At 73.3% G+C, this 56,563-nt stretch carries 51 protein-coding genes (1 of these 51 only partly in view); 22 read left to right on the top strand and 29 right to left on the bottom strand.

Features of this window, described 5'->3' with window-relative positions; translation table 11 throughout:
• Positions 1 to 68: 68 nt before the first annotated feature.
• Positions 69 to 674 carry a TetR/AcrR family transcriptional regulator gene (locus KIS93_RS02395; RefSeq protein ID WP_080037856.1) on the top strand — a complete coding sequence of 202 codons (606 nt, stop codon included), beginning with the start codon at positions 69 to 71 and terminating at the stop codon, positions 672 to 674.
• Between the two features lie 187 nt (positions 675 to 861).
• Here the strand turns inward: KIS93_RS02395 and KIS93_RS02400 are convergent, their stop codons facing one another.
• From KIS93_RS02400 to KIS93_RS02425, 6 genes are all read right to left on the bottom strand, one after another.
• Positions 862 to 2,127: an SGNH/GDSL hydrolase family protein gene (locus KIS93_RS02400; RefSeq protein ID WP_155126820.1), complete on the bottom strand. Its 1,266-nt coding sequence runs from the start codon at positions 2,125 to 2,127 to the stop codon at positions 862 to 864.
• Positions 2,128 to 2,720: 593 nt separating this feature from the next.
• Positions 2,721 to 3,476, bottom strand: a complete 756-nt coding sequence (locus KIS93_RS02405) for a polyprenol monophosphomannose synthase (RefSeq protein ID WP_080037857.1) — start codon at positions 3,474 to 3,476, stop codon at positions 2,721 to 2,723.
• 9 nt (positions 3,477 to 3,485) lie between these two features.
• The gene (locus KIS93_RS02410; protein ID WP_080037858.1) at positions 3,486 to 4,982 is read right to left on the bottom strand and encodes an ArnT family glycosyltransferase; all 1,497 of its coding nucleotides are present in this window, start codon (positions 4,980 to 4,982) and stop codon (positions 3,486 to 3,488) included.
• 58 nt (positions 4,983 to 5,040) lie between these two features.
• The gene (locus KIS93_RS02415; RefSeq protein WP_080037859.1) at positions 5,041 to 5,718 is read right to left on the bottom strand and encodes a response regulator transcription factor; all 678 of its coding nucleotides are present in this window, start codon (positions 5,716 to 5,718) and stop codon (positions 5,041 to 5,043) included.
• Entirely contained in the window at positions 5,715 to 6,827 is a 1,113-nt protein-coding gene (locus KIS93_RS02420) for a sensor histidine kinase (protein ID WP_080037860.1), read from the bottom strand. Before KIS93_RS02420 ends, KIS93_RS02415 begins: the two co-directional genes overlap by 4 nt.
• Positions 6,828 to 7,395: 568 nt before the next feature.
• Complete coding sequence (locus KIS93_RS02425) at positions 7,396 to 8,025, bottom strand: TetR/AcrR family transcriptional regulator (protein WP_080037861.1); 630 nt, start codon at positions 8,023 to 8,025, stop codon at positions 7,396 to 7,398.
• Positions 8,026 to 8,179: 154 nt separating this feature from the next.
• Between KIS93_RS02425 and KIS93_RS02430 the strand changes: the two genes are divergently transcribed.
• Positions 8,180 to 9,052, top strand: a complete 873-nt coding sequence (locus KIS93_RS02430; RefSeq protein ID WP_222107183.1) for an aldo/keto reductase — start codon at positions 8,180 to 8,182, stop codon at positions 9,050 to 9,052.
• 158 nt (positions 9,053 to 9,210) lie between these two features.
• On the opposite strand, the gene KIS93_RS02435 is transcribed toward KIS93_RS02430, so the two are convergent.
• Entirely contained in the window at positions 9,211 to 12,111 is a 2,901-nt protein-coding gene (locus tag KIS93_RS02435; RefSeq protein ID WP_080037863.1) for an ATP-binding protein, read from the bottom strand.
• 53 nt (positions 12,112 to 12,164) lie between these two features.
• A complete protein-coding gene (locus KIS93_RS02440) occupies positions 12,165 to 12,566 on the bottom strand; it encodes a hypothetical protein (protein WP_080037864.1) in 402 nt (133 codons plus the stop codon).
• 254 nt (positions 12,567 to 12,820) lie between these two features.
• On the opposite strand from KIS93_RS02440, the gene KIS93_RS02445 reads away from it, so the two are divergent.
• Positions 12,821 to 16,804: an nSTAND1 domain-containing NTPase gene (locus KIS93_RS02445; protein ID WP_080037865.1), complete on the top strand. Its 3,984-nt coding sequence runs from the start codon at positions 12,821 to 12,823 to the stop codon at positions 16,802 to 16,804.
• Here KIS93_RS02445 and KIS93_RS02450 read toward each other — a convergent pair.
• From KIS93_RS02450 to KIS93_RS02465, 4 genes are read right to left on the bottom strand one after another with little or no spacing between them, the layout of a single operon-like run.
• Entirely contained in the window at positions 16,746 to 17,777 is a 1,032-nt protein-coding gene (locus KIS93_RS02450) for a lysylphosphatidylglycerol synthase domain-containing protein (RefSeq protein WP_186403539.1), read from the bottom strand. The two genes, KIS93_RS02445 and KIS93_RS02450, sit on opposite strands and share 59 nt — an antisense overlap.
• Positions 17,774 to 18,856, bottom strand: coding sequence for a glycosyltransferase (locus KIS93_RS02455; protein WP_186403540.1), 1,083 nt, complete (start codon positions 18,854 to 18,856; stop codon positions 17,774 to 17,776). The genes KIS93_RS02450 and KIS93_RS02455 overlap by 4 nt, the downstream gene beginning before the upstream one ends.
• A gap of 11 nt (positions 18,857 to 18,867) precedes the next feature.
• Positions 18,868 to 19,656: an endonuclease/exonuclease/phosphatase family protein gene (locus KIS93_RS02460; protein WP_186403541.1), complete on the bottom strand. Its 789-nt coding sequence runs from the start codon at positions 19,654 to 19,656 to the stop codon at positions 18,868 to 18,870.
• Positions 19,563 to 20,048, bottom strand: a complete 486-nt coding sequence (locus tag KIS93_RS02465; protein ID WP_186403542.1) for a hypothetical protein — start codon at positions 20,046 to 20,048, stop codon at positions 19,563 to 19,565. The genes KIS93_RS02460 and KIS93_RS02465 overlap by 94 nt, the downstream gene beginning before the upstream one ends.
• Positions 20,049 to 20,204: 156 nt before the next feature.
• On the opposite strand from KIS93_RS02465, the gene KIS93_RS02470 reads away from it, so the two are divergent.
• Genes KIS93_RS02470 through KIS93_RS02490 form a run of 5 tightly spaced genes read left to right on the top strand, consistent with a single transcriptional unit; the run spans position 20,205 to position 25,067 of the window.
• Positions 20,205 to 21,209, top strand: a complete 1,005-nt coding sequence (locus tag KIS93_RS02470; RefSeq protein ID WP_168007256.1) for a glycosyltransferase family 2 protein — start codon at positions 20,205 to 20,207, stop codon at positions 21,207 to 21,209.
• A gap of 5 nt (positions 21,210 to 21,214) precedes the next feature.
• Positions 21,215 to 21,916: a sulfotransferase family protein gene (locus tag KIS93_RS02475; protein ID WP_080037868.1), complete on the top strand. Its 702-nt coding sequence runs from the start codon at positions 21,215 to 21,217 to the stop codon at positions 21,914 to 21,916.
• Entirely contained in the window at positions 21,913 to 22,920 is a 1,008-nt protein-coding gene (locus KIS93_RS02480; protein ID WP_080037869.1) for a glycosyltransferase family 2 protein, read from the top strand. Before KIS93_RS02475 ends, KIS93_RS02480 begins: the two co-directional genes overlap by 4 nt.
• Positions 22,921 to 22,923: 3 nt before the next feature.
• The gene (locus tag KIS93_RS02485; RefSeq protein ID WP_080037870.1) at positions 22,924 to 23,952 is read left to right on the top strand and encodes a glycosyltransferase family 2 protein; all 1,029 of its coding nucleotides are present in this window, start codon (positions 22,924 to 22,926) and stop codon (positions 23,950 to 23,952) included.
• Entirely contained in the window at positions 23,949 to 25,067 is a 1,119-nt protein-coding gene (locus KIS93_RS02490) for an endonuclease/exonuclease/phosphatase family protein (RefSeq protein WP_080037871.1), read from the top strand. The genes KIS93_RS02485 and KIS93_RS02490 overlap by 4 nt, the downstream gene beginning before the upstream one ends.
• A gap of 8 nt (positions 25,068 to 25,075) precedes the next feature.
• Here KIS93_RS02490 and KIS93_RS02495 read toward each other — a convergent pair whose 3' ends face one another.
• The 6 genes from KIS93_RS02495 to KIS93_RS02520 all read right to left on the bottom strand — a co-directional run bounded on the left by KIS93_RS02495 (position 25,076) and on the right by KIS93_RS02520 (position 32,193).
• Positions 25,076 to 25,819: an AfsR/SARP family transcriptional regulator gene (locus KIS93_RS02495; protein WP_186403543.1), complete on the bottom strand. Its 744-nt coding sequence runs from the start codon at positions 25,817 to 25,819 to the stop codon at positions 25,076 to 25,078.
• Between the two features lie 32 nt (positions 25,820 to 25,851).
• Positions 25,852 to 26,787: a UbiA prenyltransferase family protein gene (locus KIS93_RS02500; RefSeq protein ID WP_186403544.1), complete on the bottom strand. Its 936-nt coding sequence runs from the start codon at positions 26,785 to 26,787 to the stop codon at positions 25,852 to 25,854.
• An 85-nt stretch (positions 26,788 to 26,872) separates the two neighbouring features.
• Positions 26,873 to 27,943: an NAD-dependent epimerase/dehydratase family protein gene (locus tag KIS93_RS02505; RefSeq protein ID WP_080037874.1), complete on the bottom strand. Its 1,071-nt coding sequence runs from the start codon at positions 27,941 to 27,943 to the stop codon at positions 26,873 to 26,875.
• Positions 27,925 to 29,316, bottom strand: coding sequence for an aspartate aminotransferase family protein (locus KIS93_RS02510; protein WP_230466081.1), 1,392 nt, complete (start codon positions 29,314 to 29,316; stop codon positions 27,925 to 27,927). Before KIS93_RS02510 ends, KIS93_RS02505 begins: the two co-directional genes overlap by 19 nt.
• A 314-nt stretch (positions 29,317 to 29,630) precedes the next feature.
• Entirely contained in the window at positions 29,631 to 31,502 is a 1,872-nt protein-coding gene (locus KIS93_RS02515; RefSeq protein ID WP_186403545.1) for an AfsR/SARP family transcriptional regulator, read from the bottom strand.
• 292 nt (positions 31,503 to 31,794) lie between these two features.
• Positions 31,795 to 32,193, bottom strand: a complete 399-nt coding sequence (locus KIS93_RS02520) for an STAS domain-containing protein (protein ID WP_080037877.1) — start codon at positions 32,191 to 32,193, stop codon at positions 31,795 to 31,797.
• Positions 32,194 to 32,364: 171 nt separating this feature from the next.
• Here KIS93_RS02520 and KIS93_RS02525 point away from each other — a divergent pair, with 171 nt between their 5' ends.
• A complete protein-coding gene (locus KIS93_RS02525; protein ID WP_080037878.1) occupies positions 32,365 to 32,994 on the top strand; it encodes a chemotaxis protein CheB in 630 nt (209 codons plus the stop codon).
• Positions 32,995 to 33,183: 189 nt separating this feature from the next.
• Positions 33,184 to 33,573: an ATP-binding protein gene (locus KIS93_RS02530; protein WP_186403546.1), complete on the top strand. Its 390-nt coding sequence runs from the start codon at positions 33,184 to 33,186 to the stop codon at positions 33,571 to 33,573.
• Between the two features lie 9 nt (positions 33,574 to 33,582).
• On the opposite strand, the gene KIS93_RS02535 is transcribed toward KIS93_RS02530, so the two are convergent.
• The 5 genes from KIS93_RS02535 to KIS93_RS02555 all read right to left on the bottom strand — a co-directional run bounded on the left by KIS93_RS02535 (position 33,583) and on the right by KIS93_RS02555 (position 38,676).
• Positions 33,583 to 34,161, bottom strand: a complete 579-nt coding sequence (locus KIS93_RS02535; protein ID WP_080037880.1) for a dihydrofolate reductase family protein — start codon at positions 34,159 to 34,161, stop codon at positions 33,583 to 33,585.
• Positions 34,162 to 34,250: 89 nt separating this feature from the next.
• Positions 34,251 to 35,273 (bottom strand): LLM class flavin-dependent oxidoreductase, encoded by a 1,023-nt coding sequence (locus tag KIS93_RS02540; RefSeq protein ID WP_080037881.1) that lies wholly within the window; start codon positions 35,271 to 35,273, stop codon positions 34,251 to 34,253.
• Between the two features lie 54 nt (positions 35,274 to 35,327).
• Positions 35,328 to 36,944: an ABC transporter permease gene (locus KIS93_RS02545; RefSeq protein WP_080037882.1), complete on the bottom strand. Its 1,617-nt coding sequence runs from the start codon at positions 36,942 to 36,944 to the stop codon at positions 35,328 to 35,330.
• Complete coding sequence (locus KIS93_RS02550; protein WP_080037883.1) at positions 36,941 to 37,837, bottom strand: ABC transporter ATP-binding protein; 897 nt, start codon at positions 37,835 to 37,837, stop codon at positions 36,941 to 36,943. Before KIS93_RS02550 ends, KIS93_RS02545 begins: the two co-directional genes overlap by 4 nt.
• A complete protein-coding gene (locus KIS93_RS02555) occupies positions 37,834 to 38,676 on the bottom strand; it encodes an oxidoreductase (RefSeq protein WP_080037884.1) in 843 nt (280 codons plus the stop codon). Before KIS93_RS02555 ends, KIS93_RS02550 begins: the two co-directional genes overlap by 4 nt.
• Positions 38,677 to 38,902: 226 nt before the next feature.
• Between KIS93_RS02555 and KIS93_RS02560 the strand changes: the two genes are divergently transcribed.
• The 4 genes from KIS93_RS02560 (at position 38,903) to KIS93_RS02575 (ending at position 41,781) form a co-directional block, all read left to right on the top strand.
• Positions 38,903 to 39,613, top strand: a complete 711-nt coding sequence (locus tag KIS93_RS02560) for a helix-turn-helix domain-containing protein (protein WP_080037885.1) — start codon at positions 38,903 to 38,905, stop codon at positions 39,611 to 39,613.
• A gap of 140 nt (positions 39,614 to 39,753) precedes the next feature.
• Positions 39,754 to 40,662, top strand: a complete 909-nt coding sequence (locus KIS93_RS02565; protein ID WP_080037886.1) for an alpha/beta fold hydrolase — start codon at positions 39,754 to 39,756, stop codon at positions 40,660 to 40,662.
• 9 nt (positions 40,663 to 40,671) lie between these two features.
• Positions 40,672 to 41,379 (top strand): TetR/AcrR family transcriptional regulator, encoded by a 708-nt coding sequence (locus tag KIS93_RS02570; protein ID WP_080037887.1) that lies wholly within the window; start codon positions 40,672 to 40,674, stop codon positions 41,377 to 41,379.
• 66 nt (positions 41,380 to 41,445) lie between these two features.
• Positions 41,446 to 41,781 carry an avidin-fold protein gene (locus KIS93_RS02575; RefSeq protein WP_230466082.1) on the top strand — a complete coding sequence of 112 codons (336 nt, stop codon included), beginning with the start codon at positions 41,446 to 41,448 and terminating at the stop codon, positions 41,779 to 41,781.
• Positions 41,782 to 41,842: 61 nt separating this feature from the next.
• Here KIS93_RS02575 and KIS93_RS02580 read toward each other — a convergent pair whose 3' ends face one another.
• Positions 41,843 to 42,490 carry an Lrp/AsnC family transcriptional regulator gene (locus KIS93_RS02580; RefSeq protein WP_080037889.1) on the bottom strand — a complete coding sequence of 216 codons (648 nt, stop codon included), beginning with the start codon at positions 42,488 to 42,490 and terminating at the stop codon, positions 41,843 to 41,845.
• A gap of 110 nt (positions 42,491 to 42,600) precedes the next feature.
• On the opposite strand from KIS93_RS02580, the gene KIS93_RS02585 reads away from it, so the two are divergent.
• The 6 genes from KIS93_RS02585 to KIS93_RS02610 are packed head-to-tail and all read left to right on the top strand — an operon-like array spanning position 42,601 to position 48,749.
• Positions 42,601 to 44,181: an ABC transporter substrate-binding protein gene (locus tag KIS93_RS02585; RefSeq protein ID WP_080037890.1), complete on the top strand. Its 1,581-nt coding sequence runs from the start codon at positions 42,601 to 42,603 to the stop codon at positions 44,179 to 44,181.
• Between the two features lie 12 nt (positions 44,182 to 44,193).
• Positions 44,194 to 45,216: an ABC transporter permease gene (locus KIS93_RS02590; protein WP_080037891.1), complete on the top strand. Its 1,023-nt coding sequence runs from the start codon at positions 44,194 to 44,196 to the stop codon at positions 45,214 to 45,216.
• Positions 45,213 to 46,073: an ABC transporter permease gene (locus KIS93_RS02595; RefSeq protein ID WP_080037892.1), complete on the top strand. Its 861-nt coding sequence runs from the start codon at positions 45,213 to 45,215 to the stop codon at positions 46,071 to 46,073. The genes KIS93_RS02590 and KIS93_RS02595 overlap by 4 nt, the downstream gene beginning before the upstream one ends.
• Positions 46,070 to 46,843: an ABC transporter ATP-binding protein gene (locus KIS93_RS02600; RefSeq protein WP_080037893.1), complete on the top strand. Its 774-nt coding sequence runs from the start codon at positions 46,070 to 46,072 to the stop codon at positions 46,841 to 46,843. The genes KIS93_RS02595 and KIS93_RS02600 overlap by 4 nt, the downstream gene beginning before the upstream one ends.
• On the top strand, positions 46,840 to 47,751 hold the full coding sequence (locus KIS93_RS02605; protein ID WP_080037894.1) for an ABC transporter ATP-binding protein: 912 nt from the start codon (positions 46,840 to 46,842) through the stop codon (positions 47,749 to 47,751). The genes KIS93_RS02600 and KIS93_RS02605 overlap by 4 nt, the downstream gene beginning before the upstream one ends.
• Positions 47,748 to 48,749, top strand: coding sequence for a M24 family metallopeptidase (locus KIS93_RS02610; protein WP_230466084.1), 1,002 nt, complete (start codon positions 47,748 to 47,750; stop codon positions 48,747 to 48,749). The genes KIS93_RS02605 and KIS93_RS02610 overlap by 4 nt, the downstream gene beginning before the upstream one ends.
• Positions 48,750 to 48,754: 5 nt before the next feature.
• On the opposite strand, the gene KIS93_RS02615 is transcribed toward KIS93_RS02610, so the two are convergent.
• Genes KIS93_RS02615 through KIS93_RS02630 form a run of 4 tightly spaced genes read right to left on the bottom strand, consistent with a single transcriptional unit; the run spans position 48,755 to position 53,932 of the window.
• Positions 48,755 to 49,579, bottom strand: coding sequence for a carbohydrate ABC transporter permease (locus KIS93_RS02615; protein ID WP_080037895.1), 825 nt, complete (start codon positions 49,577 to 49,579; stop codon positions 48,755 to 48,757).
• Positions 49,576 to 50,487: a carbohydrate ABC transporter permease gene (locus KIS93_RS02620; protein WP_080037896.1), complete on the bottom strand. Its 912-nt coding sequence runs from the start codon at positions 50,485 to 50,487 to the stop codon at positions 49,576 to 49,578. The genes KIS93_RS02615 and KIS93_RS02620 overlap by 4 nt, the downstream gene beginning before the upstream one ends.
• Positions 50,484 to 51,749 (bottom strand): ABC transporter substrate-binding protein, encoded by a 1,266-nt coding sequence (locus KIS93_RS02625; RefSeq protein ID WP_080046620.1) that lies wholly within the window; start codon positions 51,747 to 51,749, stop codon positions 50,484 to 50,486. The genes KIS93_RS02620 and KIS93_RS02625 overlap by 4 nt, the downstream gene beginning before the upstream one ends.
• 5 nt (positions 51,750 to 51,754) lie before the next feature.
• Positions 51,755 to 53,932, bottom strand: coding sequence for a hypothetical protein (locus KIS93_RS02630; protein ID WP_080037897.1), 2,178 nt, complete (start codon positions 53,930 to 53,932; stop codon positions 51,755 to 51,757).
• A 385-nt stretch (positions 53,933 to 54,317) separates the two neighbouring features.
• On the opposite strand from KIS93_RS02630, the gene KIS93_RS02635 reads away from it, so the two are divergent.
• Both KIS93_RS02635 and KIS93_RS02640 read left to right on the top strand, forming a co-directional pair.
• The gene (locus tag KIS93_RS02635; protein ID WP_230466085.1) at positions 54,318 to 55,304 is read left to right on the top strand and encodes a LacI family DNA-binding transcriptional regulator; all 987 of its coding nucleotides are present in this window, start codon (positions 54,318 to 54,320) and stop codon (positions 55,302 to 55,304) included.
• Positions 55,305 to 55,468: 164 nt separating this feature from the next.
• Entirely contained in the window at positions 55,469 to 56,206 is a 738-nt protein-coding gene (locus KIS93_RS02640) for a GntR family transcriptional regulator (protein ID WP_080037899.1), read from the top strand.
• A 289-nt stretch (positions 56,207 to 56,495) separates the two neighbouring features.
• Here the strand turns inward: KIS93_RS02640 and KIS93_RS02645 are convergent, their stop codons facing one another.
• Positions 56,496 to 56,563, bottom strand: the 3' end of a protein-coding gene (locus tag KIS93_RS02645; RefSeq protein WP_222107184.1) for a 6-phosphogluconolactonase. It continues 754 nt past the right edge of the window; only the last 68 of its 822 coding nucleotides appear in the window; its start codon lies beyond the right edge, outside the window; its stop codon occupies positions 56,496 to 56,498.

Below are 56,563 nucleotides of genomic sequence, written 5' to 3' on the forward strand. Positions count from 1 at the left end.
AAGGAATTCCTTTCTATCCGAGAAGGAGGAGAATTGCCAAGAAAGGAAAAGCTTTCTATCCTGGGGTGATGATCACCGACCCGTCCCAGCCCGCCCGCCGTCGCCGGCACGGCAAACAACTCGAGTCCGAGCTGCTCACCGCCGCCTGGGACGAACTGGTCGAGACCGGATACGCCCGCCTGACCATGGAGTCCATCGCGGCCCGGGCCCGCACCAGCGAGCCCGTCCTCTACCGCCGCTGGCCCAACAAGGACCAGCTCGTCCTGGCCGCCATCCAGCACTACCGCGACACTCACCCGGTCCCGCTCCCCGACACCGGCGCCCTGCGCACCGACCTGCTCGCCCAGCTCACGGCTGTCAGCGAAGCCCTCGCCCCCTACTTCGCCATCGCCGCGGCCGCCGCGTTCTCGGGCCTGCTGGCCGACACCGGCCTGACCCCCGCGCAGGTCCGCGACCAGCTCATGGGCGCCCACCCCCTCTCGCCCGCCCGCGCCCTCTACCAGCGAGCCCACGAACGCGGCGAACTCGACCTGAAGCGCACCCCGGCCGCCGTCCTCGACCTACCCTTCGACCTGGTACGCCACGACCTGCTCATGAACCTCCAGCCCCCGCCCAGCGCCCGCATCCACTCGATCGTCGACGACCTCTTCCTGCCTCTGGTGCGGGGCGCGTAGGCCGAGCGCCAGTCAAAAACCGTGTTCACTGGCCACCGACCCCCAGGTGGCGGCGCGCGGTCAGCAGCTCTACCGCAGGCTGGACGAGCGGGGCGCCGTCCTGACAGCACTGCCCGGACCGATCACCTGCCGCGCAACGCGTCCGGCTCCGGACGGTCGGACGCGTCGCCGAGGAGCCGAGGAGCGGTCAGGAGATGGTGAGCGTGCCGTTCGGGTTACGGGCGCACGTGACGACCGTGCGGGGTGCCGCGGCTAACGCGCTGGCCAGGCACTGGCCAAGGACCGTGTGGCCGGCGGCATTCGGGTGCCACGACTCCTGGCAGGTCTGGAAGTAGGTGACGCAGGTGTTCGCCGCCCGCTGGATGTCGATCTTGTCCCAGCCGGAGAGGCTGGTGACGAACGTGCCGGACGGCCCGTCCTGCACCCGGACCGGCGTCGCGAGCGCACCCGCCGGGCTGCCGGGGTTCTCGCAGAGCCTGGCCCCGTCGAAAGCCCGCTGGACGTCCAGTACGCGCACGTCGGCCGCCGGACGTTCGGCTGCCAGCGTGGCCTGCGCGTTCTTGACCAGAGAGCCGAGGTTCTGGGAGAACGTGTGCCCAGGGGCGAGGCTCGCCCGATGGATCGGACACCCGGCGGCGTAGCGCTCGGCGCCTAAGGCGCGGAACTTGTCGCGGGTGTCGGTGCGGCCATCCTCCTCGTGGTACTGCGAGGCGAGGTCGGGCGGCAGGGGGTTGGTGTAGGTCTGCAGGATTACCTGGTGGGTACCATCGGCGTCGACCTGGGCGAGGGCGTCGAGAATCTGGCGCAGGGCCGCCGTGGTCTCGGTGGTGGCGGCGGCGACCTCGGAGTCGGTGGCCAGGTCGGAGGCGGTGCAGGGCTTCTGCGGCACCTCGCCCTTCAGATAGGCCCAGAACTCCCACCAGCCTGTCCAGGCGTCGGCGATGAAGCGGTTGGCACACAGCGTGGCCACGTCGCCGAAGGTGAACTGGGTGTTGTTGGAGCCCAGGCCGACGAGGACGACGTCGATGTCGTGCGTCTGGGCGACGGCGCGCAGCTGGTCGAGTTGCGAGGCGACGGTGCGGCCTTCGGGCCGGGCGCTTGAGGGGTTGGCGATGTCGGCGGGCTGCGCGCCGGAGCACGCGAGGTTGAAACGTTGCTGGATGCCCGGGAGCGACGCCGTGAACACCGAGGCGTTCGCCGACCGGTGGCAGAAGTAGGCGTTGCTGTTGGCCGCCGACCAGCCGGGGAAGCCCTGCACCGCACCGGAGGCGTCGACGACGGGCTGGTAATCGCCCGCGCCCTCGCCGCTGACGAAGCTGTCGCCGAGCGCGACGGCGGCAGTGGGCAGATCAGCACGCAGAGCTGCCTGCACAGGCCCGCCCTGTACGACCTGGACGCCGGCCGCGCTCACCAGGAGCAGGACGACCGCGGCGGCACGCTGCAGGAACCTCACAACCGCCTCATTTCCTACTACATAAGTACGAAATGCGCACGTGTGGATCACAACATGCCGCACCAACGGCGTCAACACTTCCAAGGGCCGCACTGATACGCCTCCTCACCGGATGGACGGGCGGGGTGGTGATGCCCCGGCGCGTTGCGGGGGTTTCCGTGGTGACGTCCTGCTCGCGTGTTGCGGGGCTTCCGTGGTGACATCCTGCTCGCCGTGTCGCGGGGCTTCCGTGGTGACATCCTGCTCGCCGTGTCGCGGGGCTTCCGTGATGACGTCCTGCTCGCGGGTCGCCGGGCTTCTGTGATGACGATCTGCTCGCGTGTCGCTGCTGTGTCAGATGCTGGTCTCGGTGGTCGGGCGGCCGTGGGGCGGGCTGCTTGCAGAAGGCGGGGAGGTGAGCATCGCCAGCCTGGGCGGGCATCGGGTCAGAACGGAAGGCTGGTGTTACAGAGTTCTCCTGGCTTCCCATCCTGAGGCGGTGGCCGAATTCTGGAAGGCCCTCGTAGGGGTTGTGGCAGGCCGGCGGTGCGGCCATCACCCCGAGCAGGGCGAGCCCCAAAGCGACTGTCACCCTGCGTCTCCTCGGCGACCGTTCAGATGGACAGGGCCGAGCGGCGGAGGGTCGTGGTGGGGTCGGCGGCGTGGCGGCGTAAGGGGCAGGCCCATACCGTCACGCGCCAGAGAGCCTCGAACAGGACGCCGGCGTTCATCTTGCTGGTGCCGTTCGTCCGGTCCACGAACGTGATCGGCACCTCCGTCACCACGTAGCCGAGGCGGACGGCTCGTAGCGTGAGGTCCACCTGGAAGCAGTAGCCGCGGGACTCCACCTCGCCGCGCAGGATCTCCTCCAGCGCGGCGGCTCGGTAGACGCGGAAGCCGCCTGTGGCGTCGGCGACGGGGAGGCGCAGGGCGGTGCGGACGTAGCGGTTGGCCAGGCGGGACAGGAGCTCTCGTCTGCGGGGCCAGTTCGCCACGCGGCCGCCGGCGGTCCAGCGGGAGCCGATGACGAGGTCGGCCTGCTGGGCCGCGCGCAACATGGCGGGCAGGCGCTCGGGCGGGTGCGAGCCGTCGGCGTCGATCTCGGCCAGCAGGTCGAAGCCGCGCTCCAGGCCCCACCGGAAGCCCGCCAGGTACGCGGCGCCCAGCCCTTCCTTGCGCTCACGGTGCAGGACGTGGACGCCGTCGAGGGCGGCGGCGAGGTCGTCCGCGATCTGGCCCGTGCCGTCGGGGCTGTTGTCGTCCACGATGAGGATGTCGGCGGCGGGCGCGGCCGCGCGGATCCTGGTGACGATGGCGGGCAGGTTGTCACGTTCGTTGTACGTCGGCGTGATGACCAGGACGGTGCTCATGATCGCTCCTCAACTCGCATGCTGGTAGTCGGCCCAGGCGCTCGTCCACGGGGCTCGCGGGCCCGAGCAGACCGTGATGGGCAGGCCCTGCTCCTCGTTCGCGACTCCGGTGCCGTGGTCGACGACCCCGGCGGACTCACAGGTGGTGAAGCGCGGCCGCAGCCGCTCGGGCGGCAGCCCCACGGCGACCACCGTCCGCGCCGTCTCCGGCGGTGGGCCCTGGCGCCACAGCTCGTTGTGCCCGCTGTAGACGGGGATGCCCGGCGCGAACCGGTTCAGTGCGCCGGCCTCGCCATAGTTCGCAGTGATGACGACCGTGCCGGGCGGCAGCGCCCGGTGCACCGCGGCCACCTGGGCGGCGAACCGCGGCCAGCCCACCGACTCCCTGGGCACCTCGTTGGGGGAGGAGCTGAGCGCCGAGAGCGGGAGCAGCGGCAGCGCCACGGCGATCCCGATGGCGGAGGTGCCGAGCAGGCCGCACCACACCGTACGGAACCGGGCGCGGCGGGCCTCCATCCACGTGGCGACGGGCACGCAGCCGGCCGCGAAGGCGAAGATCACGCTGCCGGCGACGTAGTCGGCGCGGCCTCCTGACGCCCAGCCGAGCAGGACCGTCACCAGGACCGTGATCGCGAGCGGCCGGGTCTCCCGCCGCCGGCGCAGCCACCACCACCCGGCGACGGCGATCGCGAACGCCCCCATGCTGAGCAGCGCCACCAGCATCGGCACGAACATGACCCGGTTGATCGGCTCGCTCAGCGTGGCGGCCATGGTGAGCTGGGGCCAGCCCTTGAGTGCCTGGTAGAGCACGTTCGGCGAGGCGAGCAGCGCGGCCAGGAGCGCCCCCGACCAGAACCATCTGTCGGCGAACACGGCGCGCGGCCCCTTCACGGCCAGCCCGACGGTGACGAGCAGGCCGGTGGCCAGCCCGGTGAGCAGTAACAGGATGAGATGCTTGTTGAACGTGGCGGCCCCCGCGACGGCCCCGGCCGCCAGCCACCAGCGCCCGTCGCCGCGCAGCAGGGCCCGCAGCACGCACAGGACGCAGGCCGTCCAGAACACGAAGTCGGCCGACTGGGTCAGCAGCGTGTGCCCGGCGACCAGCGGGAACATCCCCGTGCCGAGCCCGGCGGCGGCCAGCGTCTGCGCGCCGCGGCGGCCGCCCAGCTCCCGCGTGATGGCGGCGCCGAGCAGGATCAGCAGCCCCGCGCACAGGGCGGGCACGACGCGCAGGCCCACGAGGGTGTCGCCGAACAGGGCCGTGGACAGCCGGGCCAGCAGCGGGGTCAGCGGAGGCTGGTCGAAGTATCCCCAGGCGGGGGTCTGGCCGAGCAGCCGGAAGTAGAGCTCGTCGCGGTGGTAGCCGTAGAAAGGGCTCAGCAGGAGCAAGGTGGCGACGACGGCGGCGGCGACGGAGCCGGTGGCCCGCCAGGCGATCGGCGGGAGCGGGGTAGCGGCGGCGGCGGTGGCGGCGGTGCGCTGCGGGCTGGGGGTCTGGAGCAACATGCCCCAACGTTCGCCGATGGCCTGCCCGCCCGTCGTCTGGCCGTGGGCGGAACGTGGGTCAGACCTCAGGCATAGGAGACGGCTCCCCTGGGCGTACGACGCCGTGGTCGAACGCGAAGACGACGGCGGCGGCGCGGTCGCGTACCGCCAGCTTGAGGAAGATCCGGCCGACGTGCGTCTTGATCGTGCCCTCGCCGAGCACGAGATGGCGGGCGATCTCGGCGTTCGTGAGGCCCCGGCCGATGAGTTTCAGCACGTCGAGCTCGCGGGAGGTGAGCTCGCCGAGCCGCCGGGCCGCGTCGGGGTCGGTCACCGGATCCGTGCGGTAACGCCGCAGAACCCGCCCGCACACGGCCGGATCCAGCCAGCCGTCACCCGCCGCCACCGCGCGCACGGCCCGCTGGATGTCCTCGGCCGGCGCGTCCTTGAGGCAGAAACCCGACGCGCCCGCCCGCAGCGCCGCCGCCAGCACGGCGTCCTCGCCGAACGTGGTCAGCACCAGGACGCGGGCGGCCGGATCCGCGGCCAGCAGGGCCCGCGTCGCCTCCACGCCGTCCATCCGCGGCATGCGGATGTCCATGACGACCGCGTCGGGACGCGCCCGCGCGACCTCCGCCAGCGCCGCCTGGCCGTCGGCCGCCTCGCCCACCACGTCGAACCCGTACGGCTGGCGCAGGATCGTCCGCAACCCGGCCCTGGCCAGCTCCTGGTCGTCGACCAGCACCACCGAGATCATGCCGGCAGCTCCGCCCGCACGACCCACCGGTCGTCCTCGGGGCCGGCGGTGACCTGGCCGCCGACCATGCGCACCCGGTCGGCCATCGCGCGAAGTCCCATGCCGCCATTGTGCCGGGACGGGCGGCCGGGTAAGACGTTCGCGACCGTGGCCAGCACGGCGCCGTCCTCCGCGACGCGCAGCCGCACCTCCACCGGGCAGCGCGGGGCGTGCCGGCTGGCGTTGGCCAGCGCCTCCTGCACCAGCCGGTACAGCACCATGCCCGTCGTCGGGCCCACCGACGGCAGCTCGCCCTCGACGCCGGTCTCCAGCTCCAGCCCCGCCGTCCGGTACTCCTCGAACAGCTCGGGCAGCCGGGCCGCCGTCGGCTGCGGGGCGACCACGGCCGGGTCGGCGCCCTCCTCCGCCAGCACCCGCACCACCTTGCGCAGTTCCGCCATGCTCTGCCGGGCCAGCCGCTCCGCCTCGGCGACGCCCGCCGCCGCCTCCTTGGGGTCGTGCTCGAGCGCCAGACGTACCCCGCCCAGGTGCAGCACCGTCACGGCGAGCGTGTGCGCGACGATGTCGTGCAGGTCGGCGGCCAGCCGCTGCCGCTCCGCCAGGGCGGCGGCAGCGGTCGCGGCGCTCTCCGCGCGGTGCAGCCGCTCGCCCACCGCGATCCGGTAACGCACCACCCAGCAACCCCAGAAGACCAGCGTCGCGGCCGCCAGCCAGTTCGGCCAGCCTGGGTCCGGCGTCGTGTACGCCGCCGCGCCCACCACGCCGAGCGAGGCGAGCCACATGACGACACCCGGCCACAGCCGCAGCGTCAGCGCGACGAACCCCACGTAGCAGACCAGGATGAACCAGCCGATGCTGTTGATCGCGAGCGCGGTGAGCGCGGCGATGGCCACCGGAGCCAGCAGCCCGGCCACCTCGGCGGGACGGCCCGGCGCCGTGCGGACCATGACGAGGCAGGCGGCGACGAAGGCGACCCCTCCGGCGAGCGACCATGCCGTGGCGGCGGGCCACAGGCAGTCGCAGCCGTTCGTGCTGGTCTGCGCCCACGTCAGGGCGACCAGGAGCACGAGCAGCGCGAAGCCGGCGGGGTACAGCCAGCGGGGAGTCATCACCACATCGTAGGAACCGGGCGTGCCGCACGCATCAGCCCCGAGACATACCCGCCCTCTGTCTACGGGCAGAGGCGGGCGCACTTTGGTCAGACGGCCGGACGAAGGTGGGCGCGGACGGCGGCAGGCGTGGACGGCGGGGGTGGGTGGCCGGTGGTCACGGCGCGCGACGTCGCGCTCATGGGCTGCTACGTGGACGGTTCCGCGGTCAGGGGCGTGGCTGGGTGCGGCTCGGTGCGCGGAGGCATGGATGGGCGTGGTTTCGTGGTCGGGGCCTGGGCGGGTGCGGCTCCGTGTGCGGAGGCATGGATGAGCGCAGCTCCGAGGTCAGGGCCAGCGGACGCGGGCCTTGTGGTTGAGGGTCTGGGCGGGTGTGGCTCCATGGTCAGGGCTTGGGGGTGGGCGCGGCCTCGTGGTCAGGGGTCTGGACGGGTGAGGCTCCCTGAGCAGAGACCTGGATGAGCGCAGCGCCGTGATCAGGGGGCCGGCGGACGCGGGCCTCGTGCTCAGGGGTGCGGCTGGGCGGCGGTCTTGTGGTCAGGGAGCTCGGCAGGGCGCGGCCGCGCGTTCATGGGGTCGTGGTGGTGTCCGGGCGGGGGCGGAGGGCGTCGGTGAGGAGGTCGAGGAGGCGGGTCGTCTGGTCCTGGGGGGCGCCGGCGGTGATGGCGAGGAACACGCCGACGAGCAGCGTCGTGACGTCCTCGGGCTGGACGTCGCCGCGGAGCGTGCCGGTCGCGGCGCCCCGTTCCAGGAACTTGGCGACCGTGGTGGTGACGCGCTCGCGTGAGGGAGGCGCGATGCGCCCTGAGGAGAATCCGGCGCGCAGCGTCTCCGTCATGCCGCGCTTGGTGGCGACGAACGCGGCGTACCGCTCCATCCAGGCCCGGAGCGCCATGTCGGCGGGATGCTCGTCGAGCAGGGCCGGGACGATGGCGGTGACGCTGTCGAGCTCGGCGGCGTAGACGGCGTCCACGAGGCTCTCGCGGGTGGGGAAGTGGCGGTAGAGGGTGCCGATGCCGACCCCCGCCTCGCGGGCGATGGCCTCCAGCGCGACCGGCCCGTCGGCGGCCGAGAAGGCGGCCTGGGCGGCGGCGATGAGCTTGTCGCGGTTGCGCCGCGCGTCGCGGCGGACCGGCTGGCCTGCGGGATCGGACGGCTCTTCCGGGTTTTTGGACGACGGCGTCGCGGACCGGCTCAAAACGGAGGCACCTCCGGTAGTGTTAGGCTGAGTCGTAACGGAGGTCCCTCCGTTTCACGTATTCTCTCATGAGAGCAGGTATGACGTGACATCCCAAGGTATGCCCGCCTCCGGTACCGCATCCCAGGTCGCGCGCCCCGGCGGCACCGGAACGATGGCCGGTCGCACCGTCTCACGCGTCGGGTACGGCGCCATGCAGCTGGAGCGCCTGAGCAACGACCGCGACGCCGCCGTGGCCCTGCTGCGCCACGCCATCGACCTCGGCGTCGACCACGTGGACACCGCCCAGTTCTACGGCCACGGCTTCGTCAACGACGTCATCCGCGAGGCCCTCCGGCCGGACGACGACGTCCTGGTGGTCAGCAAGGTCGGCGCCGTCTCCGTCCCCGACGGCCCCATCCCGCTGCGCCTCGCACAGCGGCCCGAGGACCTGCGGGCCGGCGTCGAGGCCAACCTCGCCGCGCTCCAGGTGGAGCGGATCGACGTGATGAACCTGCGGCGCGTCGACTCCGGCATCAGCGTCCCCGTCCCCGACGACCAGGTCATCGACCTCGACGACCAGCTCGCGGAGATGATCGCGCTGCGCGACGAGGGCAAGATCGGCGCGATCGGGCTGAGCAGCGTGAGCCAGGACGTGCTGCGCCGCGCCCTGCCCGCCGGCATCGTCTGCGTGCAGAACGTGCACAGCCTCGTCGCACGCGAGGACGACGACCTGCTCCGGCTCTGCACCGACGAGCAGATCGCCTGGGTGCCCTACTTCCCGCTCGGCGGCGCGCTCCCCGGCCTGGCGAAGGTGACCGACGAGCCGGCCGTGCTCGCCGCCGCCGAACGGCTGGGATGCACCCCGGCACAGGTCGGCCTGGCCTGGCTGCTGCACCGCGCTCCCAACGTGCTGCTCATCCCGGGCACCGCCGACGCCGCCCACCTCGAAGCGAACCTCGCGGCCGGCTCGATCGTCCTCGACGAGGAGACCCTCGCCGCCCTTGACGCGATCCCGACCCGCCCGTTCCCCACCCTGCACGGCTGAGGGAACCCCGGCCCCCTGCACGGCTGTCGAGCCTCGGGCCCGGCTCACTTCGCGCCCCGCGGTCCTGACGGGCCTCGGCCTGCAGCTTCGCCGGACGGGTGCCCCGCCAAGGAGCGCCGGACGGGGGCCCGGTCCCGTCCGGCGATCCGTGCGTGGGGTCAGTTTCTCCGCAGCGTCGCGGACCTCCAGTGGCCGGGGTCGCGCGGGTCCTCCGAACGCACCGTCAGCGTGTTGCCGTCCGCGCCGAGCGTGAACGTGGCCGCGCCCCACTCGAAGTCGCAGTTCTCGCCGTTCGTGCCGTAGATCCAGCGGATCTCACCCTGGTACGTGGGCGCCTGCCCGGACAGGTGCACCTCCGGGCCGCCCGACGGATACGTGCACCCGCTGTTGGGCTCCACCCAGTCGGGCCCGTGGCGGGTGCCTTCGTAGGAGCCGCCGCCGACGTCCCGGAAGTCCAGGTATCCGCCCCAACGTCCGGACAGGTCGGGAGGGGGCTTCGGGGTGACGGTCAGCTCCTTGTACGCGGAGCGGTCCGCGGCCCGGCCCGTCACGGTCAGGCGGTACTGGGCCGGGTTCGCGGGGGCGTCGCCACGCAGCGTCACCCGGCCGCTCCCGTCGGCGGTGGCCGTGGCGACGGTGGCGTCCCCGACCGTGAGCCGCACGCTCTCGCCCGCGTCGAACCCCTCCGCGACCACCTCGATCGCGGCCTCTGCCTGCACCGACGACGGCGCCCGGACGAACGTGACGTGCGGCGCGGGCCGCTCCCTGACGGTGAGCGCGGCGTCGGCCCGCCGGTCGGCGCTCGCTCCCTGGGCCGTGATCGTGTACTGGCCGGCCGCGATGCCGGCGGGGACGGCGTCGGGCAGCACCGCGACGCCCTGGCCGTCGGCGGTCCGGACGCCGAGCTCACCGCCGCTTCCTCGCCCTGCCCAGGAGAACGTGATGCGCTCGCCGGCCTCGAAGCCCGTGGCGCGGGCACCCGTCGAGCCGCCGGTCTCGATCTCGGTGTCCGTGAGAGCCAGCCGAGGGGTGCCGGGACGCGGCGTGACCGGGTCGCGGCCCCGCCCCTGGTTCTGGTCCTGGTTCCGGCCCTGGTCACGCGCCGTGTCCCGCCCCGGGTCCTGCACGGGGTTCCGCCCCGGGTCCTGTACGGGGTTCCATCCGGGGTTCTGGGCAGGGTTCTGGACGGGAGGCTGGCCCGTGTCGGGCCGGAGGGCGCCGACCGGCGGGCGCGTGGTGGAAGAAAGCTGCGGACCGGCCGCCGCCGGAGTGACGACCACCGTCGACGGGTCGGCGGCGGAGCTGGGGGAGGCGAGGCGGACGCCGATGACGGCCGCCGCCGTCACCGCCACGGTGGTGGCGACCGCGACCGCCACCGTCGGCCCGCTGAAGAGGGAGCCGAAGACGGACCCGCCCTTGCCCAGGAGGGTGACCGCCCCTGCGGCGCCGGCCCCGCCGCCGCCCAGCCCCAGGAGCAGCCCGAGGGCGCGCTTGCGGGCCTTCTCCTCGCTCTCGAAGTACGCCGCGTCGTCGTCCGCGCCGGCGTTCGATGCCGCGGTCAGGCCGAGGGCGAGGACCTGGCCCCAGGCGCCCCACCGCAGGGAACGGCCGAGCAGCGGCGCCGCCGCCCTGGCCAGCGCCCGCGCGGGATCGTACGCCTCCTCGCTCACCGCCGCCCGCAGCACGGCGACGACGACGGCGGCCCCGGCGGTGACGTCGGCGCGGGGAGCGGTCCGGAGCCAGGCGCCGAGTCGGGTGGCGTACCCGGCCGCCTCGTGCCTGCCGCGCGGGACCGGCGTGCCGCCCGCCAGGACGTGACCGGGGCCGGCGCGCTCGGCCAGGCGCAGCCGCCGCAGCTCGACGAGCGCGGACTCGGCCTCGCCTGGGGAGGGTAGGCCGGCCAGCGCGGCGAGCGCCGGCGCGGGGACCGGCACGCCCGGCAACGCGGCCAGCGCGCGGGCGGCCGCGGACCTGTCGCCGTCCAGGGACGCGACCAGAGCACGGGCTGCGGTGTCGGGATCGGCCGCCACCGCCCGCACGCCGGACGTGCGCATCAGGACGGCGGCCTGGAGCAGCGTCCTCGGGTGTCCGTTCGCGGCCCGGCACAGCTCCCGGATGGCGGCACGCTCCTCCTCGCTCAAGACATCGATCGGGCCCGGCCCCACCTCGGAGGCGCCGGTCCCGCCCGGATGCGTCTCGGGCATGAGCAGGGCGTCGGCCAGGTCCGAAGCAGCCTCGGCGGTGCCGGCCCGATCTGGGGCCGCTTGGGGCGTGGGCATGGTGCCGGCTCGGCCGAGATCGGTCCCGGGTGTGGGCATGGTGCCGGCTCTGCCGAGATCGGTTTCGGACGTGGGCATGGTGCCGGGCCGGCGCGGATCCGCGTCGGTCGTGGCCAAGGTGCCGGCCCGGTCCGGGGTTGCCTCGGCGATGGTGAGGGCGATGGCGTCGGGTTCCGCGAGGCCGGCGAGGGGGAGGACGTGGCCCTCCGCGCCCAGGAGCCGCCGCGTCGAGGAGAGGAGCAGGGTGGCGCCTGGGGTGGCGTCGAGGAGGTGTTCCAGGGACTCGGCCGAGCCCTCGTAGCCGTCGATCACCACGAGCGCCCGTACCTTGCCCATGAGCGTGCGCAGCCGCTTGGGCGGCGGCAGGTAGCCGGGGCTGTCGTAGCAGGCCTCGAACAGCTCCTGGACGATGTCCTCGGTCTCCATCCTGGCGCCCGACAGGTACACGACGTCCTCGCCGGCGTCGAGGGCGTCGAGGGCGATGCGGGTCAGGACGGCCGATTTGCCGATGCCGGGCGGGCCGTAGACCAGCACGGGGGCGCCGCGTTCGGCGAGCCAGCCGCGGATGCGGGCCAGCTCGTGGTCGCGGCCGATCAGGGTGCCGGTGCTCTCCGGCAGCCAGCGCGGGTCGGGATGCTCGCGCTTGCGCACCGGGACGGGGCCGCCCTCGCGTTCGGTGACGATCGTACGCTGCTCGGTGTATTGGAAAATGTTGTGGTCACCGATGAGCACGGCCCCGTTATTGTCGCCACCGATGCTCATCCGGACGTCGTCCGGCACTTTTCCCTCCCCTTCGGTCGTCCTTTTCCCGGCGGACGGGCGGTCCGGCGGCGTCATCGCGGCTCCGGCCGGTGAATGCGGGCGGTGTTGCGGTCGCCGATGATGAGGTTGCCGTTGTTGTGCCCGCCGACGTGTACGTGCGCCGTTCCTCCGGTGCGGGAGCGGAGCTCGCGGAGCAGGGCCGTGAGCTCGCCGGCGCATTCCGGGTGTCTTGTCAGCAGGTCGGCGATGCGTCCCTGCCAGTGGCCCGCCGTGACGGATGGAGAGAGCTCGTTGCCGCGCAGTGCCTGGCCGGAACGTTCCAGCTCGGCCTCCTCCGCCGGCACCCGCGCCGGGTCGCCGCCGCTCAGGACTCGGGCGATCCTGGCCCGCGCGCTCGTCCAGCCGTCCGAGACCATCGCCTGGACGAGGGCCTCGGCCGCCGCCCCGGCCAGGGTCAGCACCTCGACGTCCATCGCCACCCCCTTTCTCTGTGCTATTTCAAGCGGCATTCAACCGCTTTTATGGACATTTCCGGAAAAGTGAAGCAAGTCCCCTTCTGTCGGCGCCCCTATTCGCCGGCAGAAGCCCCCGTCCCCTCCCTTCATGCTGAAATTGAACAACGCATCCGCCCTTCCGAGAGGCTGCGGCGAATTACCCGTACAACTCCGTACAGGGCCCCTAGCATGGGAGACGGCGTTGCCCCCGAAGAGGACCTCAGGAGACGCTCGTGCAGCAGCAGGTCCCCGGCGATCCCCCCGCCCCCGCGCACATCACCACCCGCGAGGAGTTCGCCGCCGCGCTCAGCCGCCTGCGTGAGGACGCCGGCATCTCCGTACGCGCCCTCGCCGCGGCCGTCGGCGGGCAGAGCGGCACCATCGGCGACTGGCTGGCCGGCCGCGGCCTGCCCGCCACCTCCTCCCGGGACCTGCTGGTCAAGGTCCTGCGCGCCTGCCGGGTCACGGATGACGCCGCCCTGGAGCAGTGGCTGGCCGCCTGGTCCCGGGTACGCCGCCAGCCCGGCCCCCGCCCCGCCGGGCCCGAGCCGTACCGGGGGCTGAACGACTTCGGGCCCGAGCACTCCGACTGGTTCTTCGGACGCGAGACGGTCACCGCGCGCGTGATCGCCGAGCTGACCCGCTCACCCGCGCCCGGCCGGCCCCTGATCCTGGTCGGCGCATCGGGGTCGGGCAAGTCCTCGCTGCTGCGGGCCGGCGTGGCGGCCCGGCTCGCCGGCGCGGGCCGCCACGTCGAGACGTTCACGCCCGGAGCCCGCCCGCTCGACGCACTGAACGCGCACACCCCCGCACCCGGCCCCGGCCCGGTCGTACTGATCGTCGACCAGTTCGAGGAGGTCTTCACTCTGTGCGAGGACGCGGCGGAGCGGCGCGCGTTCATCGACGCCGTGTGCGCGGCCGCCGCGGCTGGCCCCGTGGTGCTGGGCCTGCGGGCCGACTTCTACGCCCACGCCATGCGTCACCCGGCGCTGCTCGCGGCGCTGCAGGACGGGCAGATCACCATCGGCCCCATGAACGAGCGCGAGTTACGCGACGCCATCGAGAAGCCGGCGCTCAAGGCCGGCGTCGAACTGGAGAAGGGCCTGGTCGCGCTGGTGCTCCGCGAGGTCGCACCGCCCGGCGGCGGCCTGGGCGAGCCCGCGGTGCCTGGTAGCGGTCCGCGTGAGGCCGCGGTGCCCGGCGGCGGTCCGCGCGAGGTGGCGGTGCCGGGCGGTGGCGCCGGCCGGGCCCGCGAGGCGCACGAGGCCGGCGCGCTGCCCCTGGTGTCGCATGCCCTGTGGGCCACCTGGCGCAAGAGCCAGGGGCGCAAGCTGAGCATCGCCGCCTACCAGGAGGCCGGTGGCATCGAGGGGGCCGTGGCGGAGACCGCCGACCAGGTGTACGAGTCGCTGACCGGGCCGCAACGGGTGCTGGCGCGGCGGCTGTTCCTCACGCTGGCCCACATCGCGCCCGACACCGCCATCACCCGCCGCCGGCTTCCGCTGCCCGACCTGCTGGCGGAGCTGCTGCCGGCCCCGGGCGACGGGACGCAGGCCGCCGAGATCGAGGACGTGCTCGACCGGTTCGTCGCCGAACGCCTGATCACGGCCGACGCCGACAGCGTGCGGATCAGCCACGAGGCGTTGCTGTCGGCCTGGCCCGAGCTGCGATCCTGGCTGGAGGAGGAGCGGGCCGGGTCGGCCGTCGGCCGCGACCTCGCCGCCGCCGCGGCCACCTGGGACAAGGCCCACCGCGCCCCCGACTTCCTGTACCAGGGAACCCGCCTGGCCGTCGCCCGCGCCTGGGCCGAACGAGCCGGCGGTCACACGATGCCTGGTCACACGATGCCTTGTCATGCGGCGGATGCTCACACCGCGCCCGCCGACACGGTGACCGCTCACACTGCGCCTGCCCACGCCGTGCCCGGCCGGCTGACGCGGGAGTTCCTGGCCGCCTCCCTGGGCCGGGAGGAGGCCGAGGCGGAGGCGGAGCGGCGGGGGACCCGGCGGCTGCGGCTGCTGGCCGCCGGTCTGGCGGTGCTGCTGGTGTTCACCGGCGCGGCCGTCGTGGTCGCGGTGCGCCAGCAACAACTGGCCAACCAGCAACGCGACATGGCCCTGTCGGGCAAGGTGGCGGGGGACGCGGTCGCGTTGCGGGCGGGCGATCCGGCGCTGGCCGCGCAGCTCGCCCTCGCCGCCCACCGCGTCACGCCGACCCCCGAGTCGCGGGGCGCCCTGCTCAGCGCGCTCGGCAACCCGTACGCCACGGTGATCGGCGCGCACACCGACGCGGTCTACGCGGCCGAGTTCAGCCCCGACGGGCGGCGGCTGGCGAGCGTGAGCCTGGACGGGACGTTGCGCACGTGGGACGTCACCGACCGGCTCCGCCCCAAGGCGCTGGCCACGGTGACCGGCGACCCGGCCGGTATCGCGGCGGCGGCGTTCAGCCCCGACGGGCGTACCCTCGTGACCGGCGGCAACGACAACACCGCGCGGCTGTGGGACGTGACCGCCCCCGGCGGCCCCGCACCGCTCGCGACCCTGACCGGCCACACGTTGGGCATCATCGGCGTGGCCTTCGCCCCCGGCGGCCGGACGGTGGCGACCGTGAGCTACGACCGCACGGCCCGCCTGTGGGACGTCGCGGACCCGCGCCGCCCCGCCCTGCTGGCCACGCTGGACGCCGGCCCAGCGCCCCTGTCGGCGGTGGCCTTCGCCCCCGACGGCCGCACCATGGTCGTCACCGCCTCCACGACCAAGGTGTCCGTGTGGGACGTCGCCGACCCGCGGCACCCTGCCCGCCTGCCCTGCCTGACCGGCCACACCGGCGCCGTGCTGGCCGCCGCGATCAGCCGCGACGGCCGGCTGCTGGCGACGGGCGCGTTCGACAACACCGTGCGCCTGTGGGACTTCAGCGACCCCCGGCACGTCCGCCACCTCGCCACGCTGGCCGGGCACGGAGGCGGCGTCGTCGCGATCGCGTTCGCCCCCGACGGGCGCACGCTGGCCACCGGCGCCTACGATCGCACCGTCCGGCTGTGGGACGTCTCCGACCCGCAGGACGCGGACGACCGCAACCCGGCCGTCCTGACGGGGCATTCCGGCACCGTCTACACGGTCGCCTTCCACCCCGACGGCGCGTCCCTGGTCACCGGCGGCGGCGACGACACCGTCCGGGTGTGGGACCTGCGCCGGCCGATCCTGTACGGCCAGAACGGCGGCGTCGCGGCGCTCGCCTACCGCCCCGACGGCCGCGTCCTGGCCACCGGCAGCTACCAGAGGACCAGGCTGTGGGAGGTGTCCGGCCTGGGACGCGCCCGCCCGCTCGCCGTCCTGACCGATCAGCCGAACGGCGTGGACGCCCTCGCCTTCTCCCGGGACGGGCGGCTCATGGCGACCGGCAGCCTCGACTTCACCGTGGCCCTGTGGGACGTGCGCGATCCCGTCCGGCCCCGGCTGCTGAAACGGTGGGACGCCGGGACGGGGAACGTGTTCGCGCTGGCGTTCGCCCCCGACGGGCGCACCCTCGCGGTCGCGGGCGAGAAGTTCGACGTCGGGCTGTGGGACCTCGCCGACCCGGCCCGCCCCCGCCTGCTCGCCCGCGCGCCCGGGCACCGCGACGCCGTCGCCGCGCTGGCGTTCGCCCCGCGCGGCCAGGTGCTCGCCTCGGCCGCCGGCGACCGCACGGTGCGCCTGTGGGACGTGGCCGACCCGGCGCGCCCGCGCCCGCTGGCCGCCGTGCGGGCGCACGACAAGAAGGTGCTGGCGCTGGCGTTCCGCGACGACGGGCGGGTCCTGGCCACCGGCGGCGCCGACCGCACCGCCCGGCTGTGGCAGGTGGACGACCCGTCCCGCCCCGTGCTGCGGGCGACGCTCGGCGCGCACACCGACAGCGTGACCGGGGTCGCCTTCCAGCCCGGCGGGCGGGTGCTGGCGACCGGCAGCGACGACGGCACGACGGGGCTGTGGGACGTGCGCGACCCCGCCCGGCCGCTCGCCACGGCCACGCTCACCGGCCACGCGGGCACGGTGCACGCGGTGGCCTTCGCCCCCGGCGGGACGGTCCTGGCCACGGGCGGCGAGGACTCGACGGTCCGCCTGTGGGGCACCGACCCCGGCCGGGCCGCCCACGACGTCTGCGCGCTGGTGTTCCCCCCGATCACGCGGGCGGAGTGGCGTCGCTACCTGCCGGGCCCGGAGTTCCGGCCGCCCTGCTAGGCACGGGGACGGGCGCGGCGGGCCGGCCGGGGGTGCGGCGGATGAGGTATTCGGCGACCGCCAGGGCGGACGCGCCGAGCAGCACCTCGCCGACCGTCGAGACCAGGCGGCTGGCCAGGGCCACCACCGCGGCGGCCGGAGCGGGCAGCACCAGGGTCAGCGCGGCCGTGAGCACCGCCTCGCGCACGCCGATCCCGTCCGGGATGAACACGGCCGCGATGCCGAGCGAGGTGGCCAGCGTGAACGCGCCGACGCACACCATGAGCGAGCGGGACGGCGACGCGCTCATCGCGACGGCCAGCGGCCACACGTGCAGCCCCGTGACCGTCCAGGACAGGCTCTGCCAGACGATCGCCAGCCGCACGCCGCGCACGGACGCGGCCTTGGCCGCCGCCGGGCGGCGCAGCAACCGCAGCAGCAGCGCGGCGCCCCGGTTGACGAGCTGCGGCCGCACCAGGACGACCGCGATCAGCACGGCGGCGCCGGCCAGCCACGCCGCCTGCGCCCCCAGCAGTTGCACGCCCGCGAGCAGCCCGACCGTGAACCCGCTCAGCAGCACGAGGCTCATGACGAGCGCGGCCGTGGTCATCAGGCGGCCGAACGTGATGCCGTTGGAGGTGGCGACCTTGGCGGTGGCGAGCATGCCGGGCACCCGTCCCGGCAGGTACTTGGACAGGAAGCCGATGAAGAAGACGCGCACCACGCGCGGCTCGCCGACCGGCGGGCCGAGCTCCAGCAGGACGACCCGCCAGGCGAGGAACCCGAGCGACAGCCCCGCCACGCTGGCCAGCAGCGAGCAGCCGAGCAGGAGGCTCATCTCCCCGGCGGCCCGCCGGGTGAACAGGACGCCGACCACGCTCCAGTCCAGCCGCGACAGGCTCCACCCGATAGCCGCGACGACGGCGACGGTGAACACGGCCGCCACCGCCCGCCAGAACCCGCGCGGCAGGTGCGGAAGCCGGACGGGGCTCACTCGCGGGCCCCCGCCGACGGCAGCGGGGCCGGGCCGCCGGTGACCGGCTCGCCCTGCCGCCGCCCCAGCTCGTACGCCACCCGCAGCACCCCCACGCACGCCCCGAGGAAGAAGGCCGCGTGGAAGCAGAGCTGCATCCAGGCCACCCACACCGCGAACCGGGCACCCCGGTGGCGGCGGGCGAAGCCGAGGAACACCCGGTTGCGGTACAGGAACACGGCCAGGGTCGCCGCCGGCACGGCCAGCAGCCAGGGGCTGAGCAGCGCGAGCGGCAGGGACAGGAACGTGGCGGCGGCCGAGGCGGAGGAGAGCCGGGGGCCCCTGCGACGTTTGGGGCGGCCGGTGCCGATCATGTCGAGCTGGAAGCCGGCCCGGCCGGAGCCGCGCAGCCGCCGCGCCCGCACCATGATCACCGGCAGGGTCGTGGACCGGACGAACCGCTCCGCCAGGCACCCCCAGAACCGGTCCTCGTCGTCGGCCCTGGTGACCACGGAGGGGGCGACGACCCGCCGGTAGCGGGCCGGGACGCGGGTGCCGAACTCGAAGTCCTCGCCGTCGCGCAGCCGCTCGTCGAGCCCGCCCGCCTCCTCGAACACGTGCCGGGGGATGAGCGTGCAGGACAGGAACGTCGCGGTGGTCCGGCCGCGCTCGTAGTGCTCGCACAGTACCCGGTAGCGCTCGACGGGGCCGTCGTCGTACAGCGGCTCGGCGGCGTAGATGCCCTGCACCAGCCCGCAGCCGGGCGTCTCCCGGTACGCCTTGACCGCGTTGCGGATCGCGTCGGGCTCCAGGGCGGTGTCGGAGTCGACGAAGAACAGCAGCGGCGCCGAGCTGCGCGCCACCCCGAGGTTGCGCGCCCCGGCCGGCCCCTGGTTGCGGGGCGACTCGACGATCGTGCACGGGAAGCGCCGGGCGATCTCCAGCGAGCCGTCGGTGCTGACGTCGTCGACGACGACGACCTCGGCCGGCCGGTACGTCTGCGCGTACACCGACTCCAGGCAGGCCCGCAGGGTCTTGCGCTTGTTGTAGTTCGGCACGATGACCGCGACGTCATCACGCCAGGCCACCTCGTCGGGCATGTCGGTTCCTTTCATGGGCGGGGCACCGACACGACCATGCGCTGGGCCCGGTGGTCGGACATCCCTCTCGCGCCGGGCAGGTCGTAGCGGTGCACGGTCACGTCGGGGCTGGTGTAGAGCCAGTCGATCCGCCACAGCTCGGCGGTCCCGGCCAGGTACGTCCCCGGGAGGAGGGACGGGAGCGCGGGCGTGCGGTCGACGAGCCGCTCGGGGAGCAGGCGGCGGATGCCCATGGCGGGGGAGGTGTTCAGGTCGCCGGCGAGCAGGACCGGGTGGGGGTTGGCGGCGACGTCCGCGCCGATGGCCCGGTAGCTGGCCTCCCGCCGCAGGGTCTTGGCGGCGGCGACGTCGCGCGTCCCGGCGTCGTACAGCCGCCATTCGAGCGGGGGCTGGGCGATCTGGGGGTTGTAGAAGGAGACGGTGGTGCCGTTGACGTCGATGTCGGTGCGCAGCGTCTCGACGGTGTAGCCCTCGGGCCAGCCGCGCAGCGCCCCGGGGGTCTCCCGCTGGTCGGGCGGCAGCCACGGGCGCAGGTCGAGGCCGCGGTGCGCGACGATGGGGAAGCGGGAGAGCGTGATCTGCTCGCCGGACACGGCGACGTGGTAGCCGGGCAGCTCGCGGCGCAGCTCGGCGAGCTTGTCGATGCGCACGGCGAGGTCGGCGGTCCAGCGCCCGCCGCGGTCGGCGGCCCGGTAGAGGTACTCGGTCAGCAGGTAGACGTCGGCGTGCAGGTCGCGCAGGTACGCGTAGAAGCCGGGGCCCTGGTCCTGGTCCCAGAACTGGGTGTTCCAGGCGGCCACGGTGATGGCGTCCCGGCCGGCGGGCGGGGCTCGTACCAGAGGGTGGCGTAGTTGACGCCGCTGCGGCCGGCGCCCAGCAGCGCGGTGAGCACCAGCAGCGGGATGATCCGCCACCGGACGGGCCGGGCCAGCGGCGCCACGACCAGCAGCAGCGCGGGGACGAGCAGGAACAGCGGCGGCGGGATCAGCTCGATCGGCGCCCACAGCGAGGTGCGCCCGCTGGCCAGCAGGTGGCAGAGCACGAACAGCAGCCACGCCACCGACGCCGTCACCACCAGCTTCGTGCCCAGGCACCAGCGCCGCCGGGGGCGGACGAGGCGCCTGAGCCGCCCGAGACGTTCGGTCGGTGCGGGGCCGGGCCGCTGCTCGATCACTACGTCCCCGTCGCTCATCAACACCGTCCTCGGGAGGTGGGCCGGCGTCGACCATATGCGGGCGTCCTTGTCGCATCCTTGTCAGCGCCGCCACGCGCGACAAGAACGGGACAAGCCCCCGCACCTACCGTGAACCGGACATGAGGTCCGGCACGGCCAATGGAGCGACACATCATGACTCGGGAGCATCCGCTCGTCTCCGTCATCATCCCCAGCTACAACCGGTCCGAGGTGTTACGGCTCTGCCTGGACGCGGTGGCGGCGCAAACGTACCCGCACATCGAGGTCATCGTCGTGGACGACTGCGGCACCGAGGACGCCGCGCACGTCGCCGCCTCCCGGGGCGCCACGGTGATCCGCACCCGGGTCAACGGCGGCCCCACCCCCGCCCGCAACCTCGGCGCCGAGCACGCCACCGGCGAGATCCTGTTCTTCCTCGACGCCGACATCGCCCTCGACCCGGACGCCGTGGAGAACGCGGTGCGCATCCTGCGGGCCGACCCCCGCCTCGGCGCGCTGGGCGGCATCCTGCGGCCCGAGTCGCTGCTCACCCAGAGCCGGGCCGCGCAGTACCGCGCCCTGCAGATGCACCGCTGGTGGATGCCCGCCCACCGGCCGACGCTGGAGCTGCACGCGTCGGTGCTGGCGGTCCCCGCGAAGGTGTTCGCCGAGGTCGGCCCGTTCGACCCGCGGCTGCGCGAGACCGTCTCCTCCGACTACCGCGTGCGCGTGACCCGCTCGTACACGGTGAAGCTGAGCGACGCCGTGCGCGGGCGCAAGGACCACGACGCGACCGTGCCGACGATCCTGCGCAAGGTGTTCCGCCGCGCCCGCCTCAGCGCGCTCGACTGGCGCGAGGGGGAGACGCCGGGCGACTCCGTGCCGCGCGCGGTCGGCGGCGTCCTGCTGCTCGCCGCCGTCCCGGCGCTCGCCCTGCCCAAGGTGGCCGGCCGGGCCGGCGCGCTCGTCCCGCCCGCGCTGGTCGCCGCCGCCGTCGCCCTGGACGCCGGCACCCACCGCTTCGCCTACGCCCAGCGCGGCGCCGCGTTCGGCCTGTACTTCTCCGGCGTGCACCTCGCCGTCACCTTCACCGGCGCGCTCGGCGGGGCGGTGGGCGTCGCGCAGCGGTTCGCGCTCGCCCGCCTGGACCGGCTGGCCCGGCTCGCGGCCCAGGAGTGACGGCCATGCAGATCATCGCCACCGGCTTCGGCCGCACGGGGACGCTCTCGCTCAAGACCGCGCTGGAACGGCTCGGCCTCGGCCCCTGCCACCACATGGTGGACGTCTTCGCCCACCCCCGGCAGATCAGGCCGTGGCTGGCCGCCGCGACGTCCCGCCAGGTGAACTGGGACCGGCTGCTCGTCGGCTACGAGTCGTGCGTGGACGGCCCCACCTCCGCCTACTGGCAGGAGCTGGCCGCGTACTACCCGAAGGCCAAGGTCATCCTCACCACGCGCGACCCGGACCGCTGGGTGGCCAGCATGCAGCGCACGCTGTTCGCGCAGCGGCGGCGCATCGAGTCGCTGCCGGGCCGGGCCGCCGTCCTGCTCTCGACGCTGCTCGGCACCGACCTGGCCGCGTTCGTCCGGATGGTGGACACGACCCTGGACGCGCGCACGTTCGCCACGGCGGCCGACCGGGAGCCGGAGCGGGCCGTGCGGCTGTTCCATGAGCACGCGGCCCGGGTGATCGACGCCATCCCGGCCGAGCGGCTGCTCGTCTTCGACGCCGCCGACGGGTGGGGGCCGCTGTGCGAGTTCCTGGAGGTCCCCGTCCCGGACGAGCCCTACCCGCGGGTCAACAACTCCTCGGACTTCACCAGGAGCGGCCTCGGCCGGCCCCTGCCGCTGCTCCTGCGCCGGACCCGACGGGAGAGACACCGATGAATCCGCTCGTCTCGGTCATCGTGCCGAACTACAACTACGCCCGCACCCTCGGCCTGTGCCTGGAGGCGCTGGAGCGGCAGACGTACCGCGACATCGAGGTGATCGTGGTCGACGACCGCAGCACCGACGACTCGGTGGAGATCGCGCGCCGGCACGGGGCGCGCGTCGTGGTCACCGACACCAACATCGGCGCGCCCGCCGCCCGCAACGTCGGCGTCGAGCACGCCCGCGGCGAGGTGCTGTTCTTCCTCGACTCGGACCTGGCGCTGGCCGACGACGTGGTCGAGCACGCCGTGCGCCTGCTCACCGCCGACCCCGGGCTCGGCGTCGTGTGCGGCACCTACGACCCGGAGCCGCTGATCCCCGACAGCCGCGTGGAGCGCTACCGCAGCCTCCAGCTGCACTACTGGATCTCCGGCGACGAGGGCGACATCACCACGATCTACTCCGCGCTGTTCGCCATGCGGGCCGACGTCTTCCGCGAGATCGGCCCGCTCAACCCGGCGCTGCGCCACAGCGAGAACGCCGAGTACGGCCACCGCGTCACCACCAGGGGCTACCGGATCGTGCTGGACAACCGCATCAGGGGCCGGCACGACCACGACGACCGGCTCAAGGTGGTGCTGTCGAAGTTCTTCCACCGCGCCCGCCTGCACATCCCGCTGTACCTGCGCCGCCCCGACTTCAACGGCGGTCCGGCCAACAGCAGCCGCGGCTGGGGCTCGCTCGCCGCCCTGTTCGCGGTGCTCGCCACGCCGCTGCCGGCGCTGCTCGGCCCGGCCTGGGCGGTCGTGCCGCTCGCGCTGCTGGCCGCCTCCATCGCGTCCGACCTCGGCATGTACCGGTTCGTGCGCCGGTACGCGGGCCTGCGCTTCACCCTCTACTTCACCGCCGTGCACTTCCTGGTGAACGTCACCGTCGCGGTCGCGGTGTTCGCCGGCGCCGCCCAGTGCCTGGTCTCCAGCCGGTTCCGCCGCACGTACGACCTGCCGGTGGAGGTGTGAGCCGTGAGCGCCCTCGTGTCCGTGATCGTGCCCAACTACAACTACGCCGCCTCGCTGGAGCTGTGCCTGCGCGCCCTGCTCGCGCAGACGTACCGGCCGATCGAGGTGATCGTCGTGGACGACGGCAGCACCGACGACTCCGCCGAGGTCGCGCGGCGGCTCGGCGTGCGGGTGATCCGCACCGAGCACAACCAGGGCACGGCCGCCGCGCGGAACCTGGGTGCCGCGCACGCGCGCGGTGAGATCCTTATGTTCGTGGACTCCGACGTGGCCGCCTACCCCGACGCCGTCGAGGTGTCGGTGGGCCTGCTCGCCGCCGACCCGAAGCTCGGTGTGGTCTCCAGCATCCACGACCCCGAGCCGCTGATCCGCGACAGCCTCGTCGAGGAGTACCGGGCGCTGCAGTACCACTACTGGACGGTCAGCTCCGAGGGGCCCGTCTCGTTCCTGTTCTCGGCGCTGATGGCGATGCCGCGCCGCGTGTTCGACGAGATCGGGCCGTTCAACCCGCGCCTGCGCGAGACCGAGGAGGTCGACTACGGCCACCGCCTCACCCAGCGCTACGAGATGCTGCTCACCACCGCCGTGCGCTCCCGGCACGACCACGACGACCGGCTGGTCAAGCTGCTGCGCAAGCTCTACCGGCGGGGCCGCGCCCGGGTGCCGCTGTACGCCCGCCGGCGGCGCTTCGCCCGCGGCTTCGAGACCTCCAGCCGGGCCGGCGGCAGCCTCGCCGCGCTGGCCGCGCTCGCCCTGTCGCCCCTGGTGATCCCGCTCGGCCCGGCCGCGGCGGCGCTGCCGGCCCTCGCGCTGGCCGCGTCACTGCTGGCCGACCTCGGCATGTACCGCTTCGTGCTGCGCCGGCGCGGCCCGCTGTTCCTGCTCTACTTCGGCGCCGTGCACTTCCTGGTGAACGTGACCATCGCGGCGGGCGTGGCGGCCGGGGTGGCGCGGTGGCTGTGCTCGGCGCGGTTCCGGCGGCTCTACGATCGCGATGTGACGATGGAGGTCTCCGGGCAGGCGGCCACGTGACGGCATACCTGCGGGCGATCCTGGGCCCGGATCCCCGCACGGCCGGCGCCCCTGCCGCGCGGGCCCGCCGGCGCAGGATCCCGCTGGTGCTGTGCGCGGCGCTCGCCTGGCTGGCGTTCGTGGTGCTGCAGCGCGTCCTGTCCGGCCGGGCCTGGTGGTGGCAGCTTCCCGAGCTGGTGCCGCCGCTGGCGTTCGCGGCCGTGCCCGTGGTGCTGCTCGCCGCCGTCCTGGTGGCGCGGCGGGCACGCCGGGCGGCCGCCGTGGCCGCGCTGGCGTCCCTGGCGCTGGGCGGCGGCCTGAGCGGGATCAACCTCGCCGCGCTGTGGCACCGCCCCGCTCCCGCGCCGGCCGGCGCGATCAAGGTGTTCTCGTGGAACACCTGGTACTGGGACCAGCCGGCGGGCCGGGCGATGCCGCCGCCCACCGGCACGCCGCCGCCCGACCTGGCCGCCTTCTACCGCCACCTGCGCGCCCAGGACGCCGACGTGCTGCTGTTGCAGGAGTACGTCTACTTCGGCCCCGACTCCCGGCCCATCCGCGTCAACGACCTCGACCGGCTGCGGCAGGAGTTCCCCGGCTACCATCTCGCCGTCGCGAGCGAGATGGTGACGCTGTCGCGCTTCCCCATCGTCCTCCAGCGCGGCATCGAGGGGGCTCCGGCGCCCGCCGGGTCCTCCTGGCCGGAGTTCCACCGGGTCAAGACGCTGCGCACCGACGTGCGAGCCGGAGACCGCGTCGTCTCCTTCTACAACGCCCACATCGACTCGCCGGTCGCCTCCGGCTCGCTCAGCCGCGCCCAGCACGAGGCCCGCGCGGCCAACCTGCGCGCGCTCGCGGCCGACATCCGCGCGAACCCACAGCCCGCCCTGCTGGCGGGCGACTTCAACACCTCGCCCGCGATGGGCCTGCTGCGGCTGGTGCCGGAGCGGATGGCCGACGCCACCCCCGCCCTGGGGTCGCTCTACCCGGCCACGTGGGACGAGCGGCTGCCGCTGTGGCGGATCGACTGGGCGTACACGTCGCCCGAGCTCGCCGTCCACGAGTACCGGCTGGTCCGCTCGGGCGGGCTGTCCGACCACAGCGGGCAGCGGCTCGTCGTCTCGCTCGGCCGCTGACCCGGCGTCTACACCAGGACGGGCGGGCGCGGGCCGGTCCGCAGGATGCTGAGGTGCAGGGCGCGCAGCTCCGGCCCCGGCTCGATGCCCAGGTGGTCGGCGAGGTAGCCGCGCAGGCGGGCGTACAGCGCCACCGCCTCCGCGCCGCGGCCCAGCGCGCACAGGCCGCGCATCAGCATGCTCGCCAGCGGCTCCGCGAGCGGGTGCCGCGGCACCAGCGGGGTCAGCTCGGTCACCACCACGTCCGGCCGGCCCAGCCGCAGGTGCGTCTCCGCCCACGTGACGACGGCGCCGACGAACTGCTGCTCGATGCCGTACCGCATGCGGGCCGCCCACTCGCCCGGAATGCCGGTCAGCGGGGCGCCGCGCCACAGCTCCATCGCCTCGGCCAGCAGCCGGGCCCGGCCGAAGTCGTCGCAGGCCGGCAGCTGCGCCTGCTTGGCCAGCCGCCGGAACCGGTAGGCGTCCACCCGGTCGGGCTCCACCTCCAGCGCGTAGCCGCCGTCGCGGCGCTCGATGCGGGCCCCGGTCGCGGCCAGCGCCTGACGCAGGCGGGCGATGTGGGCGTACAGCGAGTCGGTCGCCCGCTCCGGCGGATCGTCCCACACCCGCTCGATCAGCGTGCCCAGCGACACGGGCCGGTCGGCGTCGACCGCCAGGGCGGCCAGCACCGCGCGTCGCTGCGGCGGCCCCAGCGGGACGCGGCGGCCACCGGCGCTCACCTCGACCGGTCCCAGTATGCGGACGTCCATCGCCTTCCTTTCCATCGGCCTTTCCATCGGGTTCACAGGTGGACGAGCACGAGCGTCACGCCCAGGGCGGCGGCCCACACCATCGAGTTCGCGACCATGACGCGGTCGCGCAGCAGCACGCGCACCGGATCGCCGCCCTCCTTCTCCACGAGCTGGAGCTGCAGGTACCGGAACAGGGCGAAGAGCGCGAACGGGGTGGACAGCATCATGGCCGTCTGCCCGTGCTGCGGGCCGAACGGCCCCTCGTCCCGCAGGTACATCAGGCCCGAGACGAGGGCGAGCACGGAGGCGATCTGCAGCAGCCAGTTCGTCAGCTCCATCGAGTAGCCGCGCAGCGCGGGCCGGTGAACGGCCCCCGCCTCCAGCAGCTCCTGGCGGCGCTTGCCGATGAGCAGCAGCAACGACATCGAGAACACCGTGATCAGCAGCCACGCCGGAGCCCGGTCGCCGGTCATCTCGTAGCCCTGCAGCACGCGCAGCACGAACCCGGCCGCGACCGTGCCCACGTCGATCAGCGGGACGTGCTTGAGCGCGCGGGTGTAGGCGACGTTCAGCGCCAAATACACCAGCACCGGCCAGAACGACAGCGGCGACCGGGCGACGACCGCGCCCAGCAGGACCACCAGGACGGCGCAGCAGACCGCCGCGGCCGGCACCCCCACCCGGCCGGCCGCGATGGGCCGCTCGCGCTTGACGGGGTGGAGGCGGTCGCGGTGCCGGTCGGCGATGTCGTTGCCGATGTAGACGGCGGCGGAGGCGAGCACGAACGCCACCACCGCCCAGCCGACCCCGGCCAGCTCCGCCAGGGTGGGGGAGGAGGCGCCGATCAGCGCCACGGGCACCAGGAGGATCGCCTTGACCGCGTGGGACGGGCGGATCAGGGCGGCCAGCTCCGCGACCGGCCGCCGCCCGCGGGCCCGCGCGTCCCCGTCCTGCGCGGTGTCCTGACGCCGCGGGCTCTCTGACACGTCCGCGTCCTGAGTGGCGTCCTGACGCTGCGGGAGGTCTGGAACGTCTGCCGATTCGACCAGGCGCATGCTTTACCCCGATAGCTCAGAAGAAGATCTTCGCCAGCGACAGCGCGCCCTGCCGCCACGCGTCGCGGCTGGTGGAGCCCGCCCGTGTGCCGGTCGCGGTGCCGGTCGTGGCACCGGTCGTGGCGCCGGCCCGGCGCTGCTCCCGCCACCACGCGTACGTGCGCAGGATCGCGTCCCTGTTGGACAGCCGCGGACGGAAGCCGAGCCGGTCACGGGCCTTGTCGATGCTGACGTAGGAGTCGGCGAGCAGCTTGAGCGCCAGCCGCCCGTACACCGGCGACAGCCGGGTGCGCTCCAGCAGCCGCAGCCCCGCCACGGCCGGCCCGGCGGGCAGCGAGACGACCCGCTTGCCGTGGCCGGCCGCGTCGAGCACCGCCTGGAAGTCCTCGCGCAGCGTGCCGAACTCGGCGGCGGCCAGGTTGTAGGTGTCGCCGGCGACCTCGGCTGGCGCGTCGAGCACGAGCGCCACCGCGTCCACGAGGTCCTCGATCGCGAACATCTGGATGCGCTTGTCGCCGCGGCCGAGCACCGGGAAGTTGCGGCCCTCCTCGGCCCACTCGAACAACATCGCGAACAGGCCCATCCGGCCGGGCCCGAGGAAGGTCTTGGGGCGCAGCACGGGCACGCACATGCCGCCGGCCCGGTACCGCTCCGCCAGCTCCTCCGCCGCCGCCTTCGCCCGGGTGTACGGGTCGACCGGGGCGCGCGGATGCTCCTCCGGGGTCGGCACGAGCTTCGGCAGCCCGTACACGGCGGTGGAGGAGATGTGCACCAGCCGCTCCAGGCCCGCGCGGCGCCCGGCCTCCAGGACGGTGCCGGTGCCGCCGACGATCAGGTCGTGGATCTGGTCGGCCGGGTAGCTCGGCAGCGCGCCGGCGCAGTGCACGGCCGCGTCCGCGCCCGCCATGACCTCGCTCATCAGCGGCAGGTCGCGCACGTCGGCGACCCGGTGCCGGGCCGCGAGCAGCGGGTCGTCCTGGGGGCGCAGGTCCACGCCGACCACGTCGTGGCCGTCGAGGACGAGCCTGCGGGCCAGGGCGCCGCCGAGCATCCCGGCGCTGCCGGTGACTACGACCCGCCGGGCCATCGCGACCCCACCTTCTCCCGTACGAACCGGGCGAGCAGCCGCGGCAGGCCCTTGGACAGGGTCCGGTCGAGGCTGTCCAGGAAGTACTCGACGTCCTCCTGCTCGATGGCCAGGGTGGGGGCGACGACGAGCGGGTTGTCGGCGTTCGGGCTGTAGTAGGAGACGATGCCGTGCTCGCGGTAGAGGTCGGCGATGACCGACAGCGTGATCAGCTTCGTACGGAACTGCGGGTCGCCGGAGAAGCCGGGCGCGAGCCGGGCGGCCAGATCGAGCACCTTGGGCCCGCCCGTGAGGAAGACGCCCCACAGCGCGCCCACCCCGCTCACCCGCCCGATCACGTCGGGGTGGCGCTTGTGCAGGGCCTCCAGGCCGGGGCCGAGAACGCCCTCGATCCGCCGCGCCCTGGCCGGGTAGTCGTCCTCGACGACGATGTTGACGGCCTCGATGGCCGTGGCGGTCTCCTCGCCGAACCCGTAGTAGGTGGTGCTGTGCAGGATGACGTCGGAAAGCCGGTCGTAGGCCTTGCGGAAGACGCGCTCGCGGGCGGTGTACCCGGCGATCGACGCCTTGCCGCCGCCGAGCGACTTGGAGTAGACGAGGATGTCCGGCAGCAGGCCGGGGTGGCGCATGAAGTAGAAGAGGCTGCCCGTCTTGCCCCAGCCGGTGTAGACCTCGTCGAAGATCAGCATGATGTCGTCGTCGTCGCAGAGGCGGCGCAGCTCGTACAGGTCGCTCTCCGACCAGCAGCGCATGCTCGACGCGCTGAACGGCTCCACCATGATCGCGTAGACGTCGCACCCGCCGTCGGGAGTGCGGGCCGCTGCCACGGCCGCGCGCACGGCGGCGACGTCCCCGTACGGGTGGACGACGATGCCGGGCAGGCCGGGGAAGCGGAAGGAGTTCTCCGACGACCCGGTCAGGCTGCCGGCGCCGAGTGTCTTGCCGTGGAAGCTGATGTCGGAGCGCAGGATCGTGTTGCGGCGCCCCTCGTGGTACTTGTACGCCATCTTGACGGCGCCCTCGTTGGCCTCGGCGCCGGAGTTCGGGAAGTAGGAGATGTTCAGGTCGCCCGGCAGCAGCTCGGCGATGTTGTGGCTGAGCGCGGCCACGTACGGGGAGAAGAACGCCTTGTGCACCTCCATGCGCCGGCGCTCGGCGAAGCGGCGCCGCGCGGCGAGGATGCGGGGATGGTTGTGGCCGTGGTTGAGCACGCCGACGCCGCCGGTGACGTCAAGGACCTCCCGGCCGTCGCGGGTGCGGATGCGGGCACCCTCGGCGCTCTCGGCCAGCTCCCGGCCGAAGCCGAAGGAGGTCATGAGGTTGACCTGGCTGCGGCTGACGTACCTTCGGTACAGATCCTGGACCTGTTTCACGGTGAAACTTTCACACTCGTCCACGCCGATCAGCTCTGACACGTTCGCCCTTCCCCGCTCGGGCGCATTTTGAAAAGGTGCGACATGGCGTCAACAATGTCGAATCCGGCTATGCCTCGGGCCATACAAAGGTGTGTAGGTCAAGGGCCGCACGGCGGCACGGCAGGGGGAAGAAAGAACGGCCGCCGGCGGATCACGAGCGTATTTATCGGCCGGCGGGCGCGCCAAATGCGGATGATTTCCCGGGCGGCGGGCCGCGCTCGGCTCAGCCTATCGCGATCGTGCGGGCGGGCGGTGTCCGCAGGCCGTTCAGCCTATCGCGGTGGTGCAGGCGGGCGGGGTGCGCAGGCCGTGCCGGCCCGCCAGGCCGCCTGCGCCCGCTCCTCCTCGCTGTCCTCCTCCCCGGCCCGCTCGCGGGCGAACAGGCGGAGCAGGTCGTGCACGCGGTACCGGTCGTGGCCGCAGGTCTCCAGGAGCTGGGCGTCGGTGAGGCGGTCGAGCAGGTCGGCGGCGTGCGGCTCGGAGCGGTCGGCCAGGTCGGCGGCGGCCCCGACACTCACCGTGGTGCCGCCGAGGGCGCCGTCGAGCAGGCCCAGCAGCCGGAACATGCGGCGGGACTCGGGGTCGAGGCCGCGGTAGCTGAGCATGAAGGACGCCCGCACGGCCTGGTCGTCGGTCTGCAGCTCCGGCAGGCGGCGCTCCTCGGCCGCCAGCCGGGCGGCCAGCGCGCCCAGCGACAGCCCCGGCCGGGCGATCAGCCGGGCGGCGGCGATCCTGACCGCCAGCGGCAGCCCGGCGCACAGCCGCGCGATCGTGCGCGCCGGCCGCGGCTCGGCCGCCGCGCGCTCCTCCCCGATCAGGCGGGTGAGCAGCGCGAACGTCTCCTCCTCGGCCATGAAGCCGAGCCGGAAGTGCGAGGCGGCCTCCAGCGAGGTGAGCGTCCGGCGGGCGGTGACCAGCACGCGGCAGGTGGGGCTGGCCGGCAGCAGCGGGCGCACCTGCGCGGCGTCGCGGGCGTTGTCGAGCAGGAGCAGCAGGCGCCTGCCGTCGGTCAGCGAGCGGAAGCGGGCCGCCGCCTCGTCGAGGTCGGGCCGGCGCCCTGGCCCGGCGGACCGCAAGGCCGTGTCGTCGCCGAGCGAGCGTAACAGGCGGGCCAGGACGTCGGCCGGGTGCAGCGGGGCGCCGCCGGGCGTGGAGCCGTGCAGGTCCACGTACAGCCGCCCGTCGGGGAAGCGGCCCGCGACCTGGTGCGCGACGTGCACGGCCAGCGCCGACTTGCCGGCCCCCGCGGTGCCCGTGATCGCCGAGACGGGGCTCGCGCCGGAGAGCGACGTCAGCATCGTGCGCAGCCGGGCCACCTCGGTGGCCCGGCCGGTGAAGGCGGCCGGGGCCATGGGCAGCTCCGCCGGAGCCCGGCGCGCGGCGAGCGCCGCCGGCGGCGTCAGCCGGGGGTCGTCGGCCAGGATGCGCTCGTGCATGCGCGCCAGGTCGGGCCCGGGGTCGAGGCCGACCTCGGCGGCCAGCGTGCTGCGCGCCCGGTGGAAGACCGCCAGCGCGTCGGCCCGGCGGCCGCACCGGTAGAGCGCCAGCATGTGCTGGGCCCGCAGCCGCTCGTTCAGCGGATCCCTGCGGGTGAGGGTCTCCAGGTCGGCGAGCATCTCGCCGTGCCGGCCCAGCGCCAGCCTGGCCTCCAGGGACGCGTCCACGACGGTCGCCCGCAGCCGCTCCAGCCGCGCCGCCTCGCAGCGCAGCGGCGCGGGCAGCGGCAGGTCCTCCAGCACGGACTCGCCGCGCCACAGGCCGAGGGCCCGCGACAGCCGTTCGAGCGCGACGTCGTGCCGCCCCGCCGACAGCGCCTGCTGCCCCTGCGCGGCCAGCTCCTCGAACAACGTGACATCGACCTCGCCCGGCGTCACGCGCAGCACGTAGCCGTGGGAGCCCGCCTCGATGCGGGAGGGGGAGCCGAGGACCTTGCGCAGGGCGGAGATGTAGGTGTAGAGGTTCGACTCCGCGGTGGCGGGGGCGCGCTCGCCCCACAGCCAGTCGAGCATGCGCCTGCTGGGGATCGCCTTGCCCGTGTTGAGCAGCAGGGCGGCCAGGAGCACGCGCTGTTTTCGGCGGCCCAGGGCGATCGGCATTCCATGAGAGGTACGAACCTCGATCGGACCGAGGATCTTGAAATCCATAGGACCACCCTGCGGCGCGCGGCTTTCACGACGGGAACCGTACGATTGCACACGGATCTTGATTTGCCGCGACCAATGATCGAGGTTGATGACCTTGGACCGGTACTTCCCGGAAAGGGATAAGAGGATTACGCGACCCGATTAGCCGGGGCGGTGCGGCGATGGCCGTTGAAAGTTATTGCCGCATCGATATGCGGGGTGCGAGAAATTCGCCTTGACCGGTGTCAGGGCTCCTTACCGGATTCTCTGACATTTCCGTAAAGCCCTTCTCGACACCGGCCGGCGCACCCGGTCATCGACGTTCCGGGGGCCGCTCGCCCATCAGCCGCCGCAGGCGTGGTGGCGGCGGCTCGGACAGGTTGGCGATCGCCGCCTCGGCGCTGGGATGGATGCTGAGCGCGTCCCACACCTCGGTGATCTGCAGCAGCCGGGCCGGCAGGTCCTGCACGGCGGCCAGGTGCAGGCGGCCGCCCTGCCTGCGCACCTCGCCGTGCACGCGCAGCAGGACGTGCAGGCCCGTGCTGTCCATGAAGGTGAGCCCGCCCAGGTCGAGGATCAGCGGCCGGCCCGGCTGCCACACCCGGCCGACGTAGGTCTCCAGGTCGTCGGCGCTGCTCGCGTCGAGCTCCCCGGCCACGCCGATCACCACCCCGTCGGCGAGCCGGCGGCAGTCGAGCCTCAAGGACGTCATGCCGGCCTCGCCGGGGTGCGGGCCGGCGGAATCCGAACAATGGCGATCATGCCCGTCCCGGAAGGTTTGTCCTGGTGGTACGGCGGCGTCCGTGCCGCCATCGCCGAGCCTATGGGGGAAAGCCGGTGCGGGAAGGCGGTTCGTCACACGGTCTTGTGATGAAGTAGGAGAATGACCGGTCCGGAGGAGAGTGCGATCGGCCCACTCGGAGGCGACGGTTTCGCCGTCTCCTTCCCTGTGGTGGCGTTGATAGCGTCGGCCGGCGGGGTCGACGCGCTGTCGCGGGTGCTCGCCTCGCTGCCCGCCGGCCTGGCCGCGGCCGTGCTGATCGCCCTGCACCAGGATCCGGCCAATCCCACGGGGCGGCTGACGGCGATCCTGGCCCGCCGTTCCGTGCTGCCCGTCCGCAGGGCCGCCGACGGCGACCTGCTGCGGCCCGGGCAGGTCCTCGTCATCCCGCCGGGACAGCACCTGCTGGTCACCTCCCAGTCCAGGATCGGGCTGATCGAGGCCGGCGCCCTGCCGCCGTCGCGGCCGTCGGCCGATCTGCTGCTGGCCAGCCTGGCGGTCACCTGCGGGCCACGCGCGCTGGCCGTCGTCCTGACCGGCATGGGGCACGACGGCCAGGCCGGCGTGCGCGCCGTCGCCCACTGCGGCGGCACCGTCATCGCCCAGGACCAGGCCACCTCGAAGTTCTTCTCGATGCCGTCGGCCGCCATCGACACCCACCAGGTCGACCAGATCCTCGCCCTCGACGAGATCGCCGGCGCGATCGTCGCCCATGCCGGCACGGCGACCTGAGCAGGCCCGCCACCTCCGAGCCCCCTGCACGGCGGCAGATGGCCGGCTCGCTCACCGGCCGCGTCCCTGCGGCGACATACGGTTCCGTCCGTTATGGTGTTTGGTGCTCTGTCGCGAGGTCAGCGGGGAAAGGTCCGCACAGACCTCACCCCAACCTCCTGCGATGGGCCGCCGATGACAATGGAGCGAGTGCTGCACTCTCCGATCAGCGCCGATCTCGCACGCCTGCGCGACCTGGTCAGCGCGCACGCCGTCGACGGCGGCCTGCGCGGCGAGCGGCTGATGGACCTGGTGCTCGCGGTCAACGAGGCGATCACCAACGTGCTCGACCACGGCGGCGCCGCCGGCACGCTCACCGTCCGCACCCGGCCCGGCGCCGTCGTCGTGGAGATCGAGGACGTCGCCGGCCACCTGACCCGCGACCACCTGGTGGAAGCCAAGATCGAGCCGGGCGCGTCGCACGGCTACGGCCTGTGGATCATCCAGCGGCTGTGCGACCAGGTCCGTCTCGACCAGACCGGCCAGGGCTCGCGGCTCACCCTGACCATGCACGTCCCCTTCACGGAGACCGGACGCTGACCGGCGGCCTCAGGGGTGCAGGGCGGGCCGGTAGACGAGCTCCAGGATGCGGCCGTCGAGCGTGCGGCTCTCGATCAGCTCGAGGTCGAAGTCGGGCGCGCCCCGGAAGATCGGGTCCAGCCCCGTCCGGCCGGTGATCACCGGGAAGAGCGTGACCTGCACCCGGTCCACCAGGCCGGCCGCCATCAGCGCCCGGTTCATCGACAGGCTGCCGTGCGAGCGCAACGGCACGTCCGACTCCTCCTTGAGCCGGGCGACGACCTCGACGGCGTCGCCGCGGGCCAGGGTCGCGTCCGGCCAGTCGAGTGCTCCGTCGAGGGTGCTCGACACGACCGTCGCCGGCAGGTTCACCATCCTCGTGACCCACGGGTCGCGCACCTCGGACCCGTCCGTGCTGTCGGCCAGCATCCCGGCGAACGCCCGGTAGGTGGCGGCCCCGAACACCATCCGCTGCCGCTCGCCGTACTGGGCGTAGCGGTGCTCGAGGAGTTCGGGGCCCTGCTTGCCCCAGTAGCCGGTCCAGTCGCCGCCGGCGGCGCCGTAGCCGTCGAGGCTGGAGAAGACGTCGAAGGTGTAGGTGGCGGTCATGTCGCTCTCCTCGGGGTGCCGTCGATCACGGGTCGCACATGCAGACTCGCGGCACCGCCGAAACTCATCGACCCCCGGCGTTCGCCCGCTCAGCGCCAGCCGAGGGCGGGGGCCACATGGGTCAGGACCGAGGAGAGCAGGTGGGCGTTGTAGTCCACGCCGAGCTGGCTGGGCACCGTCAGCAGGAGCGTGTCGGCCGCGGCGATCGCCTCGTCGGCGGCCAGCTCCTTCACCAGCACGTCCGGCTCGGCGGCGTACGTGCGCCCGAAGATGGCCCTGGTCGTCGCGTCGATGAAGCCCACCTGGTCCGAGCTCGCGCGCTCGTGACCGAAGTACGCGCGGTCCGTCTCGTTGACGATCGGCATGATCGAGCGGCTCACCGACACCCGCGGCTCGCCCTCGTGGCAGGCCTCCTTCCACGCCTCCCGGTAGGCCGCGATCTGCTCGGCCTGCTGCACGTGGAACGGCTTGCCGTTCTCGTCGTCCTTGAGCGTGGAGCTCATCAGGTGCATGCCCAGGCCGGCGGCCCACTTCGCGGTGGCGTTCGAGCTGGAGCCCCACCAGATGCGCTGCCGCAGCCCCTCCGAGTGCGGTTCGAGGCGCAGCAGGCCGGGCGGGTTGGGGAACATCGGCCGCGGGTTCGGCTGCGCGAACCCCTCGCCGCGCAGCACGTCGAGGAAGACCTCCGCGTGGCGGCGCGCCATGTCCGCCTCGGTCTCGCCCTCGGCCGGCTGGTAGCCGAAGTAGCGCCAGCCGTCGATCACCTGCTCGGGTGATCCCCGGCTGATGCCGAGCTGCAGCCGGCCGCCCGCGATGAGGTCGGCCGCGCCCGCGTCCTCGGCCATGTAGAGGGGGTTCTCGTAGCGCATGTCGATGACGCCGGTGCCGATCTCGATCCGGCTGGTCCGCGCGCCGACGGCCGCCAGCAGCGGGAACGGGCTGGCCAGCTGCTGGGCGAAGTGGTGGACGCGGAAGTAGGCGCCGTCGGCACCGAGCTCCTCGGCGGCCACCGCCAGCTCGATCGACTGCAGCAGGGTGTCGGACGCGCTGCGTGCCTTCGAGTACGGCGACGACGACCAATGCCCGAAGCTCAGGAAACCGATCTTCTTCATACCGGTCTTCAACCTTCCGCGCGTCAAGGACATTCCTGGACCGGCCGTCCCGGCTCACGCGAGGTCGCGGCGCCGCAGCCCGTACCCGCCGAGGAGGGCCAGCAGGACGGCGAGCGCCGTCAGCACGAGCGTGGCCACCGGGGCGAACGTGCCCAGGGGGTGCCAGGGCAGGTGGGACAGCACGGAGGTGTTCGCCAGCCAGGCCGGCACCCCCGCGTACGGGCCGAAGACCTGCACGAGCGCGCTGTAGAGGAACACCGCCCAGGCGGCGGCCATCGCGCGCGGGGCCAGGCCGAGCAGCGCGGCGGGCAGGGCCAGCAGCACCAGCACCTCGGGCAGGCGCAGCAGGCTCGCCCCCGCCACCTCGGCCACCAGGCCCGGCTCGCCGGTGGAGACGGCGGCGCCGAGGCCGAGGCCCGCGCCGTAGACGGTGAGCAGGAGGAGCGCGCCGAGCGCGGTGACCGCCAGGGACGCGGTGAACCAGGCCGAGCGGCTGGTCGGCCCGGCCAGCACGGGCTGGACGCGGCCGTGCGCCTCCTCGGCACGCAGCCGGGCGGCCGACAGCAGCACGAACACGCCGGTGTAGAGCGAGCCGGTGAACACCATGAGGCTCAGCCAGCCGCGCACCACGTCCGCGCCGGGAGAGAACAGGCCCAGGTCGATGCCGGTCATGCCGCCGCTCATGCCGCCCATGGCCAGGCCCGCGGCCAGGAACGCGGCCGCCCACCAGGCGATGGACGCCTGCTGCAGCCGCCAGGCCAGCCCTAGCGGGGAGCGCAGCCACGACGGCGCGGCGGCCTGCCCGGGGCGGGCGGCGATCAGGGCGGCGCCGAGGTCGCGCTGCCCGGCCAGCCGGTAGGCGGCGGCGACCAGCAGCGCGGCGAGCGCCACCGGCAGGGCGAGCGGCCACCAGCGGTCGCCGGCCAGCACCCTGGTCTGCTGCGCCCAGCCGATCGGCGACAGCCAGAACAGCGGCCCGCCCTGCTGGTCCTGCAGCGCTCCGGCGCCGCGCACGAGCCACGCCGCGAACAGCGCCGCGCCCGCGATCCCGCTGGCGCCCCGGGGCTGTTCGGTGATCTGCACGGTGACGGCGGTGAGCGCCGCGAACACCAGCCCGGTCGCGGCCAGGGAGAGGCCGAACAGCAGCGCGCTGCCCGCCGGGAAGCCGACGCTGATCGCGGCGGCGGCGGTGAGGGCGGCCAGCGCCGTGTTGCCGATGGCGGAGACGATGAGGGCGGCGGTGAGCTGGGCGTGCCGGCCCACGACGGCGGCCCTGATCAGCTCGGCCCGGCCGGTCTGCTCCTCGGCGCGGGTGTGCCGGGTGATGAGCAGGATGTTCATCAATGCGGCGGCCAGCAGGAACTCCACCCAGTAGGCGGCCAGGAAGTAGCCCTGCGGGGTGACGGGCCCGTCGCCGAAGACCGGCCCGGCGAGCACCCGCATGAACGACGCCCTGATCATTTGCGCGGCCTCGGCCCTGGCCTCCGGAGTCGGGGCGACGATGGTGGCGGCGGCGTAGTAGAAGCGCGGCACCATGGCGGCGATGGCGATCAGCCAGATCGGCAGCTTGATCCGGTCGCGGCGCAGCGCCAGCCGGAGCATCGCGGCGGTGCCTGTCAGATGGGTGCCCGTCAGATGGGTGCCGGTCGGCTGGGTGCTGGTGGCGGTCATGCGGCGGCCTGCTCGGTGCTGTAGTGCCGGAGCATGAGCTCCTCCAGCGTCGGCGGGTGGCTGACCAGCGAGCGGATGCCGAACGTGGTCAGGTGCCGGACGGCGGCGTCGAGATGCCGGGTCTCGACGCTGAAGCGCACGTCCAGGCCGTCCACGGCCGCCTGGTGCACGCCGGGCAGCCCGTCCAGGCCGGTGACCGGGGCGGCGGTGGTGGCCACGATGCTGGTGCGGGTCAGATGCCGCAGCTGCTCCAGCGTGCCCGACTCCACGGTACGGCCGGAGCGGATGATGGTGACGCGGTCGGCCAGGTTCTCCACCTGGGCGAGGATGTGGCTGGATAGCAGGATCGTCCGGCCGGCCGCCTTGGCCTCGGCCACGACCTGCTGGAAGACGGCCTCCATCAGCGGGTCCAGGCCGCTCGTCGGCTCGTCCAGGATGAGCAGCTCCACGTCGGCGGCGAAGGCGGCGACGAGGGCGACCTTCTGCCGGTTGCCCTTGGAGTAGGTGCGGGCCTTCTTCCTCGGGTCCAGCTCGAAACGCTCGACCAGTTCCTTCCTGCGCTTGACGTCCAGGCCGCCGCGCAGCCGGCCGAGCACGTCGATGACCTCGCCGCCGGTCAGGTTGGGCCACAGCTCGACGTCGCCCGGCACGTACGCCAGCCGGCGGTGCAGCCGCACGGCGTCGGCCCACGGGTCGCCGCCCAGCAGCCGGGCGCTGCCCGAGGTGGCGCGGATCAGGCCGAGCAGGATGCGGATGGTGGTGCTCTTGCCCGCGCCGTTCGGGCCGAGGAAGCCGTGCACCTCCCCGGTCTGGACGGTGAGGTCGAGGCCGTCGAGGGCGCGGGCCGGCCCGTAGGCCTTGACCAGCCCGGACACGGCTATGGCGGCGGTCATGAGGTGCTCCTGGCGGGGTGGTGTGCGGTGACCGCGGCGTCGAAGTCGCGATCGGGCAGCGTCCTGTGCAGGTTCAGCAGGGCTTCGGCCTGCCAGCCGACCACGTAGCGGGTCTCGGGCCGGTCCGACTCGACCGCCTCGACGATCGTGGCCGCGACGACGCCGGGGTCCGAGGCCGGGCTGTCCGGGTCGTTCATGGCGGCTTCTGCGGCCTGGGCCATGGCCTCGGCCATCCGGTGGTAGGGGCCCTGGCCGGAGATCTCGCGGAGCTGGCGGGCCGATCCGGCCTCGAAGCCGGTCCTGATGATGCCCGGCTGGATGACGACGACGTCGATGCCGAACGGCGCGACCTCCATGCGCAGGGTGTCGGAGAACGCCTCCTGGGCGTGCTTGGAGGCGTAGTACCAGGCGCCGAGCGGCAGGGCCAGCTCGCCGCCGATCGAGGAGACGTTCACGATCGTGCCCGAGCGCCGGTGGCGCATGAGCGGCAGGACGAGCTGGGTCAGCCGGGCCGGCCCGAACACGTTCACCTCGAACACCTCGCGCGCCATCGCGAGCGGCGTGTCCTCGATGGCGCCGTGCACGACCGTGCCGGCGTTGTTGACCAGCACGTCGATGCGGCCGTGCGCGTCCACGATCGTGCGGACGACCCTGTGCAGGTCCTCCTCTTTGGTCACGTCCATGGGCAGGGCGTGGCCTCCTGCCTCGCGCAGCGCGCCCATCAGGTGGGCGCGTCGCGCGGCGCCGTACACGACGTGGCCGGCGCGCAGCAGCTCCCGTGCGGTGGCCTGGCCGATTCCGGACGAGGCGCCGGTGACCAGGCAGACCTTGGCTGACATGGGCAGAGATCCCTTCTGGGTGAACGTCCCTTCGTTCACGCAGAGGGAAAAGCTACGGACGCCATCAGGAATCGGGCAAGGAGCGAAAAGCATCACCGCAGGTCATAGCGATTCGATTGGTGTCATGACGGTGTCGGCAAACGCAACACCTCGGCCGCGGCTGTCGCGATGAGGTGGTGCCGGCGGCATACTGGGGGCGCCGCCGCAGGACGTTCCAGGAGGGCGCATGCCGCGAGGCCACCTGTCGTACGAGGAGCGCCGCACGATCGCCGAAGGGCTGCTCAACGGGCTGGCGTACGCCGAGATCGCCCGCCGCCTGGGCCGCCCGCGCTCCACCGTCGGCCGCGAGATCGCCCGCAACGGCGGCCCGCACGGCTACCGCGCCGCCCACGCGCAACGGGCCGCCGAATGGCGCGCCCGCCGCCGCCCCAGTCCTGTCCCCGGCCCGCCGGCGGCCACGACCGACCGGCGCGACCCGGAGGCGGTGCGCGCGTTCGAGGAGCTGCTCACCGAGCGGCTGGGCGGCATGCCGCCGATGGCCGCCCGGGTGCTGGCCTGCCTGTTCACCAGCGACACCGGCGACCTGACCGTCGCCGACCTCACCGAACGGCTGCGCGTGAGCCCCGCCTCCATCTCCAAAGGCGTCGGCTACCTCGAACTGATCGGCCTCATCCGGCGCGAACGCGACAACCGGCGCGAGCGGTACGTCATCGACGACGAGGTGTGGTACCACGCCTGGCAGGTGGGCGCCCGGTCGATGATGATGTGGGCCGAGACCGTCCGCGTGGGCGTCGACGTGCTCGGCGCCGACACCCCGGCCGGCCGCCGCCTCCGCACCGCGAGCCGCTTCTTCGACCTGCTCAGCACCGACATGGCCCTCGCCGCCGAGCACTACCGGCAGACCTTCGCCGGCGACCAGGACACCGCGGGGGAGTGAGCCCCCTCGGCCACGGCCCGCGCGCCCGGCAGGTGCGCACGCGGGCCGGCGCCGTACGTCCTCGGCCTGTCCTGCCGCCGGAGCAGGGCAGGGATCCTCTGTTAGGATACGACTGTATCCAAACAGGAGATGAGGTCACCATGCGCGTGCCTGACCGTCCGTCCGGCTTCACCAGCGACGCCGCCCGCGACAAGTACCACGCCGCCTACGACCGGTTACTGCGCGAGCTGTGGCCCGTTCCGGTGGACGCCTTCGACGTGGAGACCCGCGCCGGGAGCGTGCGGGCCTACCGGGCGGGGCCGGTCGAGGGGGATCCGGTCGTTCTGGTGGCGGGTGCCGGGGGGAACGCGCTGGCCTGGTACCAATACGTCGAGCCGCTGGCGCGTACGCGTCCGGTCCTCGTCCTCGATCCGCTCGGCGAGCCCGGCCGGTCCGTGCAGACGCGGCCGCTGGAGTCCGGTGCCACGGTCGGGGGGTGGATCACCGACGTGCTGGTCGCGGCCGGCGCCGAGCGGGCGCACCTGGTGGGGTTCTCGGCGGGCGCGTGGGCCGCGGTGGAGCAGCAGCGCGGCGGCGGGGGCCGGGTCGCGGCGCTGACGCTGGTGGATCCGGGCGGGTTCGGCCCGATCACCGGGCGGTTCCTGCGGTGGGCCGTCGTCGGCGCCGTCTGCTCCATGCTGCCCCGCGTGCTGCGGCACCGGCTCGCGGGCGTGGCGGGCAACGGCGTGCTGCGCGAGGACGCGCTGATCGAGCTGATGCGGCTCGGCTTCTCCTACCGCCGGCGGGTGCCCGTCCCGCCCGTCTACACCGACGAGCAGCTGCGCGAGCTGACCGTGCCCGTGCAGGTGCTCCTCGGCGCGCGCAGCACGCTGCTGGACGCCCGGGCGGTGGCCGCGCGGCTGGCCGACGTGGTGCCGTCGTGGCGGGTGGAGATCGTGCCCGGCACCGGACACTCGCTGTCCGTCGAGGCGGCGGACCTGGTCATCGAGCGCATCCTCGGCTTCCCCCGCCAGGCGCGGCCCGCCGGTGCGGCGCCGGCGCACGGGTAGGTCACCGGCATGCCCAAGCAGGTGGATCATGACGAGCGGCGGCGCGAGCTGACCGCGGCGCTGCTGCGCATCGCCAGTACCCGCGGCCTCCAGGCGGTCTCGATGCGGGAGGTCGCCGCCGAGGCCGGGGTGTCGCTGCGCGTCGTCCAGTACTACTTCGCGAACAAGCAGGCCCTGCTGGAGTCGGGCCTGGCGGAGCTGGGCGCGCGCATGAACCGCAGGGCCAAGCAGCGAGCCGCCGCAGCGATCGAACCGGTGGGGGGTGAGCGGGTGGAGGGTGAGCCGTCAGTGGGCGAGATGACGGCGCGGGCCGTGCTCGCCGCCGTTCTCGGTACGGTCGTGCCCTTCGACGAGCAGAGCAGGCTCGACTCCATGGCCTGGACCGCCTACTACACCGCCGCCCTCACCGATCCGGTGCTGGCCGCGGCCGGGCTCACCCTGCCGAACGCCCTGGAGAGCTTCCTCACCAAACGGCTGGCCGCCGCCCAGCAGGCCGGGGAGATCGCCCCCGACCGTGACCCGCGGATCGAGGTCGCGGGGCTGCTCGCGCTGGCCAACGGCCTGACCTCCAGCGTCCTGAGCGGGCAGCGCAGTTACGAGGACGCGACGGAGATCATCGAGTATCACCTGGACCGGCTGTTCGGGCCGGCCGATGGACTGAGCCGCGCTCGCGTGCCCTCCGGCGAGGGCTCGGCTGGACGGATTTCCGGGCATTGACAGGCCGCCCTCACCATATGTCCAGCCGTGTGCTGATATTTCGGAAATGTAGGGACCATAGGGGGCGTGAATCTCAACGGTCGTACATTCGTGATGGTCAGCTCGACGGCGAGCGCGGTGAACCCCGACAGCCCCACCAGGTTCCAGTACTGGGAGGCCGACGAGGTCGTGTGGGGCGAGTACACCGGCGACACGGTGACCCACGGGCGCTTCGTCGGCACCCGCGACGGCGACCAGGTGTCGATCGCGTACGCGCACGCGCTGGTCGCCGGCGGCAAGGCGGGCGGGCAGAGCACCAGCCGCATCGAGACCGGCGACGACGGGCTGCTGCGCCTGGTGGAGGAGTTCAGGTTCGACGGGGACGACACCCTGCACGTGAGCGTGTGCACCGAGGTCGCCTGAACCGAGCCTGGGTGACCTGAGCAGGGCCTGAGCAGGGCCCGATCCGGGCCCGGCCGGCAGCCTAGTCGTCCTTGCGCAGGGCGGCCCGGCCCTCGGCGGCGCCGACGAAGCGCATCTTGCCGAGCGGCACGTCGCCCTGCGCCTCCTGCGCGGGCCGCCGCTGCTGCCGGGCGCGGTCGCGGGCCGGGTCGCGGTCGCTCGGCAGCACGTACGGCCGCCTGAGCACCTCGTCCAGGATGAACACGGTCTCGGTCGCCTTGACGGCCGGGATGTTGGCCAGCCGGTCGGTCACCATGGTGTGCACGGCGGCCACGTCGGAGACCCGTACCTGGATCATCGCGTCGTGCTGGCCGGTGGTGATCGCGCAGTACTCCACCTCCGGCATCCGGGCCAGCTCGGCCCTGAACTGCTTCCACATCTGCTGGCGCACGGTCACGAAGATCAGTGCCGTGATGCCGAGCCCCGCCCTGACGTGGTCGATCTCCGCCGTGAACCGTTTGATCGCGCCGTCGGCGCGCAGCGCCTCGAAGCGGGTGTAGGCGTTGGCCCGGGAGATGCCCACCCGTTCGGCGAGCGCCGCGACGGAGATCCTGCCGTTCTCGCGCAGGACCTCAAGGATCTTCAGGTGGATGTCGTCGAGCTCGAGACCGATGCCGATCCGTCCAGGCTGACCGCCACCGCTGACACCATTTCTGGAAATTTCACTCATCATTACCTCATCGACCTTTATATACGTCTAGCCGACCGCACAGTCCCTGGACGTTCTGCCGCACAATCCTCGACATCCTTCTGCCGAACGTCCAATTTTGGAGGACACTCATGGCGACCCGCTCCCAGACGGCGGCCGTGCTGCTCGCCGGTGCACTCGCCCTGGCCGCCTGCGGCAGCGGCGGCACGTCACAGACCCCCGCTGCCGCAGGCGGCGGCGGGAAGACCCTCGTCATCGACACGTCCTTCGACCTGAAGACCGCCGACCCCGGCCGCACGTACGAGCCGACCGGGCTCATCGTCGGCAAGGCGGTGTACGAGACGTTGCTCACGTTCGACGGGGCCGACGTGACCAAGCCGGTGCCCGCGCTGGCGGAGTCGTACGAGCTGTCGAAGGACGGCAAGACGCTGACGCTCAAGCTCAAGCAGGGCGCGACGTTCGCCGACGGCGCGCCCGTGACGGCCGACGACGTGGTGTTCTCGCTGACCCGCGTGCGCGACATGAAGGGCACGCCGTCGTTCCTGCTGGACGGCGTCGAGGTGGCCAAGACCGACGACACGACGATCACGCTGACGTCGAAGACGCCCAACCCGGCGCTGCCGTTCATCCTGCCGAACCCGGCGCTGGGCATCCTCAACAGCAAGGTCGCCAAGCAGAACGGCGCGACCACCGACGCCCAGGACAAGGCCGAGCAGTACCTGAACGGGCACTCGGCCGGCTCGGGCCCGTACACGATCGAGTCGTTCAACGTGAGCAGCCAGGTCACGCTCAAGGCGAACCCGAAGTACTACGGCACCAAGCCCGCCTACGACAAGGTCGTCATCCGCAACGTCGAGGCCGCCACCCAGAAGCTGAACGTCCAGCGCGGCGACAGCCAGGTGGCGCTCAACCTGTCGGGCGACCAGGTGACCGGCATGCCCGCCACGCTCCAGGTGAAGAAGACCGCCTCGGCGAACGTCATCTTCCTGCTGGCCAACCAGGACTCCGCGATCAGCAAGACCACCACGAACGCCAAGTTCGTCGAGGCCGTGCGCAAGGGTGTCGACTACGCGGGGCTGCTGGAGCTGGCCGGCGAGGGCTCCACCCAGGCGCCGGGCGTGATCCCGTCCCAGATCCTGGGCGCGCTGCCCGCCGACCAGGGCGCCAAGCGGGACGTCGAGGGCGCCAAGGCGGCGCTGGCCGCCAGCGGCCTGGCCAACCCGACCGTGAAGCTGGAGTACCCGAGCGAGCTGACCGTCAACGGCCTGTCGTTCCAGCCGCTGGCCGAGCGGATCCAGGCCAACCTCAAGGAGGTCGGCATCACCGTCGACCTGCAGCCCGCGCCGGTCACCACGGCTCTCGACAACTACCGCAACGGCAAGGAGGAGATGGGCCTGTGGTACTGGGGCCCCGACTACCCGGACCCCAGCGACTACCTCGCCTTCCTGCCCGGCAAGACCGTCGGCCTGCGCGCCGGATGGAAGGAGGGCGCGGCCAAGGAGATCGAGGAGGCGGGCGCCAAGGCGGCCACCGCGATCGGCGACGAGGCCCGCAAGACCGCCTACGCCGACGTGCAGACGAAGCTCAACGCCTCCGGGCCGTTCGTGCCGCTGATCCAGCCGAGCCAGAACATCGTGTCGGCCGCCTCCGTGACCGGCCTGGAGTACCACCCGGTGTGGACCGTGGACGTCGCCGACCTCGGCGCGAAGTAGGGGCGGTCCGCGTTGCCTCCGCTCGCGCGGTTCCTCATCCGCCGCGTCCTGCTGGCCGTCCTGATGGCGTGGGGCATCACGCTGGTGACGTTCGTCCTGACGAACCTCGTCCCCGGCGACCCCGTGGCCGCCAACCTCGGCCAGCGGGCGCTCGGCGACCCGGCCATCGTCGCCCAGTGGCGGGCCGAGCACGGCCTGGACAAGCCGCTCTGGCAGCAGTACCTGCTCCACCTCCAGGGCCTGGTCCAGGGTGACCTGGGCACCAGCCAGCAGAGCCACCGCCCCGTCAGCCAGGACCTCGCCGAGTTCGTCCCGGCGACGCTGGAGCTGGCGGGCGCGGCCATCCTGGTCTCGCTGGTGCTGGGCGTGGCGTTCGGCGTCATCGCCGCGCTGCGCCGCGACCGCCTGTCGGACCACGCGCTGCGGGTGCTGAGCCTCGTCGGCATCTCGGTGCCGACGTTCTGGCTGGCGCTGGTCGCGTTCTACGTGTTCTTCTACCGCCTGCAGATCACCCCGGGCAGCGGCCGGGTGGACGCCGCCCTCGGCGGCGCCCCCGCCGTCACCGGCCTGCAGACGGTGGACGCGCTGCTGGCCGGCCGCTGGGACATCTTCGCCTCGGCCGTCGGCCACCTCATCACGCCCGCGCTCGTGCTGGCGCTCTACACGATCGGCCTGCTCACCCGCTTCACCCGCTCGGCGGTGCTGGAGGTGCTCGGGCAGGACTACGTGCGCGCCGCCCGCGCCAAGGGCCTGCCCGGCCGGACCATCCTGTTCCGGTACGTGCTGCGCTCCGCGCTGGTGCCCATCATCACCGTGGCGGGCCTGGCCTTCGGCAGCCTGCTGTCGGGCACCGTCCTGGTCGAGGCGATCTTCGCCTGGCCCGGCATCGGCCAGTACGCGTACAAGAGCGCCACCACCCTCGACCTGCCCGCCGTCATGGGCGTCGGCCTGGTCGTGGGCATCGTCTACCTCGTCATCAACCTGGTCGTGGACGTCCTGTACGGCGTCATCGACCCCCGAGTGAGGCTGCAATGACCCGCGTGAGTCTCCTGGGCAGGCTGCCCGAGGCGTGGCGGCAGCCGCTGGCAGTCGCCGGCGCCGTGCTCGCGCTGCTGTGGCTGGTCGTGGCGCTGGCCGCGCCCTGGCTCGCCCCGCACGACCCGCTCGCCCAGGAGCTGCCCCGGCTCGCGCCGCCCGGGCCCGGCCACTGGTTCGGCACGGACCAGCTCGGCCGCGACATCCTGAGCCGCGTCATGTACGGGGCGCGCGTGTCGATCCCGCTGACGCTGCTGCTGGTGGCCCTGTCGGTGCTGGTCGGCGGCCTGCTCGGCGCGTGCGCCGGCTACTTCGGCCGCTGGGTGGACGAGACGATCATGCGGGTCGCGGACCTGGTGTTCGCGTTCCCGACCGTGATCCTGGCCATGGTGGTGGCCGCCGCGCTGGGCGCGAGCCTCACCAACGCGGTGCTGGCCGTGCTGGTGGTCGCCTGGCCCGCCTACGCCCGCGTCACGCGCGGGCTGGTGCTGGGCGTGCGCGAGCGGGAGTTCGTGCTGAGCGGGCGGCTGCTGGGCTTCTCCGTGTGGCGCTCGCTGCGCGTGGACGTGCTGCCGAACATCACCGGGCCCGTCCTGGTGCTGGCCACGCTCGACATCGGCACCGCCCTGCTGCTGCTGTCCGGGCTGTCGTTCCTCGGCCTGGGCGCCAAGCCGCCGTCGCCCGAGTGGGGCGCGATGGTGGCCTCCGGCGTGGAGGTCTTCGACAGCTGGTGGGTGGCAACGTTCCCCGGGCTGGCCATCCTGACCGTCGTGCTGGCGTTCAACTTCCTGGGCGACACGCTGCGCGACGCTCTCGACCCCCGCACGGCCCGCGCGATCAAGGAGCGTGCGCTGTGACGCTGGACATCACCGGCCTGCGGGTCTCGATCGGCGGCAAGGAGATCCTGCGCGGCGTGGACCTGCGGCTGCAGGCCGGGCGCGTGCACGGCCTGGCAGGAGAGAGCGGCTCGGGCAAGACGATGACCGGGCTGGCCACGCTCGGTCTGCTGCCGCACGGCGCCCGCACGACCGGCTCGATCCGGCTCGGCGAGCGCGAGCTGCTGACGCTGCCGCCCAAGGAGCTCAACCAGGTGCGCGGCGGCCGGATCGCCATGGTCTTCCAGGACCCGGCGACCAGCCTGCACCCGATGCTGACCATCGGCACGCAGCTCACCGAGCACATGCGCCACCACCTGCGGCTGGGCAAGGCCGAGGCGAAGGCGAGGGCCGTGGAGCTGCTGGGCAAGGTCCGCATCCCCGGCCCCGAGGAGGCGTACGGGCGCTTCCCGCACCAGTTCTCCGGCGGCATGCGGCAGCGGATCGCGATCGCCATCGCGCTGGCCTGCTCGCCGGAGGTGCTCATCGCCGACGAGCCCACGACCGCGCTCGACGTGACCGTGCAGGCCGGCGTGCTGCGGCTGCTGCGCGGCCTGTGTGACGAGCTGGGCCTGGCGGTGCTGCTGGTCACGCACGACCTGGGCGTCATGTCGGCGGTGGCCGACGAGGTGAGCGTCATGAAGGACGGCCTGGTGGTCGAGTCGGGGCCGCGCGGCCGGGTGCTGCGCGAGCCGGAGCACCCCTACACGCGAGCCCTGCTGGACTCCCTGCCCGATGCGGAGTTGCGATGACGAGCCTGCTGACCATCGACGACCTCGTCGTCGAGCACCGCTCACCGGGGCGCCCGGTCGTGCGGGCCGTGGCCGGCGCCAGCCTGACCGTACGGCCCGGCGAGGTCGTCGGCCTCGTCGGCGAGTCCGGCTGCGGCAAGTCGACGCTGGCCCGCGCCGTCTGCGGGCTGAACCCCGTCACCGCCGGCTCGATCGACTTCGACGGGCAGCCCGTCACCCCGCTCGGGCTGCGCCGCCGCAAGCTGACCGGCATCCAGATGGTGTTCCAGGACCCGTACGCGTCGCTGAACCCGCGCCGGCGCGTCGGCGACCAGATCGCCGACGGCCTGCGCACCGCCCGCGACACCGCCACCTCCCCGGCCGACCTGCTGGAACGCGTCGGCCTGCCGCGCGAGTTCGCAGGGCGGCACCCGCACGAGTTCTCCGGCGGCCAGCGGCAGCGCATCGCCATCGCGCGGGCGCTGGCCGCGCGGCCCCGGCTGCTGATCGGCGACGAGCCGATCTCCGCCCTGGACGCCTCCGCGCAGGCGCAGGTCGCCCGGCTGATGCGGGACCTCGCGGTGGAGTCGGGGGCCGGGCTGCTGTTCATCAGCCACGACCTGTCGGTGGTGCGGCTGATCGCCGACCGGATCGCGGTCATGTACCTCGGCAAGATCGTCGAAGTGGGCGACACGGCCGAGGTGTGGGCGAACCCCCGCCACCCGTACACGCGAGCGCTGCTGGCGGCCATCCCGCAGCCGGACGGGCTGGGCGTGCTGCCGGAGGAGCTGCCCGGCGACGTGCCCGACCCGGCCAGCCCGCCGTCCGGCTGCCGGTTCAACCCGCGCTGCCCGCTGGTGATGGACGTGTGCCGCGACAAGGAGCCGGACTTCGGGCCGGTGGCCTGCTGGCTGCACGAGCCGAAGTGACCCCCGAGGCGGGGGCGGCGGTGACGCCCGAGGAGGTGGGCGCGGCGCGGGCCGTCGCGGCGCGGCGGGCCATGGCGGAGGCGGGGATCGACGCGCTCGTGCTGCGGCCCTCGCCCGACTTCCGCTTCCTCGGCGGCGGACAGGGGCCGTTTCTCGTCCTCACCCAGGAGGCGATGGCCGAGACCGCGGACCCGGCCGCGCTGGTGCCGCAGGGGGCGCGGCGGGTCGGGGTGGATCCGGAGATGCGGGTGCGCGAGCTGTTCGGGCTGGCCATCGAGGCCGAGCTGGTGCCCGCCGCCCCCGTGCTCGCGCCGCTGCGGCTGCGCAAGGAGCCGTACGAGATCGAGGCGCTGCGGCACGCGGTCGCGGCGGCCGAAGGCGTGCTGGCGCGGGTGCCGGAGCTGGCCTGGTTCGGGGAGACCGAGCGGGCGATGGCCGCGCGGCTGCGCGCGCTGCTGCTGGAGTCCGGCTGCGAGAAGCCGCTGTCGGTACGGGTCGCCGCCGGCGAGCACACGGCGCGGCCCGCCCATCTGCCCGCGCACCGCGTGATCAACCCGGGGGACGCGCTGGGCGTGTCGGTGTGCGGCCGGTGGGGCGGCTACTGCGCGGAGGCGGCCCGGGTCTTCGTGGTGGCCGAGCCGCCGGAGGACTTCGAGGCGATGTACTCGGTGGTGCTCGCCGCCCACCGGGCGGGCCTGGCCGCGCTGCGTCCCGGCGTCCCGGCCGGCGCGGTCGCCCGCGCGGTGGCCGAGGTGATCGACGGCAGCGGGTACGGGCGGTTCGCGGCCCCGCACGCCGGCCGCGGCATCGGCCTCGCCCTCGACGAGGGGCCGGGCGCGGAGACGACCCTGGAGCCGGGGATGACGTTCTGCCTGGAGCCGGCCATCCACGTGCCGGACCTGTTCGGCGCCAGGGTGGCGCACGTGGCGCTGTGCGCGGAGGCCGGCGCGCTGCCGCTCGGCACGGCCCCGCACACGCTGCACGTCCTCGACCGCTAGCCCTTTTACTTGATGGCGCCCGCGCCGATGCCCTTGACGATGTGCCGCTGCGCCATCAGGTAGAAGATCACGACCGGCACGATCGAGATGGTCGTGGCGGCCAGCAGGATCTGCTGCTGCGGCGTCTCGGCCGAGGTGAACGCGGTCAGGCCGCGCTGGATCGGCATGAGGGAGTTGTCCTCGAACAGGACGAGCGCCATCAGGTACTCGTTCCAGGCTCCCAGGCCCTGGATGACGGCCACGGCGGCCAGGCCGGGGCGGGCCAGCGGCAGGATCACGTTCCAGAAGACGCGCAGCGGGCCGGCGCCGTCCAGCGCGGCCGCCTCCTCCAGCGCGCGGGGCTGGCCGGCGAAGAAGCCGCGCATGATGAGCGTCGACATCGGGACGCCCGACGTGATGAGGATCAGCACGTAGCCGACCGGGTTGTTCGTCAGGTTCAGGGAGATGAGCAGCTTGTACTGGGCGAGGAACATGGCGGGCGCCGGGATGATCATCACGGCGAGGATGACGAACGTGAACACGCCCTTGCCGGCGAAGTCGAGCCGCGCGAGCCCGTACCCGGCGAGGCTGGACACCAGCAGGATGCCGGCGACCGCGCACCCCGTGTAGAGCACGCTGTTGCGCAGGTAGACGCCGAGATCACCCTGCACCCACGCGGTCACGTAGTTGTGCCACTGCGGGTCGGCGGGCAGGAAACTCCGGTTCGACAACAGCTCGGTCAGGCTCTGCAGGGAGCCCGACACCATCCACAGCAGGGGGAACAGCGCGATGAACGCGGCGACGGCGAGCAGCCCGTACAGGCCGATCTTGTGCGGGGGAATCCGGCTCATATGCGGGACCTCCGCCGGGTGATCGCGAGCTGGAGGACGGACAGCAGCACGAGCGCGCCGCCGAAGATGACCGACATGGCCGCGGCGCTGCCGTAACGCCAGTTCACGAACGCCTCGTTGTAGATCGCCAGGGTCGGCACCATCGTGTGGTGGCCGGGCCCGCCGTTCGTCAGCACCTGCACCGTCCCGAAGATCTGGAGGGCGGCGAGCAGCGTGAGCAGGCTGACGATCGAGGTGACCGGGGCCAGCTGCGGCCAGGTGACGAAGCGGAACTTCGACCAGCGGTTCGCGCCGTCGAGGTCGGCCGCCTCGTACAGCTCCTTCGGGATGTCCTGCAACCCCGCGAGGAAGAGCAGGAAACCGAACCCCCAGTGGAACCAGACGAACACCGCCGCCACCACCGGCAGCGCGACGTCCGGGTCACCGAGCCAGTTCTGCCCGGCCACGCCCACCAGGGCGAGCAGCCGGTTGAGCACGCCCGAGCCGGGCGCCAGGATGAAGGAGAACAGCAGGCCGACGACCACGACCGACAGCACGCCCGGCAGGTAGAAGACCGTGCGGAAGAACGTCCTGCCCCGGACGACGGTGTTGACCGCCAGCGCCATGACCAGGGCGACGCCGTTGCCGGCGACGAACCCGACGACGCCGAAGAACACGACGTTGCGCATCGACGCCCAGAAGACCGGGTCGGAGGCGACGAAGGCGTAGTTGTCCAGCCCCACCCAGGGGGTGTCCGGGCTGACGCCGTCCCACGACTGGAAGCTCAGCAGGATCGCCTGCGCGAACGGCGTGATCGTGAAGACGCCGACCAGCGCGATGGCCGGGCCGAGGAACGCCCAGCCGATCACGTTGCGCCGCAGGGCGTGCCCGCGGCGCGACGCGGGCACCGCGAGGGACCGCGTCGTCATGACGTGCGGTCCTGCGCCGCCTGGATGGTGGCCAGCGCCTCGTCCACCGTCGTCTCACCCAGCACCAGGCGCTGCGACTCCGCCCTGATCGCGGTGTTCACGTCCGGCGTGAACGTCGTGGACATGACCTGCATGCTCTGCACGCCGGCGGCGAAGCCCTTGAGCTGCCCGGGGATGTCCGTGCCGGCGAGCAGCTCGGGGTTGCTGGGCAGGATGCGGGCCGTCCTGGCGAACACCGCCTGCTGCGCGGGCTCGGTCAGCCACTTCACGAACGCCAGCGCCTCCTTGGCATGCTTGCCCCTCGGGTTGATCACCGCGCCCTTGCCGGGCAGGCCCGGCGAGCGCGGCTCGTGGACGGCGCCGGGCGCCTTGGGCACCCCGGTGGAGAAGTAGTCCTCGAACTCCGGGTTCGTGCGCAGGCCGACCGACACGCCGGGGGCGGCGTCGAAGATGGCGCCCGTCGCCTTCGTGAAGAAGGCCGACTCGACGTTCGGATGGTCGTCCTGGCCGCCGGGGATGGAGTCGTTCGCGAGGACGCCGGCCCGCTTCAGGTCGAGCAGGAACTGGAAGGCGTTGCGCCAGCCGTCCTGCTTCCAGCTCGCCTTCCCGTTGAGCGTCGCCTCGATCTCGGCGTCGGTCAGCCAGTTCGAGGCGAGGGCCTGGATGATGTTCGGGGTCTGCGAGGCCGCGACGGAGAACGTCGCCTTCTTCGCGGCGAGCGCGTCGATGAACTCCTTCGTCGTCGCCGGGGGCTTGTCCGCCGACATCCCGGTCAGGGCCGGGTTGACGAGGAAGCCGTACGTCTGGGTCTCCCAGTGCACCGAGTAGACGCCCGGCTTGACCCCCAGGTTGTTGCCCGCCTGGAACGTCGACATCTTGAGCACGGCCGGGCTGAAGTTCCTGCTCCACCCGGCGTTCAGCTCGGCGGACAGGTCCATCGCCCAGCCGGCCTTGTAGAACGGCGCCATCTGCGTCGCGTCGAACGACGAGTAGACGTCCGGCATGGACCGGGACTGCGCCTTGGCCTGCAGCTTGGGCAGGTAGTCGGCCGGCCCGGGGGACTCGATCGTGACCTTGACGCCGGTCTTGCCGGTGTACTGCCGGGCGAGCTGCGTGAGCGCGGCCTCCTGGCCGCGCGACTGGTTCATGAACGTCAGCTCGACGGGCCCGCCGGTCGGTTCCTCGGCGGACGAGCAGCCCGCGAGCGCCAGCGCCAGCGAGGCCGCCACGGCGGTGGCGCGTACGGAGAGATGTGTGCCCATGGTCCTCACCTTTGGGAGCCTTGGATGCCTTGGATGCCTTGGATGCCTTGGTCGGGGAAGCGGATGGGATGGTGGCCGGCCGGTTCCGCGGTGATCAGCCAGCCGTCGGGGGGCTCTGCCCCCTGGTCCAGCGCCGCGACGATGTGCGCCATCGCGGCGAGAAGTCCTCCGTTCGCCGGCAGGTAGATGGTGAGGAACCCCGGCAGCTGCGGGTTGTGCCCGTTGGGGAGGAACACGTTCTTGGGCGAGGGGAGCAGCAGGGCGTCGAGGGCGCGGCCGACGTCGCCGAGGCGGGCCGCGGTCATCGCCATGACCGGGTAGTCCCAGCCCCAGCTCGACTGCAGATCCCAGTGCTCCCAGACGGCGTCGAGCGTGGCCGCCATCGTGGCCGGGTCCACCAGGTCGGTGTCCGGCAGCCAGCCCAGCGCCATCAGCATGGACGGGTGGTCCTTGCGGACGAGTATCGGGGGCGTCGCGAGCGCGGCGTACGTGCCGTCGGGCAGCACGGCCGGCCGGCGCATGTTCCGCGCCACCCGCGCCCACTCCTCGTCCGGTTCGAGGCCGAGCCGGGTACGCCACTCGTTCGCCACGCCGAGCGCCCACGACCAGTACGCCAGCTCGAACGTCGGGTCCGCGTTCGTCGCCCGGTCCAGCAGGTAGCTCTCCTGCGCGGGGATGAGCGGCGGCGGCAGCACGTACGATCCGTCGCGCTCCTCGGCGAAGTCGGCCATGAACGCGGCCGTCGCCTCGACCAGCGGGTAGTGCTCGCGCAGGAACTCCGCCCCCCGGCCCTCGGCGCGCAGCAGCTCCAGCAGGTGGATCACGTGCGGCTGCTGCCACAGCAGGAAGACGCCGATGTTGCTGGGCGACTCGCGCGCCGACGGGTCGGTCTGCTTCGGCCAGCGGGCCCCGCGATACCCCTGCCGCCGGGCGGTCTCCCGCGCCGCCTCCAGCGCGCCGTGGTACCAGCGCAGGCTGCGCTCCAGCAGGTGGCCCCGCCCCCACAGGGGGAAGTGCGCCGCGTGCCACCAGTGCATCTCCAGGTGGAACTTGCCCGACCACGTGTTGTACGTCAGCCCTGACTCGGCGGGAGGCGTGGCCCCGGCGCAGTTGACCGCCGTGAGGTACTGCGACAGGACGATGCGGCGCTCCAGCTCGCGGGCGCGCGGGTCCGTGCTGCCGTCGAGGCTGATCGCGGCGCCCGTGCTCCAGTGCTCGGCCCACCAGTCCCGCGCGGCCCGGCTGACTTCGGCGAAGCCGTCGTCCGGTTGCCGGTCCTGGTCCGGCGTCAGGGTCACCACCACTTCGAGAACGGTGCCGTCCGTGCGCGCGACGGCCGACTCCGCCCCCTCCTGGAGGCTTCCGGTGGTGCGGACGGCGACGTCGTAGGCCAGCGCCTCCACCGTGCGCCGCGCGGTCCAGTGCCCGGGGGCGTGCCGGTCCCAGACCGTCTTCTGCTCCGGCGGCAGCTCGAACGCGGCCAGGTCGTCCGGCTGGTCGTCGAACACCCAGACGACGCCCCACCCGCGCGGCAGCAGGCCGGACTCGACCCGCACCGCGAAACGGTGCTCGCGCGGGTCGGCGACCGTGGTGACGCGGACCTGCTCGCCGTCGAGCACGTACGCGGCGTGGATCGTTCCCGTCCACAGGTCCAGCTCGGTGCGGACGTCCGCCAGCAGCGCCGGGTCGCCCGGGCCCGTCCCGTCGGGGCCGACCAGCGCGAGGCGGCCGAGGTGGGCGCGGCGCGGGTTGAAGTGGAACCACGCGCCCGCCACGAACTCCTCGGCGATCGGGTCGCCCGGCCGTTGCAGGCCCATCCGGTCGAGGTAGGGGACCGGGCCGCGCGGCGTCTCGTACAGCGTGACCGCGTCCTCCAGGCGCAGTTCTCGCGCGGCGCGCGTCTCGTACCAGCCCCAGGTGGACTGGGTGCGCAGCGGGATCTGGAAGTCGCCGGCGTCGAAGGCGCGCGGGCGCTGCTCCGGCAGGCCGGACAGCCCGTCGCGCACGACCCGGTGCGGGTCGGGGACCAGCTCGTGGAAGGACGGGAACGTCTGCAGCCCGGAGACGTCGACCGTGAGCGCGATGTCGCCGTTGCCGACCGTCAGGACGCCGGCCGGGTGCGCGGACGTCAGCACGGGGTTGTGCCGTCGTACGAGCCGGCGGCGGTCGATTGCTTGGGGCATCCTCGTCTTTCCTCTTGCTGTTCCAGTCTCGGCCGCGGCGGCTGCGGGGGCCGGGGTACGACACGCGCGTGCCGGTCGAACGGGGTCACGGACGCGCGGCTCGCGACCGGCGCTCCGCGCTCGCACGGCATCTCCTGGGCCGCCGGCGGCCCGCGGAGCCCCCGAGTGCGAGTTAACGTAGCCGTTGCGCCGCACGGCGGTCAAGGAAAACGTGTACCGGTCTACGACGCTCCTCCTGGCTTTCATGGGTGCCTTATTGATCTTTGGTTATTCTCCATAGACCGGTCTACGGGGTTGATCATGTCGTAGGATCGGCACGACTCGGCTGGAGAAGGGGATGCCCATGGTCGCGCCAGAACGGCGGCGAAGAGTGACCATTTCCGACGTGGCGCGACACGCCGGCGTCTCCAAAGCGGCGGTCTCCAAGGTGATCCGCAACGACTACGGCGTCAGCGACGCCATGCGCGACCGCGTCCAGCGCTCCATCGCCGAGCTCGGCTACCGCCCCCAGGCCGCCGCGCGGGCGCTGCGCGGGCGGGCGTACACGATCGGGGTGCTCATGCAGCACATCGGCATCCCGTTCTACGCCGAGATCGTGACCGGGCTGGTCGACGAGCTCGCCGCGTCCGACTACCAGGCGATCATGATCCAGGGCGGCACGCACGACAAGACCGAGAAACGCGCCATCGACGCCCTCATCGACCGGCAGGTGGACGGCATCCTCATGATCGCGCCCCTGGCCGGCCGCTCCCACCTGGAGCAGGTGGCCCGCGAGATCCCCACCCTTGTGCTCGGCCGGCACGACCGGTCACCGGCGTACGACTCGATCGTCGACGACGACCGGGTCGGCTCCGAGCTCGTCATGGAGCACCTCATCGGGCTCGGCCACCGGCGCATCGCGCACATCACCTTCGACAAGGCACACGGGCAGGCCGCCGACCGCACGCCGCGCATCAGGGCCGAGACGTACGAGCGGGTGATGCGCGAGCACGGGCTGGCCGGCGAGATCGCCGTCGTCGCCACCTCCTACACCGAGGAGGGCGGCTACCGCGGCGCCCAGGAGCTGCTCAGCCGCACGCCGCGCCCCACCGCGATCTTCGCCGGCGCCGACGAGGCCGCCCTCGGCGTCCTCGCCGCGCTGCACGAGGTCGGCCTGTCCGTCCCCGACGACGTGTCCGTGGCCGGTTACGACAACACCAAGCTGGCCGCCCACCCCCGCATCGCCCTGACCACCGTCAACCAGGACGGCGTCGTCATGGGGCGCACGGCGGGGCGGCTGCTGCTCGAACGCATCGAGGGCCGCACGTCCGCCGCGCACTTCTCCGTCATCCCGAGCCTCGTCGTCCGCGGCTCCACCGCCGCGCCCCGCTGATCGTGACGACTGCTCGATGAAGCCGAGACTGCGGCAGCGCCCGGCACGGCTGAAACGTGCGGCGTGGCGTCGGGCGATGATCGGGATGATCGCCGTAAAGCGGGGCGGGCCGGGCGAGTGACTCTGGTATGTCTGGTCTACTCGCCCGTGTTACGGTGATCGCCATGAGCACCGGTGTGGACGCGGAGGCCGGCGGCGCCGTCATGGAGACCTACCGGCGGCTCGGCGACGCCCTCCGCCGGGGGATGTTCGCGGCGGGCAGCCGCCTGCCCGGCGAGCGCGACCTGGCGGGCAGCCTCGGCGTCAGCCGCTCGACCCTGCGTCACGCCCTCACGCGCCTCGCCGAGGAGGGCAGGCTCGAGCGCTCCGCCCAGCGCGGCTGGTTCGTGGCCCGCGACGTGGCCGGCGAGCCGCCGAGCACGCTCCAGAGCTTCTCCGAGATGGCCAGGGGGCGCGGCCTCACCCCGACCTCCGAGATCCTGCTGCGGCGGGAGCGGCCGGCCACGTTCGAGGAGGCCGAGCGGCTCAGCGTCGCCCCGGCCGCCCGCGTGCTGGAGCTGCGCCGGCTGCGCGGCCTCGACGGGGTGCCCGTCTGCCTCGACACGAGCGTCATCGTGCTCGCGCGGGCGGCCGCGCTCGCCCGTACCGACCTCACCGATCGTTCCCTGTACGAGACGCTGGAGCACGAGTGCGGCATCCGCGTCGGCCGCAGCTCGTGCACGGTGCGCGCGGACGCCGCCGACGAGGAGATCGCCCGGCTCCTGCGGGTCGATCGCGGCGCCCCGGTCCTGGTCGGCGAGGAGGTCACCTATGCCGACGACGGCACCGCCGTCCTCACCGGGCGGACGATCTACCGCAGCGACTCCTACCGTTTCCAGGCCGACCTGTTCCGCCCGATCTGAGCGGCGTCGGCCTCCCTCGTCCGATGCGAGCGGCGCTGGCCCGCGTCGTCCGATCTGAGCGGCGCCGGCCTGCGTCGTCCGATCTGAACGGCGGGGTCAGCTCGTCCAGGTTCGCGTGCGGCGGAGCGTCGGCAATGCCGCCGTCCACGTGCCCGCGCCCTCGGCGGCAGGCTGCCCGGCTGGTGATCCGTCACCACCGCCGCCACCGCCACCGCCGCCGCCGCTGCGTCTGTCACCGGCGCGCCGCTGTCGCCCGGAGCGTTCGGCGCGTCCGGCGCGGGATGGCAGGTCAGGGGCGGTCCGGCGCGGGGTGGCCGGCCGTCAGGCCGGTCGCCTCGTCGGCGAGCAGGGAGGGGG

The sequence above is a fragment of the [Actinomadura] parvosata subsp. kistnae genome, assembly GCF_900323885.1.
GTDB lineage: Bacteria > Actinomycetota > Actinomycetes > Streptosporangiales > Streptosporangiaceae > Nonomuraea > Nonomuraea composti.

Bases quoted from the DNA above. Each gene is read 5' to 3' on its own strand.
- KIS93_RS02630 (WP_080037897.1), bottom strand. From the start codon at position 53,932: ATGCCCCAAGCAATCGACCGCCGCCGGCTCGTACGACGGCACAACCCC.
- KIS93_RS02560 (WP_080037885.1), top strand. From the start codon at position 38,903: ATGCCGCGAGGCCACCTGTCGTACGAGGAGCGCCGCACGATCGCCGAA.
- KIS93_RS02605 (WP_080037894.1), top strand. From the start codon at position 46,840: ATGACGAGCCTGCTGACCATCGACGACCTCGTCGTCGAGCACCGCTCA.
- KIS93_RS02620 (WP_080037896.1), bottom strand. From the start codon at position 50,487: ATGACGACGCGGTCCCTCGCGGTGCCCGCGTCGCGCCGCGGGCACGCC.
- KIS93_RS02525 (WP_080037878.1), top strand. From the start codon at position 32,365: ATGACCGGTCCGGAGGAGAGTGCGATCGGCCCACTCGGAGGCGACGGT.
- KIS93_RS02410 (WP_080037858.1), bottom strand. From the start codon at position 4,982: ATGTTGCTCCAGACCCCCAGCCCGCAGCGCACCGCCGCCACCGCCGCC.
- KIS93_RS02580 (WP_080037889.1), bottom strand. From the start codon at position 42,490: ATGAGTGAAATTTCCAGAAATGGTGTCAGCGGTGGCGGTCAGCCTGGA.
- KIS93_RS02570 (WP_080037887.1), top strand. From the start codon at position 40,672: ATGCCCAAGCAGGTGGATCATGACGAGCGGCGGCGCGAGCTGACCGCG.
- KIS93_RS02545 (WP_080037882.1), bottom strand. From the start codon at position 36,944: ATGACCGCCACCAGCACCCAGCCGACCGGCACCCATCTGACGGGCACC.
- KIS93_RS02495 (WP_186403543.1), bottom strand. From the start codon at position 25,819: ATGGACGTCCGCATACTGGGACCGGTCGAGGTGAGCGCCGGTGGCCGC.
- KIS93_RS02540 (WP_080037881.1), bottom strand. From the start codon at position 35,273: ATGAAGAAGATCGGTTTCCTGAGCTTCGGGCATTGGTCGTCGTCGCCG.
- KIS93_RS02470 (WP_168007256.1), top strand. From the start codon at position 20,205: ATGACTCGGGAGCATCCGCTCGTCTCCGTCATCATCCCCAGCTACAAC.
- KIS93_RS02465 (WP_186403542.1), bottom strand. From the start codon at position 20,048: ATGAGCGACGGGGACGTAGTGATCGAGCAGCGGCCCGGCCCCGCACCG.
- KIS93_RS02430 (WP_222107183.1), top strand. From the start codon at position 8,180: ATGGCCGGTCGCACCGTCTCACGCGTCGGGTACGGCGCCATGCAGCTG.
- KIS93_RS02505 (WP_080037874.1), bottom strand. From the start codon at position 27,943: ATGGCCCGGCGGGTCGTAGTCACCGGCAGCGCCGGGATGCTCGGCGGC.
- KIS93_RS02415 (WP_080037859.1), bottom strand. From the start codon at position 5,718: ATGATCTCGGTGGTGCTGGTCGACGACCAGGAGCTGGCCAGGGCCGGG.
- KIS93_RS02520 (WP_080037877.1), bottom strand. From the start codon at position 32,193: ATGACGTCCTTGAGGCTCGACTGCCGCCGGCTCGCCGACGGGGTGGTG.
- KIS93_RS02480 (WP_080037869.1), top strand. From the start codon at position 21,913: ATGAATCCGCTCGTCTCGGTCATCGTGCCGAACTACAACTACGCCCGC.
- KIS93_RS02515 (WP_186403545.1), bottom strand. From the start codon at position 31,502: ATGGATTTCAAGATCCTCGGTCCGATCGAGGTTCGTACCTCTCATGGA.
- KIS93_RS02475 (WP_080037868.1), top strand. From the start codon at position 21,215: ATGCAGATCATCGCCACCGGCTTCGGCCGCACGGGGACGCTCTCGCTC.
- KIS93_RS02555 (WP_080037884.1), bottom strand. From the start codon at position 38,676: ATGTCAGCCAAGGTCTGCCTGGTCACCGGCGCCTCGTCCGGAATCGGC.
- KIS93_RS02405 (WP_080037857.1), bottom strand. From the start codon at position 3,476: ATGAGCACCGTCCTGGTCATCACGCCGACGTACAACGAACGTGACAAC.
- KIS93_RS02420 (WP_080037860.1), bottom strand. From the start codon at position 6,827: ATGACTCCCCGCTGGCTGTACCCCGCCGGCTTCGCGCTGCTCGTGCTC.
- KIS93_RS02550 (WP_080037883.1), bottom strand. From the start codon at position 37,837: ATGACCGCCGCCATAGCCGTGTCCGGGCTGGTCAAGGCCTACGGGCCG.
- KIS93_RS02625 (WP_080046620.1), bottom strand. From the start codon at position 51,749: ATGGGCACACATCTCTCCGTACGCGCCACCGCCGTGGCGGCCTCGCTG.
- KIS93_RS02395 (WP_080037856.1), top strand. From the start codon at position 69: ATGATCACCGACCCGTCCCAGCCCGCCCGCCGTCGCCGGCACGGCAAA.
- KIS93_RS02535 (WP_080037880.1), bottom strand. From the start codon at position 34,161: ATGACCGCCACCTACACCTTCGACGTCTTCTCCAGCCTCGACGGCTAC.
- KIS93_RS02565 (WP_080037886.1), top strand. From the start codon at position 39,754: ATGCGCGTGCCTGACCGTCCGTCCGGCTTCACCAGCGACGCCGCCCGC.
- KIS93_RS02455 (WP_186403540.1), bottom strand. From the start codon at position 18,856: ATGCCCGACGAGGTGGCCTGGCGTGATGACGTCGCGGTCATCGTGCCG.
- KIS93_RS02595 (WP_080037892.1), top strand. From the start codon at position 45,213: ATGACCCGCGTGAGTCTCCTGGGCAGGCTGCCCGAGGCGTGGCGGCAG.
- KIS93_RS02440 (WP_080037864.1), bottom strand. From the start codon at position 12,566: ATGGACGTCGAGGTGCTGACCCTGGCCGGGGCGGCGGCCGAGGCCCTC.
- KIS93_RS02615 (WP_080037895.1), bottom strand. From the start codon at position 49,579: ATGAGCCGGATTCCCCCGCACAAGATCGGCCTGTACGGGCTGCTCGCC.
- KIS93_RS02640 (WP_080037899.1), top strand. From the start codon at position 55,469: ATGAGCACCGGTGTGGACGCGGAGGCCGGCGGCGCCGTCATGGAGACC.
- KIS93_RS02585 (WP_080037890.1), top strand. From the start codon at position 42,601: ATGGCGACCCGCTCCCAGACGGCGGCCGTGCTGCTCGCCGGTGCACTC.